The following is a 57671-nucleotide window of genomic DNA, read 5'->3' on the forward strand; positions in this document are numbered from 1 at the left end:
GTCAGCGACAAATAAGACGCAATAAACACTCAACAACTTAACCCTTAAGCTAAGTTCGTTTGCTGTATCGCGTCGGGATGCAGGCTATTCTATACAGTTTCAAAACAATCGCAAGCCCTAATTTAATAAAAAACCACTATTTGTGTATTTTTTATACCAATTTATCAAAAAACTGGATTTTTCACTTACTTTTTAACCATTTTAAGTCAATATTTTATATCTAATAGATAAATTCTAGGATATCCACCTATTCAAAATATTCTGCAGAAGATTGTGCATGCAAAAAAGCTGGAATTAATCCTGTAAGCGCAGCGCGAATATCAGCCCGCTCATTGATTAACTGATGAGAACCTTCCTCCAACATCAGCAAAGTTTGTAATCTGAATTGCTTACGCACAAATTCAATATTGTATTTCCAATCCACAGTTTGATCCTGCGCTCCTTGAGCCAACCAAACAGGAATACGACATTTTGGATAAGCCTCCATTTCTTGCATCCATTTAGACATCGCCAAAATCCAATCCATCCCCATCATTTTAGGTTGTAGTGGATCTTTAAGTCTTACAAAACGAAGAAATTCAGGATTATGGTTATTTCTTTTAAAATGACGTGGCACTTCTCTTTTTATTCTACGAATAATGCCTAAGCCAATTGAATTATGCCACCACGCAGTTTTTGCTGGACGAACCAGAGGCGATAATAGCAATACCCTCCCCACGATTGGATTTTCACGCTTCTGCGCATATTCAAGTAAGTGATGCATCCAAATTGCACCCCCTGTACTTTGCCCTACACCTAACCATGGCTTAGGAAGCTGTTCAGCATTTTTAACGTATTGATAAATTGCATGTAAAACCTGTTGATAATGATCAAAGTTTTTAATGTTGGCTGGAGAACCATCACTTAAACCATGTCCAGGTAAGTCATAAGTAATTACACTAAAGCCTTGTTCTAATATTTCTTTGATAATAGGTTGGTAGATTCCGCTATGTTCCAAATAGCCATGCAAAAGACAGACCGTACCTTTTAGCTTTTCTATTTTCGGTTTAAAAACCTGTACATGTAATTTAAACAAGGGCATTTCCACAACCCCCTGCCATTGCTCACAATCCAACTGATCAAAACCATAAAGCCGTTGGTAGGCTTTTATTTCCTTGTTAGGAACATAGTTACGATTTAAATTTAGTGCTTCTAATAATTTAGGTGTGGTGTCACGACTAGGCACTGGCAAATCCAGTTGCTTTAAAATGGTCGGATTTAAAAAAGGAATATCTGTCATTATGGTACCTCTCTACAGCCACTTGAACCAAACAACATATCTCGAATTGTTGCTAAAGTTTCATAATTTGCTCTACGGCTATGGTTATAATTTTGTTGACTTGGCTGCCATGAAGTCAATGGCGTTGGCATAGGCGACTCAACTGGAATCGTCTCAATACCATTCAATGCAAACAACCTTCGTGTTCTTGGCATATGGTAACGATCTGTAATTAATAATACAGTTGGAGCTCCCCCTTTCTTTTGTAACAACAATGAACTAAAACGTGTATTTTCACAGGTATTCATACTTCTATTTTCTAATAATTTGGCTTCTACACCACGTTCAGATAACCATTTCTGCATATAAGGTGCTTCTACACCACTCAATACAATAGGCAAATGCACTTTCTTTTCTAAAGCCAATGTTGTTTCCAAACGTAATTTTGTATATTGATTGACTATAATATCTTTTTGATTTTTATCTAAAGTTAACCCACCACCAAGCACAACAATTGCATAAGGTTGACTACTTGATTTATTTTTTTGAGTATTTTCACTCTGAACCAAGGACATATCTTCTTGCACCTGAGATACGGCTAACTCACTTGCACTATACAAGTCTGGCTCAGATTCAGTTTCTTTAATTTTGTGTGTTTTAAGAAAAACAATATATTCGTCCATCAATGCTTTATTGTCTTCATTATTTAAATCCAACAATTCTTTGACTGCTTCAGCAGATTGATCAACATTTGGCATTGAACTTGTCTGTTCTGCAAGTAAAGGAATCACAGGTTTTTCTTCTGTGTCTTGTTCATTCTGCTGTTCATTTGCTATTTGCTCTTGTAATGCTTTATAACGCAAGCCGAGCATTGCAATACCATTTGTATTTTTACTGCTAATTTCTTGTTCCATCAGTTTCAGATAAGCCTGTCTTGCAATCCACAAATCTGAACCAGGTTCTAAATTTTCAGATTCAGATAAAGCCGCATTTTGTTGGCTTTTGGCTGCAACTTGATTGACTTCAACAGGTACAAAAGTGTTGAGCAGCTTAACCATCATATTTGAATAAAAAGGCGTGTACCAAAAAACCATTAAACAGCCGAAAAATACAAATAATATTGCAATTATTCGTACTAGTCTGACCATCCAATGCAATTTCACCATATATATACGCTCTTAATGGTTTTGAATTAATCCGAACTCATTAAAAAGTACGGGTTCAGGCTCCAAACGCACACCAAATGTATCAAAAACATCTTTTTGTACAGCATGATATGTTGCTTGCACATCGGTTAAGGTCGCATTTGCATAATTCACTAAGACCAAAGCTTGCTTTTCAAACATCCCTACTTGATCTAAACGTTTACCTTTCCAGCCAGCCTGATCGATAAGCCAACCTGCGGCTATCTTAACCTGATTCCCTGTCTGAGGATAATGTGGAATATTGGGGAATTTTGCAATCAATTGTGAAAATTCTGTTTGATTTATAATTGGATTTTTAAAAAAACTTCCAACATTAGGGTATTGTTTTGGGTCAGGTAACTTACTTTGTCGAATATGGATAACTTGTTTTTGTAGGTTTTCAGCAGTGAGTTCATCCCCCATCGCAGTTTTTAAATCTCCGTAATTTATTTTTAAATCAGGGAATTTAAGTAATTTGAAAATAACATGGGTAATCACGTAACGATTTGGATCATCTTTAAAAATACTATGTCGATACGTAAAATGACAATCTGATGCCAAAATTGATGTGACTTGATTCAATTTACGATCAAACACCTCTACAGATTGAATAAATTCACCGACTTCTACACCATATGCACCAATATTTTGCACAGGAGATGCACCAACCAACCCCGGAATTAAAGCTAAATTTTGCAAACCATATAGTTGCTGCACTGTTGTCCATAATACAAAATCGTGCCAATTTTGCCCCGCGCCAACTTTTAATGTTTGACTATGCTCATCTTCATTTAAAAACTCAATCCCTTGAATATCCATAGCAATAACAAGCGCTTGAATCTGCTCAGGAAGCATCATATTACTTCCGCCTGAAAGCAGCAGAACATTGAGTTCATTAGTTTCAGCAAACAATAAAGCCTCTTGAAGCGCCTGAACAGATTGAACTTTAATAAAGTGTGAAGCAATTGAGTCTAAACTCAACGTATTGAAAGGCTTTAGTTGAACCTGAGATTCAATATTCATAACGAGCATTCATTCCTAAAATATTTCAATTACTTCTGTTTAAACTGTTGCTGAAACACGTTCACCCAACCCGTACTACTTGATTCACATTGATCAAGCACACGTTCAAACCCTTGCCCATCACCATAATAAGGATCAGGTAAGGCTTGTTTTGGGTATTGAGTATCGTGTTCACTCATCAAAGCGATTTTAGCTTTTATACGATGCAACTCATATTCACTGATCGCTTGCTGCATGCGTTGTTGGATATCTTCAAAGTTTTGATGATCCATGGCTAAAATTAAATCAAACTCTAAAAAATCTTGTGTAGTTAATTGACGTGCACGTAAAGCAGACAGATCAAAACCCCGTTTTAACGCATGTTTTTGACTACGCTCATCAGGTGCTTTATTGGGGTGATAATTACTGGTTCCAGCTGAATCAACAAAGATATTGAGTTGTTTTTCATCACAATAATGTCGTAGAACCACCTCAGCAGTTGCTGAACGACAAATATTCCCTAAGCACACACACAAAACTTTGTATGGCATTTTGGATGACATAACAACCTCAATTGATCATTTCTTTTATAAAGGCTTATGTTAAGTTATTTAGCATACGAATCCTATAGAACAGTAAAACAATAGTGTTTTAATTTATGATGATAGATTAAGGATAATACATATGAACCATTTTCAATTTCAAACTGTTGCCAATATCATTTCAGGATTAGGATCAATCCAAGAACTCAGCAACTTTATCAGGCAAAATAATTACAAAAAAGCCTTAATTGTTACCGATGCGGGAATGATTCAACATTCCTTACATTTACCATTATTAGAAATACTCGAGCAAAACCATTTACCGTACGAAATTTATTCCGATGTTCAAGCAGATCCTGCTGAGCATATTGTTTTGACTGCATGTGAATTTGCCAAACAAAAACACGTAGATCTTGTGATTGGTTTTGGTGGAGGCAGCTCTATGGATGTTGCCAAGTTAATTGCTATTTTAGCCAATCCAAATCAAACTCAAAGTATTCAAGAAATCTATGGAATCAATAACGTTAAAGGTCCACGATTACCTTTAATATTGATTCCAACAACAGCGGGTACTGGTTCCGAAGTGACCCCAATTTCGATTGTAACGACTGGCGAAACCACTAAAACAGGTATTGTTTCTCCAATGTTATATGCAGATATTGCAATATTGGATGCTACCTTTACCATGGGCTTACCCGCACATATCACTGCCGCAACCGGTATTGATGCGATGGTGCATGCAATTGAAGCGTATACATCCAAAATTAAGAAAAATTTTTATGCAGATATGCTTGCAAAACAAGCACTAAAACTACTCAATAAAAATCTAAAACTGGTCTTACAAGATGGATCAAACTTAGAAGCTCGTCAAAACATGTTATTGGGTTCAATGTTGGCTGGTCAGGCCTTTGCTAATGCCCCTGTCGGTGCTGTGCACGCTTTAGCCTACCCGCTAGGCGGACATTTTCATCTTTCGCATGGACATACCAACGCTTTGGTTTTGTTGGAAGTATTAAAATTTAATGCCCCTGAAGCCAAGCAGCAATATGCGGAATTAATGCAATGGTTAAATCCTTATAGTCAAGGCAGTGTTGATGGTTTATGTGACTTATTTATTGACCATATGCAAAGCCATCTCGAACAAAGCGGTTTAACACTAAAGTTAAGAGATTTAAATGTTCAAGAACAACAATTAGAAACTCTTGCACAGGATGCGATGCTTCAAAGTCGTTTATTACAAAATAACCCTAGAGAACTCACGCAAACAGATGCACTAAAAATTTATCAAGCGATTTACTAAACCTTTAACGAAGAATACACACAATTGTTGATAATTTAATGCAAATTTTCTCTACATAACAATGTAGTTTTGCTTAAATTATCACTCAATGCAAAATAAATCATTTTCATACTTTTATTCTCAAACTGTGTAAAATTCAGCAATGAATACTTGACTTTTATTCTATTTTTTAACCATTTAATTAATTCAAAAAAGTGTTTAATTTTATAATAATATTTTATATATCATAATTTTATAAAAATTAATTATATTTTTAATGACTTATTGGTAGATTTTTTAATGCCATTTTCATTTAATTTTTAAAACATTTACTCTAGAATCGCTGCCGATCTTGATCGGGAAATTAAGATAACCGACAGTACTGGAAACAATTCTATGAACAAACTTACATTAGCAATCCTCCCTTTCGCATTGATTGGTCTACACACAACCACTCAAGCCGCTACTACTGACGGTAAAACATTTGGGGTTTCTACAGGTTGGCTACATGTTATGCCGCAAAGCAATCCTCAAGGTGTCAATGGTAAAACAGGTAGTTCACCATTTCTTGGCGCTTTGGCAAATTTACAGTCAGCAAACCCAGAAGCAGGTTTTGAAGTACAAAATGCTGACACTGTAGGCTTAATGCTTGATTATTATGTGAATGACAATGTTTCATTAGAATTGACTTTAGGTACACCACCTGAAATGAAACTTGCAGGACAAGGTAATATCACTGTTCATGGTGTAAAAATTATTGATTTAAACAACTTTGATGAAGCTGCAACAACTGATGCCTATACCCCAACGATTTCGGGTCGTTATCATTTTGGTTCAATCAATAACAAGATTCGCCCATATGTAGGCGCGGGTTTAATGTATGCACATTTCTCAAATGTAGAAACTGATCCAGCAATCAATACTGCACTCAAAAACTCAAAACTAGGCCCATTTAACCCATCATTAGGTAAAGTAAAAGTTGATGATGCTTTTGCTCCAGTTGCGATGATTGGGGTTGACTACAACATAACGAAAGACTGGTATGCAACCGCATCGGTTTCTTATGCGCACTTGACAACTTCAGCAGAATTAAAAGTCAATGGTATGACGCCGGCAGGTAAAACCACTTTGATTTCTGGTAAAAGTGATATTGAAATCAAACCAATCGTGACTTATATCGGTATCGGTTACCGTTTCTAATTTAAAGATTAGAACGAGAAGCCCGTTAAACTATTTTGTTTAATGGGCTTTTTTCATATAGCATGGTGAAACTCAGAAGATGTAAACACAAACAATAAATTTTAGAAGTCCGAAAAATGAAACCAGTTGTTAAAGATCGTTCTCAATATCATTTTTTATTGCCCATTCAAACACGCTGGGCAGATAATGATATTTATGGCCATGTCAATAATGTGACTTACTATAGCTACTTTGACACCGCTGCCAATTCACTGTTAATTCAACATGCTGCTTTTGATATTCATCATTCACCGATTATTGGTTTAGTCGTAAGCTCATCCTGCAATTTCTTAGAAGAACTCACTTATCCTGAAATTATTGAAGTGGGTGTCGCTATTTCAAAAATAGGCAATTCGTCTTTGACTTATGATCTCGCCATTTTCAAACAAGGCAAACAGCAGGCTTCTGCACAAGGTCAATTTATTCATGTTTTTGTTGATCGTGAAACGAAAAAAAACACCTCGATTCCCCAAGAAATGCGAGATGCTTTAAAACCATTTTCAGATCAAGATTTCAATTGAATATTGTGTAATTGCCCATCAAAGGCGTCAACCAAACTTTTTACAACAGCTTCTTGATGAAGCATTTCAGCTGCACGTTGGAATGCTTTGGCTTTGCGTTCATTTTGCATCATATAAGGTGTGGTTGATGCGATTTCGCCATACTCCACACTAAATACAGTATTTTCCCACTGTTGCTTCAACGCAGCCCCTAAATCAAACTGCGCTTGTCCTAATAATTTTTCATATTTTTGCGGAATTTGAAAAACGGATTGCGCATTTATAGTGCCTGTCATTAAACCATGTTGAGCAAGCTCTTGAACGGCAGGTGAAAGTTCACTATTTCTAAACCAATATTCCCACTTATCTACCGTCCAATCTCCTTCTAACGTTTGGTTTTTCAAACTTAAAATTTGTTGAGGGCTTTGTTGATCATTTATAGTTAACGATAGATCTACTGGCTTTGCATCTGTTGCATGAATAACATCAACTTCAACAACTGAAGTTTGGTCAATATCTTGATTTACTTGTGTTTGTTGAGATTGATTCGCTTGAACTTGATTGACCTGTTCAGTCGTTTCAGGTGCTAAAAAGAAAACATCTTGCTGTACCGTGGTTGGTGTAACTGAATTCTGAGTAATCGTAGAAATTGAATCTCCACCGAATAAACTTAAACTTGGTTCGTCTATAGCCTGTATAGCTGAATACTCAGTAATTTGTTGATCCGACAATACTTCACTGTGCTCAATAGTCTGAGCAAGCGCTATATTTGTCGCTATGTGTGACTCTGCTGTTGTCTGAATATTTTCAGTTAACTCTACAATTTCATCATCTAAAAAATCATCACTACTCGGCTCATTTTCAACAATATGATGTTCCGATAATTCATCTTCAATATCTTCAAAAGCAGGATCAAAACCTGAATTGATATTTTGTGCTGAGCTAGGCTCTGGAACACTTACAATATTTTGTGTATTTGTAATTTCAGCATCAGCACTAAACTTTTCATTTTCAATAGAATTGGTCTTTACGTCTTGTATAGGCTGAGCTTGAGTCTGAACCTGATTGATCTGATGTCTATTTTCAGCAAGCGAAGCAACTGGCTGCTGTTGCACAATCATTTCATTGTTTTGTATCGGTCTAAATGCCAATAAACGCAACACAGTCATTTCAAAGCCTTGCTCTTGAGTGACTGCTAATTGCAATTCAGCACGACCTTTACATGCAATCTGATAGTACAATTGTAAATCTTGCGCCGAAACCAACTGTGAAAGTTGCATAATTTTTCGATTAATTTCAGCACTATATTTCAAGCTAAGTTCAGGCAAATATTGCAACATTGCCAACTCATGCAGTGTTGAAATAAATTGATCTAAAACCAAAGATACATCCAAAGCTTGCTGTCTAAATTGCAAGAGAAGCTGGCTTACTCGCTCACGCTGATTTTGGTGAATCACTAAAATCAAATCATAGATAATGGTACGGTCAATTAGACCTAACATTTCCTTTACATCTTGGTGATGGATCGCTCCTTGCCCATAAGCAATCGCTTGATCCGTTAAAGACAATGCATCACGCAATGAACCCTGAGCAGATTCAGCAATTTGCCAAATCGCATCTTGCTCAGCATTAATGTGTTCTTTATTTAAAATATGATCTAAATGATGGGTAATTTCATCTACAGCCAAAGGGCGTAATGTAAATTGTAAACAACGTGAAATCACCGTAATCGGTAATTTTTGAGGGTCTGTTGTTGCGAATAAAAATTTGACATGCTCAGGTGGCTCTTCCAATGTTTTCAACAATGCATTGAATGAATGTGTCGACAACATATGCACTTCGTCAATCAGATAGACTTTGAATCGCCCCTGTGTCGGTGCATAAGGAACGTTATCTAAGAGTTCACGTGTATCTTCAACTTTAGTCCGTGATGCCGCATCAATCTCAATTAAATCGATAAAACGGCCTTCATTGACTGCCTTACATGTCGCACAAACTTCACACGGCGTTGAAGTCACGCCTGTTTCACAGTTTAAACATTTTGCCAAAATACGTGCAATGGTGGTTTTACCCACACCACGTGTTCCTGTAAATAGGTAAGCATGATGCAAACGTCCACGGTCTAAAGCACTGGTCAGCGCACGAGAGACGTGATTTTGTCCAACCAATTCATTAAAGTTGCGTGGGCGATATTTACGTGCAAGTACCTGATACATGAAAGCTCCTATTTACAGGTCTTAGGATACTGTTTTTTAAGTGTAGAGTGAATTAAAAATACAAAATCAGTCATCATAAGTTGAAATACGATTCAATAATGACAACGAGTCAGCATATAACTGTTTTACAAGTCAATAATGTAGATCACAGACACTAAAGCTTGATTTCAATAATTCTGTTGAATTCTTTACAACTTATATTTAACATCAAGAAAAACTCTAGAAAAATCAAATGCAGGAAAATAATTATACAAAACATTTTATTGTGTTTTCGATACTTTATTACTTAGGGATAAATTTATCAATTTTCATTATGCCTTTGTATTTTAATGAGAATAATGCAGTTAAAATTTATGGACTGGCTTATGCATGCATGTCTATTGCTGGAATATTTGCAATATTACTCGGAAAGCTTGTCGATAAATTCAATTGGATTACAACCCTCACCTTAACCACGCTCATTTATGCTTTCGCAATGCTCGGACGAATCATTACCCATGAATATCTTGCCGTTTTAATTGCTTTCATTGCTGGACTTGTAGCCTCTACTGGGGTCTTGAGCTTAAAAAACTGGATGGCGTATAGCACTCAAAGTACTTTAACCAATCGCCTTGTGCTCTATCGTAGCTTAATTTTTCATTCAACCAATTTATTTTCAATGGTTTTTGTATTAGCACTCGCCTATATCATAACAGATAAAAGACATTTGTATTGGTCACTTTTGGTTTTATCCGCAGTCATCGTATTTTTCGCATGGTTATTCTTTTTAAAAATTAGAAACCATTATCATATTGATAAACATGATAATAAAAAACTTTCCAAAATTACATTTAATCCAATCATCGTATTATTCTGTTTAAATATGATTTTCTCAGGATGCTATTCGGGTCTTATTAAGCCTTATCTCATCCTACTTTTCATCAAAAAAGGCTTTTCTGATGAATATTCAATTTTCATTAATTTACTGATTGTTTTTTCACAAGTTATTTTCACAACGATAGTGATCAAGAAACTTAACTTTTTCTCAAAATCTCCAATTAAATTACTGATTATTTTAGAAACAAGTTTATTACTGAGTTACTTATTTATATATTTTGAATATTTAGAAATCAGTATTTATGTCTTGTTATTTATCTTCATTTTGCGAACATTTTTGTTATCGACCAGTACCTGCACTGAAGAAATCATTCACATGCAATATATTTCAAAACAACAGTTCGCTGCTGTATTCGGATTGTTACTCACTTTATTTTTGATCGGTGATTCATTTGGTGCATTTATATCCTCCTTGGTTTTTGATCATAATTATTTGAATATATTTTTAATTTCAGCTGTTTTTGTTTTTCTTAATCTGTGTACATACATTTTTCTCAGCTTCGCAATAAAAAAGCACCATCAAATATAATGGTGCTTTTTAAATTAATGAGAATAGCTCATCACTATTCAATCAAAACCAACCTTTACTGCCCTTAATTTCAGCATCTGCACAACGTAATGCTTCCTGAGTCAGTCCCCAAAGGCGGTAATCCCCCGTGATTGAGCCTATTTTAAAATTATGGGTATAAGCAAAGCTTAACTCACGTTGCGGATCACACCATGCACCTGAGCCATTATAACCAATATGACCAAAACCTTTTTTTGCACGTTTACCCATTGTAATGACACGGTGGTACCCTAAACGCCACTTCATTGGAATAGGCATCACACGATCACGCTTAATAGATTGAATCTTACTTAACTCGGCAAATATTTCAGGTTTAATGAATATCTTGCCATCCCAGACTCCTTTATTTGCCATCATGGCATAAATTTTTGCCAAACTATTGGCAGTAAAAACACCATTGGCAGCAGGAATGATCGCTTGTAAACCTTGATCGCTAAAAAAGCTAAAATCACGCATACCTTTCGGTACCATTGCATCTACAAAATCCTGCGGATTCTGACCACTCAATTCAATCAATTTATCTGAAAAAGAAGCAATTGTTTTGTTTTTTACTTTCGCTTTTTCAGTTCGTGATTCATTTTTTTGTATTGGCTCTGCTTTGGTCATTAAACGTGCAACACGATCTAACTCAAACGCAGGAATACCAAAATAGGCCCCATCCAATTCAAGTGGCTCAACGAGATATTTTTGCAATAATGTAGTTAAAGTTTGCTGTGTTGCTTTTTCAAGCACACCACCCACCAACCAACCAAATGTTAAAGCTTGATAAGCAATATCAGATCCGACTGAAAAACGAGGAGTCGCCTGTTCCATGACCGTTAACATATGTTGCCAATCTGCCATTTCAACTGCACGATCAATCACATTACGGATATCATATAAACCACTTTGATGACTTAAAATATGACGCAATGTCATATTTTGCTTACCATTTTGTCCAAATTCAGGCCAAAATTTTGCGACTGGTGTATCGTAATCTAAAAAGCCTTCACTCACCATTATATGCGCTAAAGTAGCAAGAACACCTTTTCCTGTTGAATAACAAACCGATAAAGTTTGTGCATTCCATTGTTCAGTATTCGATTTCTTGCCAGTGTAAATATCAACAACTTTTTTACCTTGAAAATAAACAGCTAAAGCAGCACCACCTTGCTCTGCTCGTCCATCTTGCAAACGACTAAACTGCTCTGCCAAGTCTTGAAAACGCTGATCTACATAACCTTGATAATTCAGTTTATCTGCAAAAAAGACACCTTTTAAACCGCTCATTTTCCTATTCCTATTTTATCTTTATATCGCGCTTTTTATTGTATAAAAAAGCCTAAATCATCTCGATTTAGGCGATCTATTCTATTTGACTTTAAAGTGTTTTGACCACACCTGCAACATGCGGCTTATGTGATTTTTGATTTCTGATCAGGAAATCAGTCGCTTTAGTCTCTTCTGCTGTCAAAAACTCAACAGTCGAAGGTAGAAATATAGGTAACTTAAAAGCAACATCAGCTTCATATGCATCAGGTAAATTCAAGCTTGCTAAAGCACGCGCTTTACTCCACATTCCATGTGCAATCGCTTGTTTAAAACCAAACGCTTTTGCAGTCACGGCATGAATATGAATCAAATTAAAATCGCCTGAAACTTTTGCGTAACGACGACCTGTATTTTCGGAAATATTCCACACATCCTTGACTGAAAAATGAGGTTCTTTGGTATCTTTTGATTTTTCTGAAGACGAATTTGTTGTTTTTTGGCGAGCCAAATAGGTCGTAATACCTTCAACAACAATACTATTCCCCACTTTAACAGTCGTAATAAAATCAAACTGTAGACCTTTATCATGTGGCTTTAATTCACCAAATTTACATGACAACGTCAGTTGTTCATTTACACCGACTTTACGTGTTTGTTTAACAACATTACGAATATGCACCAAGCCTAAAAGTGCAAATGGGAAAGCTTCTGTCGTCATCATGCTCATTTGCAGACTTTGAGACAGTACTGTTAGATAAATTGCTGGAATATAACCATTATTTTTAAAACCACAAACTTCGTTATAGGCTTTTAAATGATTAGAATCAACTTTAAAAGAATCCACCACATATTCAACTTGCGGTAGAACCTTTTCACCTTTCGGCTTTTTGAAAATAAGACCTTGAATAACTTTACTATAAGCTAAATAAGGTTTTGGAAGTTGACTAAAATGGCGAGTATTCATACTAAACCTTTAAATATTTATCGTTATTAAAAAGTAGCTGCTCAATAAAGAAAACATCAGGAAGTCCCCACAGTTAGAATCATCTAAATATAAAAACTTCCTGCCTTTACCCTGCTTAAAACGTTCGTAAAAAACTCAAGCAGAGGTACTTTTCGTTTTACTTATGCGCCCAACAAACTTTGGCCACAAACCCGTACAACATTACCATTTAAACCTGTCGAAGCTGTAGATGCAAATAAAGCAATTGTTTCAGCGACATCTACAGGTAAACCGCCTTGACTCATAGAGTTCATACGGCGACCTGCTTCACGAATAGCAAATGGAATTGCTGCAGTCATTTGAGTTTCAATAAAGCCAGGTGCAACAGCATTAATCGTAATACCATCTTTTAAAACTGGTGCAGTAAATTTCACTAAACCAATCACACCCGCTTTAGACACTGCATAATTGGTTTGACCTAAATTACCTGCAATACCTGAAATTGAAGATACGCAAACAATACGGCCATTCGCATTTAAACCATTATTAGACAATAAATAATCGTTAATACGTTCAGCTGCAGACAAGTTAATGTTGATCACAAGATCCCACATTTCAGGCTTCATATTTGCCAAAGTCTTATCACGAGTAATACCAGCGTTATGTACGATGATATCTAAACCACCTTGAGCCGCTGCAGCAGCTTTGATTTTTTCACCTGCATCTGCAGCGGTAATATCAATCGCTAATGTAGAACCACCGATTTCAGATGCAACACGGTCAAGATCTGCTTGTTGTGGTGGAACGTCTAAACAAATAACATGCGCCCCATCACGTGCCAAAACATGTGCAATCGCCTCACCAATACCACGACTCGCACCCGTTACCAGTGCAGTCTTACCTGCAAGTGGTTTTGCCCAGTCTACATCGACAACAGCAGCTTTTGAAACACGAATTACTTGGCCTGATACATAAGCAGAACGTGGAGACAATGCAAAACGTAAAGAAGATTCCAAGTTTTGTGCTGCATCTGCATCGACAAGAATCAAATCAGCTGCAATCCCTTTCTTAAATTCTTTGCCTACAGATTTAACAAAACCTTCCAAACCACGTTGTGCAATGGCTTGTTTGATTGTTGGCGCTGTTTCAGGTGTTAAACCTACAACAATCACACGACCTGATGTTGCAATTTGACGAGCAATTGGACTAAAAAATTTGTGCAATTCATTCAGTTGTTCTGAACTTTCAATACCAGAAGCATCAAAAACAACCGCTTTAAACTTAGATTCTTTATCACCTTCATTGAAAGCGCTAACATTTAAACCTGACTTTGCTGCAATTTGTTGAAGTTGAGCATTATTTCCAGCATAAGTATTGGCATGAATATTACTTAGAATCTGAGCAATTTCACCTGAAAATTGACTATTTGGTGCAGCACCCAATAGAACTGCACCCTTTACAACAGGTGTAGCCGATTCAAAACGATCTAATTCAATTGGAGATGGTAAACCTAAATTTTTAATTACAAATTTACCAATTGGAGATTTTGCAAAAGTTTGGTATTGATCAGACATGATTATTATCTCTTAACACAATTAGTTTTATATGGATCTTAAGTGGTCTATTAACACTAAAACAATCCCAAATATATAAGCTTTGTTCAAATTTAACCCACAACAAGCTATTTATATCATGCCAACAGACCCATAATATCAGTGACCCATAAGTTTCGGATAAATCATACTTGAGTTACATGCATGATGTCTTGACCTGAAACAATCCTCAAATGTCATTATAGTCAATTCAGCACATTATTGATTATGTTAATGTAAGCACTAAGAAGATTATCCACGTGCTTGGAAAAGCCTTATGAGCAAAACAACTCAAGAAAATCCAACAGTAGAGAATTCTACAAAAGAAACTGTGTCAAATACATCAAAAACTCGTACCCGCTCGAGTAACGCAAATAGCACTGTTTCAAATGCAACAAATAGCACAAAAAAGCCAAGTACTCCTACGGCTTCTACTACTCGTAGAAAAAGTGCTCCGACAAAAAAAGCTGAAATACCTTCAACGTCGAAAACACAAACTTCTGGTCAACAGGGCAAAAATATGAGTCAAAATACTGTTCGTCGCGTCGCAATTATCGGTGGTAACCGTATTCCTTTTGCACGTTCAAATGGTCCTTACTTTAAAGCATCTAACAGCGATATGTTAACTGCTGCGTTAAATGGTCTAGTAGAACGTTATAACCTTCAAGGTCAACGCTTAGGTGAAGTTGTTGCTGGTGCTGTACTTAAACACAGCCGTGATTTTAACATGACGCGTGAATGTGTACTCGATACTCAACTTTCACCTGAAACACCAGCTTATGATATTCAACAAGCATGTGCGACTGGCTTACAAGCAGCTTTCCTTGTTGCAAATAAAATTGCATTGGGTCAAATTGAAGTGGGTATTGCAGGTGGTGTAGATACAACTTCAGATGCGCCTATCGCATTAGGTGATGGTATCCGTAAAGCATTACTTGAGTTGAATATTGCTAAAACAGGTAAAGACCGATTAAAAGCATTATCAAAAATCAATGTAAAAGATTTGATGGATGCACCTAAAAATGGTGAACCTCGTACTGGTTTATCAATGGGTGATCACCAAGCCATTACTGCTTTAGAATGGGGTATTGCGCGTGAAGCTCAAGATGAGCTTGCTGCATCTTCACACCAAAAAATGGCAAAAGCGTATGAAGAAGGTTTCTTTGATGACCTTATGACGCCTTTCCTAGGTTTAACGAAAGACAATAACCTTCGTCCAGACTCTTCTGTAGAAAAACTTGCAAAACTTAAACCAGTATTTGGCAAAGGTGAAACTGCAACAATGACTGCAGGTAACTCTACGCCTTTAACGGATGGTGCATCTGTTACTCTTCTTGCTTCTGAAGAATGGGCTAAAGCAAATGGTCATGAAGTTTTAGCTTATTTATCATTTAGCGAAACTGCTGCTGTTGATTTCATTGGTAAAGATGGTCCTAAAGAAGGCTTATTGATGGCTCCTGCTTATGCAGTTCCACGTATGCTTGAGCGTGCTGGTCTTAAACTTCAAGATTTTGATTTCTATGAAATCCATGAAGCATTTGCATCACAAGTTCTTTCTACACTTAAAGCATGGGAAGATCCTAAGTTCTGTAAAGAGCGTTTAGGCTTGGATGCACCATTAGGTTCAATTGATCGTTCTAAATTAAACGTTAAAGGGTCTTCTTTAGCTGCGGGTCACCCATTCGCTGCAACTGGTGGCCGTATTCTTGCAACTGCTGCAAAACTTCTGAATGAAAAAGGTTCAGGTCGTGCATTGATCTCAATCTGTGCAGCGGGTGGACAAGGTGTGGTTGCAATTGTAGAGAAATAAAACGCCCTACTTTCCAGCCAATAAAAACCCTTAAAGTAATTTAAGGGTTTTTTTATTTTGTAGATTCAAAATTCATCATTTTTTATCAGAACTAAAAATTAACAATACTTCTCAAAATATAACTCGATGTTTCTAATAAAAAATATTTGGTAGGTGTTTAGTAGGTATTCAAAAAACCACCTAAAGACAATACTCAATCTCAAGGTGTTCATCACCTGTTGGAATGATGAAATAACAAATATGGTAGAAGGAATCGCACCATGGCTTTTAAAAATATTGCTGATCAAACAAACGGTTTTTACATCCCTTGCGTATCACTTTTTGGACCTGGTTGTGCCAAAGAAGTGGGTATTAAAGCTCAAAACTTAGGTGCTAAAAAAGCACTTATCGTAACTGATGCTGGTTTATTTAAATTTGGTGTCGCTGACATTATTGTCGGATATTTAAAAGAAGCTGGCGTAGACAGCCATGTATTTGCAGGTGCTGAACCAAATCCAACCGATATAAACGTACACAATGGTGTTAAAGAGTACAATGACAATGGTTGTGATTTCATTGTTTCTCTAGGTGGCGGTTCATCGCATGACTGTGCTAAAGGTATTGGTCTAGTAACTGCGGGTGGTGGTCACATTCGTGATTATGAAGGGATCGATCAAAGTAAAGTACCGATGACACCTTTAGTTGCGATCAATACCACTGCGGGTACTGCTTCTGAGATGACTCGCTTCTGTATCATTACCAATACAGATACGCATGTAAAAATGGCAATTGTCGATTGGCGTTGTACACCTCTCGTTGCAATTGATGACCCTAAACTCATGATTGCTAAACCTGCTGCACTGACTGCTGCAACTGGTATGGATGCTTTAACACATGCTGTTGAAGCGTATGTGTCAACTGCTGCCAATCCAATTACAGATGCTTGTGCTGAAAAAGCAATTAGCATGATCAGTGAATGGTTAAGCCCTGCTGTTGCAAATGGTGAAAATATTGAAGCACGTGATGCAATGGCTTATGCACAATATTTGGCAGGTATGGCGTTTAACAATGCTTCATTAGGCTACGTACATGCAATGGCGCATCAGCTTGGTGGTTTCTATAACCTTCCGCACGGCGTTTGTAATGCAATTTTATTACCACATGTGTGTGAATTTAACCTGATCGCATGCCCAGATCGTTATGCAAAAATTGCACAATTGATGGGTGTAAATACTGAAGGCTTAACTATTACAGAAGCGGCTTATTCTGCTATTGCAGCAATCCGTGAATTATCTGCTTCGATTGGTATTCCTTCAGGACTTGCTGTACTGGGCGTTAAAGCTGAAGATCATGCAGTGATGACTTCAAATGCACAAAAAGATGCGTGTATGCTCACCAATCCACGTAAAGCAACAGACGCTCAAGTAATCGGTATTTTTGAAGCAGCGATGTAAATTCACTACTTCTTTAACTTTTGCTACTTTTAGGAATATGACTTCGGTGATATTCCTTTTTTTTATGTCCATCCTATAAAAACAATTTCACCGCTTCTCATCACCCACCAGCATTAAATTATCTTTAAAGACTGTGTTTATTCACCCTAGAGCAATATATTTCTACACACCAGACCAGTAATATCACTTTCAGGCTTAAACACATTTAATCTATATAAGCCATGTGATCCAAAATAAAGCCGTTCGATTCGGTCTACTGACAATGAGAATATAAAGATGAAAAAAACAATTTTAATCACTGGTGCAAATGCAGGAATTGGATTGACCACTGCTGAAGAATTTGTAAAAGAGGGTCACCATGTCATCTTAGCATGTCGCAATTTGGAAAAAGCTGAACAGGCTAAACAACATTTACAAAGCATTGGCACGGGTCAAGTTGATTTAGTACAACTCGATTTGAACAGCCTAGAAAAAGTCAGTCTTGCTGCAGATGAAGTTTTATCAAAATACTCACATATTGATGTATTGGTCAATAATGCAGGGCTGATTTCTCAGAACTTAGATATCACTGAAGATGGTTTCGAAAAACATTTTGGTGTCAATTTTTTAGGTCATTTTTTATGGACGCTCAAACTACTCCCTATTGTTAAAAAATCAGTTCAAGGCAGAATCATTCACCTGTCTTCAATTGGACATTGGGGTGGAAGCATTCAGCCTGAAAAATTCCTTGCAAAAAACAATAAGCATTACATTATGTTTCCAAGTTACGGTAGCAGTAAACTTCAGAATTTATTGTTTAGCAACCTTTTGGCGACACAACTTGAAGGCAGCAATGTCACCAGTAATGCGCTACATCCCGGTGCAGTAGATTCTGAGTTATATCGTCAATTACCGAAATTTCAATATGCCTTTGTTAGCTTGGTGCTCATTCCACCGTCAAAACCTGCAAACCTGATAAAGCGTATGGCTTTGGATGAGGATTGGGCGACTAAAAATGGTGAATATGCCAGTGTGCAAACCCCTGCTTGGGCTTCTAAAAAATCCAAAGACTTAAAACTCGCGCAATATCTTTATGATTTATCCTATGATTTAGTGAAAACTTATTTGTAATGTGTTATTTAATTTTTATATATTTTATACAAACATATAGGAATAAGAAATGATAACGCAGTCAAATGAATATAAGCCTGATGTACTAGGAACAGGATATGAGCAACTCACGCTCAATTTCCCAGATGATTATGATGGCAAAGTAGTTGCAACCTTAGTACGTAAAAAAGCCACCCAAACAACCCATAAAGCCGTTTTATATATACACGGCTTTATTGATTATTTTTTCCAAAAAGAAATGGCTGAACAATTTAACCAACACGGTTATGATTTTTATGCTCTTGATTTAAGAAAATATGGGCGTTCTCATCGACCACATCAAAAATATTACGATGTGCTCAATTTAAATGAATATGATGCTGAAATCACAGAAGCATTAAAGATCATTGGGCAGGAAGGTCATACGAATGTAGTTTTAGCAGGACATTCAACAGGCGGTTTAACCTCAACCTTATATGCTGCGCATCATCCAAACCATCCATTGATTAAAGCGCTTTGGTGTAATAGTCCATTTTATGACTTTAATATGCCAGCTTGGAAGAAAAAACTCGCCTTACCTAAATTAAGCGCTTTGGCTAAACATTTCCCAAAACTACAATTTCCGAGCGAACTGAATAAATGGTACGTGACCAGTTTGCATAAAGATCTAAAAGGTGAATGGGACTTTGATTTAGAATGGAAAAAGAAAACATATCCGAAAGTTTATTTAAGTTTTATTCGTAGCATTTATCAAGCACAAAAAGAAATTCATACAGGTGTGCAAGTCACTGTTCCCACACTGATTATGCACTCACATAAAACCACATATCCAAAGAAATTTAATCAAGATGCACAAAGCAGTGATGTCATTTTAGAAGTCAAAGATATGATCAAATACGGCAATAAAATACAAGGCGATGTGACGATAATACCCATTCAGAATGGACTACATGATTTAGTCTTATCAGCACCATCCGTACGTGCAGAGGTTTATCAAAAGCTATTCACATGGCTCGAACAGAAAAATATTTAAACACCGTCAAACTGATTTGAAATTGCGCATCATTGCTCATCTTTATATTTCATGAGCATTTGATGTGCTGGATGTCCCATCGGTGTCAACTCAATTAAACGCTCTACAGCATCAATCGCTTCTGGAAAATGAGCTAGATGTTTGAGTAAAGCATCTGTCTCATTGGCTTTAAAAATAGCCTCACTCAAACGTGACTCCAAACAGTCTCGCCATGCACATAAAAATGGGCTTTCAGTTTTTGCAAGGAAAACACCTTTACATAATTTCAAAGCAGATTCGGTATAACCTGAATCCAAAGCATTTTCAGCTTGTAAAAAATCAGCCTCTACATGCGCCAATAAACGATATGGACGAGAACCGAGCATTCCTCCTAAAATGTCTCTTAACTGCGACATTTCAGCCTTTAAAGTACCCACACTCACTTTACGCTCACCGTAAAGCGCTTGATGTAAATTTTCCAAATTCATCCCTTGAGGGCACAATGCAAGAATGGTCAAAATTTCAATTTGTCGTGGTGTTAATACCACAATCTTGCCATTAAACAATACCTGAGGCACTGCAAAAGCACGAATGAATAAGTGTTGCTGTTGGAACTCTAACAATGCAGACTGAATGATAGAAGCACAACGTTCAGCAGCCAAAAGTCCTAAACTATTATGGTGGTTCCATGTGGTTGAAAGATCAATAACGCCAAGGACTTGCTTGGAATAAGGATCGATAATCGGTGCTGCATAACACACCCAATCATGGATTGAAGACATATAATGTTCATTGGAAAATACACAACTGGATTGTTGCGTTTTAAGCGACAAGGCCAAAGCATTGGTGCCTACCAATTCTTCACGCCATTGCCCGCCTTCAACAAAATGTACCCGTTCAGCAGCATTGCGCATTTGCCCACTCGCTGCAGACCAAATAATGGTGCTACCTACATCCCCCACAGCTGCAACCATAGCGGATTGTTCTGCAATATGTTTTAACTCATCACTACAATGATCTAAAGCGATTTCCAACGCATTTTTTCTAGCTTGTTTTTGATTGGTTTGCTTTTGAATGAGCAATGGTGCTGCATCACGATCTTTCGGAATAGATGCTGAATTTGACCGTTGCCAAGAACTGGCAATACTTTGTCCAAGTTGATCTGCATGTTTTAAGGACAAACTACTACTTTGGCGTAATTGCTCAATCAGGTTCCGTTTCTGCGCTAACTCTTGTTGACTCAACATATGCGACATTCCTATGCAATTTGTCTAAAACTTCCTCTTATCCCTATCATTATTTTTTTGGGCCGTTCAATAGTTACACTATCACACTGAATAGATTGGTCGTCAACCAACCTCATACCAAAGCGCTATAACCGCAATAAAAATTAACAAAATCACTTAATTATTACGATAAAAGAAACACTTCCAAATATTAGATCATAGTACAAATAATGAGAGTTTATCTTCCAACCTTTCTCCTACCTTCGACTGAATAAGCTCAAATCATCATGTAAACAATGACTGTGTCATACATGCATCTTCACATACTGATCATGTTAAGGATCAAGTTAAAATAAAGGAATATTCTCATGCGTTATGTAGACCCAAATCAACCAGGTTCAAAAGTTCAATTCAAAGCACAATACGAAAACTTTATTGATGGAAAATGGGTAGCTCCTGTAAAAGGCGAATATTTTGATAATGTCTCTCCTGTCGATGGCAAAGTATTTACCAAAGTGCCACGTTCATCTGCAGAAGATATTGAGCTGGCTTTAGATGCTGCACACAAAGCCAAAGCAGCTTGGGGTAAAACCTCACCAACAGCTCGTTCAAATTTGCTGCTTAAAATTGCAGATCGTTTAGAGGAAAATTTAGAACTGCTTGCAGTTGCTGAAACTTGGGAAAATGGCAAACCGATTCGTGAGACTTTGGCCGCTGATATTCCATTGTGTATCGACCATTTCCGCTATTTCGCAGGTTGCTTACGTGCCCAAGAAGGTGGAATTTCTGAGATTGATGAAGATACGATTGCTTACCATTTCCACGAACCGCTTGGTGTAGTTGGCCAAATTATCCCATGGAACTTCCCTATTCTCATGGCAGCTTGGAAACTTGCACCTGCATTGGCAGCAGGAAACTGTATTGTTCTAAAACCTGCTGAACAAACACCTTCAAGTATCTTGGTTTTAGTTGAACTTATCCAAGACCTACTTCCAGCAGGCGTACTGAATATTGTTAATGGTTATGGTGTTGAAGTTGGTCGTCCTTTAGCAACCAACCCACGTATCGCTAAAATTGCATTTACTGGCTCAACTCAAGTGGGTCAGCTCATCATGCAATATGCAACTGAAAATATCATTCCTGTAACACTTGAACTGGGTGGTAAATCTCCAAATATCTTCTTTGAAGATGTTTTGGATAAAGAGGATGACTACCTCGATAAAGCACTTGAAGGTTTTGCAATGTTTGCACTAAACCAAGGTGAAGTATGTACCTGTCCATCTCGTGCATTGGTTCAAGAAAGTATTGCAGACAAATTCCTAGAAATGGCGGTTGAACGTGTAAAACGTATCAAAACAGGTCATCCATTAGACACCGACACCATGATTGGCGCTCAAGCTTCACAAGAGCAACAAGATAAGATTTTGGGTTGTATCGCGACAGGTCGTGCTGAAGGCGCTCAGATCTTAACAGGTGGTGGTGACCGTCAAGAAGTTGGACAAGGGTTCTACATCGAACCTACCATTTTCAAAGGCAACAACAGCATGAAGATTTTCCAAGAAGAAATCTTCGGACCTGTACTTTCAGTTGCAACATTTAAAGACTATGACGATGCGATTAAAATTGCCAACGACACTATGTATGGTTTAGGTGCAGGTGTATGGTCACGTTCAGCGCATACGTCATATCGTGCAGGTCGTGCGATTGAAGCAGGCCGTGTATGGACAAACTGCTACCATATTTACCCTGCACACGCTGCATTTGGTGGTTATAAGAAATCAGGTATTGGGCGTGAAAACCATAAAATGATGCTTGATCATTATCAACAAACTAAAAACTTACTGGTGAGTTATTCAACTAAGGCCATGGGTTTCTTCTAAGTTGTAACTGTTTCTTAATCTAAAAGCGAACTTCGGTTCGCTTTTTTTATTTAGGCTGAATCCATGAATATTACGATAGGCTTGTTGCATAAGCAGCGTTGTGAGAATCGTTCATTACTGAGAGAATAATAACAATAAAAATCAATATAAAAATATTTGCCAAATCCACAGGTAAAATGGTTTATCTTGTCTCTAATTGAGCGAGATATAAGACAAGACTAAAACACAGAGCCTGAACATGTTGCAAATTATCAATATTCTCTTTCCAGCTATTGCACTAATCGGCTTAGGTTTTTACTTATTTCAATCTCGTACATTAGAAGCAAACTTTTGGAATGGTGCAGAAAAGCTCAACTATTATGTGCTATTTCCATCATTACTGTTCAGTTCGTTGGCAACAGCCGACATGCATATTGCGCACATCGATACGATTTTGATGGTTATTTTTCTAGTGATGGCTTTGGTGATATGCAGTGTGTATTGCTTTGCTCAAATTAAAAAAACCGCTATTTCTCAGATTGGTGTTTATGTTCAAAGCTTAATTCGTTTTAACACCTATATTGGACTTTCTATTGCAACGACAATGAATAACCCAGAAATCAAAAGCATTTTGGTGAATATTCTGGCGATCACTATTCCATTTGTGAACGTTGTTTCAATCCTTTCTCTTACCCCAAAACATCAATTAAATATTAAACACATTTTAATTTCTTTAATTAAAAACCCATTAATCAGCTCTTGCCTAGTGGGTATTTTATTTAATGTTTTCAATATTCCACTTTGGCAAGGTTTGAGCAACTTATTGTCTGCGTTTTCAAATAGTAGCCTAATGCTTGGTTTACTCTGTGTAGGTACCGCCATTCAGTTCAATACAATTAAAACTTATTTTAAAACGTCTTTAATCATTAGTTTATTGCGAATAGTGGTTATTCCTTGTGTCGCCTTTATCTGCCTACAATGGTTTGAATTAGATTATTCCGCAGTGGTTGCGATAATGATTTTCTTTTCAATTCCCACAGCATCTTCGGCCTATATTCTAACCAAACTATTGAATGGTGATTATCAACTCATGGCTGCTGTCATCAGTTTGCAAACACTATTGTCAGTATTTAGCTTGGCATTGATGCTGACTTTGGTACAAATTTACTATACTTGATCAAAATGCCTCTAAACCTAAATTCATTTTCTTATTAATTTAACGTCAGTTCGGGATAAACTCTGATGTAAGTTATTGAAAAGATAGATTAGTCATAGCGGAGTCTTACCGTTTAAAGTCAGATGTAAGGATTAACCTTCGGTTAGACCTACTTTTCTTTCGGGATGAGTGGCACTGCCACGCAAGGGCAAAACCTGAGCTGTGATTAAAGCAGCGCAAGAGTCGCCAACTCGACAGATACCATCATGTATCTAATATCTTGCAAAAACAGTATATTGCAGATCTTGCGGAATATATTCCTCATGCCTCAAACAATGCGACTGACGTTTCCGTGTATCATATAGTTGGAAGTAAATCTTATTCCGAGCTCAGGTTAATTTATTCTATTTTAACGATTTTTAAGAAACTGATGATGGAATTTGATGAATGCTTTTAAACATTGACCGATGATTTAGCAATCATTTCACCATCATTTTTCTATTGATTTCACTTTCATGATTTATTCAGGGTTTTCATCTTTTGAAAGTTGCATTTCTAGAAAATGTAAATGATCGATTCCCCAAAAGATTTCATCATCCACAAACCAAGTTGGCGCACCAAACACACCTCGTTCAACTGCTTCCTCAGTCACTTGTTTCAGTTGTGCTTTCACTTGCTCATCTGCCAACCAAGCTTGGACTTGAGTAATCTCCAAACCCAGCCCTTGAACAACATTTGCCAATTCATTGATATCATTTAGATTACGTGGATTGCCAAACATGGCATCAAATAAACTATGAAGGATTTTTTGGAAATTTTCAGGCTGATAAATTTGTACAGCAGTAATAATCCGCATTAAATTCAAAGTATTGATTGGAAAGTACGGATTCATTTGAACAGGAATATTCCATAACTTTGACCAACGCCCCAAATCAATCATCGAATAACGTGCTTTGGCAGGCACAGCCATTGGACTATTGTTACCAGTTGCTTTAAAAATACCCCCAAGCAACATGGGCTTCCAGACTATTTCGGCTTGATATTGTTGAGCAATCTGCTGTATACGCTGAACCCCAACATAGCTGTATGGACTACCTAAATCAAAATAAAATTCGATTTGCTTCATATACTATTCTTCCTTAACTTTGATATGAATATAATTGAATACAGAATAATCATTAAACTTACTTATATATAGTAACTTACCATTTTTCAATCCATGGGCGTAAATCTAATTCATGTGTCCATGCATCTCGTGGCTGTTGTGAAAGATGCCAGTAATTTTCAGCAATATGTTCAGGGTTCAAAATGCCATCCTGCTCTTTCTTCGCATAGATTTCAGGAAATGAAGTTTTAATAAAATCAGTATCGATTGCACCGTCCACCACGACATGTGCAACATGAATATTCTGCGGTCCAAGCTCACGTGCCATACTCTGCGCTAAAGCACGTAACGCATGCTTTGCACCTGCAAAGGCCGAAAAATAAGCTGCACCACGCATACCCGCCGTTGCTCCAGTAAAAATGATCGTCCCATGTTGGCGTGTCACCATACGCTTTGCAACTTCTCGCCCAACGAGGAATGCGGAGAAACATGCCATTTCCCAAATTTTAAAATATTTTCGAGCGGTTTCTTCTAAAATACTACAAGGGACATTTGCACCAATATTGAAAACCAAAACATCAATTTCACCAATATTGGACTCAATTTCTTCAACCAGTTGCATCACTTGTTCTTCTTTACGAGCATCTGAAGCAAAACCATATGCAACACCGCCTGCCAGTTCGATTTCCTCAATTAAAGGTTGTAATTTTTCTGCATTACGGCGTGTCATGCAGGTGATATAACCGCCTTGAGCGAATCTTTTGGCAATTGCACCGCCTGTCGCATCTCCTGCGCCAATGACCAATGCGACTTTTGCTTTTTGTTGTTCAAATCCATTCATAAGCTTTCTCGACAGCGGACTTTTATATGATTATAAAATAACGATCGTTATCATAACGATTACTATGTTATAATTTTTAAAGATCGTCAAGATCATTTTTTGATGAAGCATTCCATTAAACATGTTGGGAATAGTCCGTTATGCGTTATAAATCAGGCTATAAAGAACAAAAACGCCAAGAGCTGTTAGACATTAGCGGACAATTGGCAAAGAAAAATGGTTTCAATGCCACAGGTGTGGATGGATTTATGAAAGCGGCAGGTGTCACCAGTGGTGCTTTTTATTCACATTTTTCGTCAAAAAATGATTTATTCAAAGCCTTGATTGAAAATGAACTACAACACAGTATTCAAATGTGGCAAGACAACCCTCATGACGAACCTTCACAATGGATTGATTTTGAATTGAATCGCTATTTGGCCTTATCGCATGTTGAACAACCAGACCGAGGTTGTGCATTACCATCACTTGCCTCGGAAATTGCACGGTCAGATGATGAGATTAAACAGGCTTACCAAAACGAACTAATTCGGGGTCAAAAAATCTTTTTAAAATATTTAGACAGTGAAGAAACAGCATGGGCTGTTATGTGTCAATTGGTGGGTACAATCTTAATGGCACGAAGTGTCACAGACACCGATCTAAAGAGAACTCTTTTAGAATCGTCTAAAAAATCGATTAAAGCATTGATCGCATATTCAGCCACTGAATAAAGCAATTGTATTTTAAATAGATTGGGTTTATTGATATTTCGTCTTGATCAATCAAGTTAAAATATCAATAACCCAAATCTGCTTTAGATTCATTTACAAGTTATAGCTTAAATGCAAGCTTATAACGCCCCATTACCTAGAACTAACCCTTCACGACGTGGATCTACCCCACCCGCATATTTTTTCTGATTATTCAAAGCAACTTGCATAATGGTTGAAACACCACTCGATTGTGCTGCCTGATTAACCACATGATTTTTAGCTTGTAATCCCGCCACCAGTTCACTCAAATTCAACGTGGTATTGGAACCATCCACATTGGTAATCAAACTATTTGTCGCGCCAAAGTTTACCAGTGATGTCGCTTGCTGAGCATCTAAATTCCAATCCAATATACCCACCAATGTTTTAACAACAAACTGGATAATCGTTCCGCCACCTGGTGAACCTGTTGCGACATAGAAATCTCCCGGCTGGGTTCCTTTAAATACAATCGTTGGAGCCATTGTACTTCTTGGTCGTTTATTGGCTTCTACTCGATTGGCAACCAAAGCACCTGTTGCATCAATCGGATTGGCTGAAAAATCAGTCAGTTGATTGGTCAATAAGAAACCATCCACCATGTGGAAAGAACCCATACTCGCTTCAACGGTTGAAGTAACAGATGCAACATTTCCATAGGCATCCACAATAGTAAATTGGGTTGTACCGTGCTCAAGTGTTTTATCGACCCCAACCGCACTACTAAAATCGCCAGCCGTTGCAACACCCATAGATTGATCTGGGTTAATTAATGCAGCTCTTTGTTTTAAATAATTTTTATCTAACAGACTTGGAATCCCTTTTGCAGGCAATGCTACAAAATCTGTATCAGCAACATATTTATCCCGATCTGCATAAGCTAATCGCTCTGCTTCTGAGACTAAATGCACGCCCATTACATGAGGAATTCCACCTTCATTGCTAATTTGTGAAGGTGGATATTGTGCTAAATCAAAATTTTCTAAAATACCCAACGTTTGCAATACAGCAATACCGCCAGAAGAAGGTGGTGGCATGGTACACACATAATAAGCACTGCGGTAAACCGAACAGATTGCTTCACGTTTTATAGGCTTATAATTTTTTAAATCATCCAAAGTCATCAAGCTTGGCGTGATTGGGGTTCGAGCACTGTCATCACCTACCGTTTGCCCTGCTTTTTGAATAATGTTTTGAGCAATCTGCCCTTGATAAAGCGCTTGAGCACCTTGGTCTGCAACCTTCTTCAAGGTTTCAGCATAAGCCACATTTTTTAATGTTTCCCCTACGTTATAAGCCGTTCCATCTGCTTTAAAATAGGTTTGAACTGCATTTTTATCTAATGCTAAATTCGCTTTATTTGCCGCAATTGCATTTGCTAAACGTCCTGGGACTTTAAAACCATTTGCAGCTAAATTGATTGCATTATCAAAAAGTTTATTCCAAGCCAATTTACCATGTTCAGTATGCGCCATATCCAACATTTTCATTGTTCCTGGTACGCCAATTGAACGCCCACTCCGACGCGCACTAGGAACTAGTGCCAAAGAATTTGCATTACTCTGATCTTGTCTAAGCAAATAATAATTTGTCGCAGCAGCGGGCGCAGTTTCACGACCATCATATGCCGTTACTTTCTTATTTTTTGCATCGTAATACATAAGAAATGCACTACCTGCGATCGTACTTGACTGTGGCTCAACCAATCCTAAAACAGCTTGAACAGCTATTGCCGCATCAATCGCGGAACCTCCAGCACGCAAAATATCACAACCTGCTTTGGTCGCAAGTGGTGTATTTGCCACAACCATGTACTTGTCTGAATATTTGACTTTTAATCCAGTTCGATAACCAGATGCAGGCTCTGGAAAGGCTGGATCTCCTACTTGATCTGAACCAACAACCACATTTGAACCATCATTTGCTGTTGCTAAACAACTATATGGGTTTGTATCTTTGATAAGATCACTTCGAACATGATCTGAATCATCGTCATCATTACAACCGTATAAACTTAAAATAATAGAGAAACAGCACACCGTTAACACACGTTTTTTTAACATTAGGTAGAACTCCATTCTTGATTTATTATCTACTCACCTATAATAAATTCAAATTATATTATTGAATTGCATAATAAAATTAATTATTTAAATTTAATAATTGATAAGTAGTTTTTATATAGTAGGTTTTCTTACAAATGAACTCCAATAAATTGTGGAAATATCAATTTATTTTTAATAATGTTATCTTGATATAAATACTATTGCTTGCACACCATTCAGACTGAGCTATGAATTCAAACTTCCCTAAAACTATTTATGCAATCCAACATCTTGCTTTTGAAGATCTTGGCTCACTTGAAGATTTATTTTATCAACTTGGCTTTCGGGTACGTTATTTCGAAGCAGGTATAGATGATTTAAAACAAGCGTTTGAGTATGAAGGTTTGACCATTATTTTAGGTGGTCCGATTGGTGTTTATGAAACGGATGACTATCCTTTTTTAATTGATGAAATTCGCTATTTAAAACAACGCTTAGAAAAAAACTTACCGACGATTGGCATTTGCCTTGGCGCGCAATTGATTGCACATGCTTTAGGTGCCAAAGTCTATGCAGGGCATGTAAAAGAAATTGGTTGGAGTGGTTTAGATATTCGTTATGTGAATAACAATATTTTAGCACCTTTAGCAGATACAGCCGTTTTACATTGGCATGGTGATACTTTTGATCTTCCTGAAAATGCAACTTTATTGGCAAGCTCAAAAATTTACTCTAACCAAGCCTTTCAAGTAGGGCAAAATATTCTGGCTTTACAATTTCATGTCGAAGTTGCAGAAGACAGTTTAGAAAAATGGTTAATTGGGCATACTTGTGAATTGCGTAAAGCCAATATCAGTATCTCTCATTTGCGTGAAGACAATAATAAATATGCTGAGGGTTTGACAGACAAGGCAGAGATTATTTTTAAAGAATACCTAAAGAATATTGGTTTAGTTTAACTTCTAATCTTCTGATTTTCTTATTCAATTTCAACAATAAAGCATCTAAATAGGTGCTTTATTGTTTGTGACTTTTATTTTGGTACAAATACATTAGTTTGAGAATAAACCACCTATAAAATATATATAATTAACATGAATAATCTCAAGAAAACTTTATTAATTAATATTTAAAAACAATAACATAAAATATATTTAGTATTAAAAATAATCAAATTAACACTTGCAGCTCATCTTAAATCATATAGACTTTAGTTTAATAAGAACCACAAACTTGCTATATGCTCATAAGGATTGCAGCATGTTAATGACTTTATTGATCGTAATTGTTTTGGTATTTTTTGTGATATGTGCATGGAGTGCATTCGAAATTTATCTTGAGAAACGAAAAAATCACAGCACTGTTTACAAACAAATTTCTCAAACTACAGATGAGAATCAATAATTTAATTAAAATTCAATCACAATGCTTAAAAAATATGCATATCAATGATCTTGCTTTCAAAGTGCTTGTAATTCAATTCTAATTTCGCTAGTATTCTTTCTCGAAAATACTTGAAACACCAGTATTTATAGGGCCTGTAGCTCAGTTGGTTAGAGCAGCGGACTCATAATCCGTTGGTCCCCAGTTCAAGTCTGGGTGGGCCCACCAAATTTAAAAACCCTCTAAGCCATGAGTCTAGAGGGTTTTTTCTTTATAAATTAGAAAATATTTATAATCTGCCAGTATAGCGATCAAATTTAAAACCTTATAAAACCTGTTGACCCATTTGTTCAAAATGATTGAAATTGACTTATTTCAATTTCACGCTGAATTAATGTATTCTAGAATTAACCAAAAAATATCAATTCCTCTAAAATCTCAGAAGCAGAAACAAATAACTTCTGTAAATGAATGATTATAATGAATGACATATACAGCTTAGGGCAGAAAGTGACTAATCAATCATGAGTCAAATACTCTTTATTTTGGGTTTCATCATGCTGCCTGCCGCTCCACTCTTTAGTCATTTATACTTTTATAAAAAACTCCAAAATTCAGAAAATGCCAAACTTATATATTATCTCAGTTTAATTCCTAGCATCATTGTTTTATGCGGCGCTGGGTATTTTTCACCCTCGCAAACACTGACCAAATCTGTAAAATGTGGTGTTGTTCAACAATACAAAACTTATAAAAGCAGAAAACAATCTACATTTGAACGCATTGCAATTGTGATGGATCAATCAGGATATATACGTTATTTTAATTTTGATCAATCCTTGGAGCGTGTACAACCCAATCAGCATATTTGTTTTGAACTCTATGATCGCTTTAAAAATAAAGGTTTAAGTGAATCACGTATTTTAAATATAAAAAAAGCACCCTGACGGGTGCAAAAGGTGAATGAAAGAAACAGACTCAACTACAATCCAATCTGTTTATAAAGTTTCCTGCATTTTGGCAATTTCTTGCTGTTTTAATAAATTACGTTGAATTTTGCCGCTTGAAGTTTTGGGTAAGCTTTCCACAAATTCAATTTCTTTAGGATAAGCATGTTTCGATAATCGAGAACGTACATAAGCCTGAAGTTTGTCACTTAACTGTTCAGATGCGATATGTTGTGGCTTCAGCACCACAAAGGCTTTCACAATTTCAGTACGCTCAGGATCAGGTTTACCGATCACCGCCGATTCTAAAACTTCAGTACATTCAAGTAAGGTACTTTCAACATCAAAAGGGCCAACGCGATAACCCGATGTGGTAATAACATCATCTGCGCGACCAATGAAATCCACGCCGCCCAAATTGTTCAATCGCACTGTATCTCCAGTTAAATAGTAGTTTCCTACAAATGACTTTCGATTGTTCCCACCATAGCCTTTAAACCATGTTAAAGGTGATTGTGAAAAATCGATGGCGAGTGTACCAATTTCACCACGCTCAACTTCTTGATTTTGATTATTTAACACAGCAAAACGATGCCCGGGATTGGCAAAACCAGCTGAACCAATTTTAATTGGGTGTTCTAAAGCATGATGATTACCAATCACCATACCCAGTTCAGTTTGCCCATATTGGTCATAAATATTGACATTCAAATCATGTTTAAACCAATGAATCACTTCAGGTGTTAATGGCTCTCCTGCACTACTCACAGCTCTTAAATGGCTTTTGATAGATGCATCAAACTTTTCTTTAAAGCCAAAGAACATACGAAATGCGGTTGGTGAACCCGTTAAATTATTCACCTTATATTTTTGGATGATCTGCAAAGCATGATCTACACTGAATGGACGTTCATCCATAATGATGCTATGCCCTAAGCCTAAAGGCCCAGTGATCCCGTAATATAAGCCATATGCCCAACCTGGATCTGCGAGATTCCAAAATGAATCTTCTTCACGCAAATCGACCGCATGACGCATATATTCTTTAAAAGCCAAAATGGCTTTTAGCGGTACAGGAACAGACTTTGCTAAGCCTGTCGTTCCAGAAGTAAACATCATTAAAAAGTCATCTTCAAAAGTCAGCATGACAGGTTGCGATTCTGCCGATTGCTTTTCAACTTCTTGCCAAAAATTTGCATCTGACTGTGCCGTTGTATCTACAGAATAGACCGTTAAAATATGTGGAATATCAATATTATTGAGTTTTATGCGTTGTTCTTCATTGGTTACGATCAATTGTGTCTTTGCCGTTTCAACACGATGTTCAATCGCTTTTGACTCAAAAGCTGTAAATAAGGGCTGGTAAATTGCACCGATACGCCATGTGGCTAAAATAGTAATGAGTAACTCAGGCGTTCGGGGCAATAGTCCTGCAACACAATCTCCTGTTTTTAAACCAATCGATTGAAAATAATTGGCTAATTTTGCTGATGCCTCAGCCAATTGTTCAAATGTCCATTGAGAAGACTCTCCATTTTTGCCTTCCCAAATTAATGCAATTTTATTTGAACCGATAAAACGTTCACAACATTCTACATAGGCGTTCACCGATTGCGGATTGCCTTGCAATTGTTGCTCAATTAACTTTTCATAATCAAAATCTTGATAGGCTTGTAGCAGTGTTTTCATGGCAATATCCTTGCATTTATTTTACAAATCATCTTGATTTGCGATTACATATTTCGCTTTTTGGCTTTTATTGAAAATGCTGATTCATTCAGCTTGTGTTGCATGAACTATAGATAACCATGTTTAGATTTTGCGCACAATTTCCAAAGACCTCAATTGTGTTGCGGTTTTTGAACACTCATGATGGGGTGTAAAAAAAGATCAGCCTGAGCTGATCTTTAGATTTTGATGCCTATATTTATGTCATGAAAATCTATCAGCTATGAATCACAGCTCTTGCAATCACTAAGCGCTGAATATCAGAAGCACCCTCATAAATCTGGCTGACGCGTACATCTCGATAAATACGTTCTACTGGAAAATCAGAAACATAACCATATCCACCATGAATTTGGATGGCATCTGAACATACTTTCTCTGCGATTTCCGAAGCAAAAAGTTTGGCCATTGAAGCTTCTTTGAGGCACGGTAAATTTGCATCTTTTAAACTTGCAGCATGGTAAATCAACTGTCGTGCCGCTTCGATCTGCGTTGCCATATCTGCCAAACGAAAGGCAACGGCCTGATGTTGTACCAATTCGACACCAAATGATTTACGTTGATTGGCATATTCAACCGCTGCATCTAAAGCTGCACGTGCCATACCAACACACTGCGAAGCAATACCGATACGTCCCGACTCAAGATTAGACAAGGCAATTTTGTAACCTTCACCTTCTTTACCGAGTAAATTTTCAGCTGGAATTCGACAATTTTCAAAGATAATCGTTGCTGTATCTGAACAATGTTGTCCCATCTTTTCTTCTACACGAGAAACAACATAACCCGCTGTATTCGTGGGTACAATAAAACACGAAATCCCTTTTTTACCTGCGGTTTTGTCTGTAATTGCAAAAACAATCGCAAGTTGAGCATGTTGCCCTGTGGTAATGAATTGCTTTGTACCATTAATGATCCATGAATCACCATCACGTTCTGCTTTACATAACAATGCACCTGCATCTGAACCGGCTTGTGGTTCAGTTAAGCAAAAACATCCTAGCCATTCACCTGTAGCAAGTTTGCTTAAATAATCTTGTTTATGCTGTTCTGTGCCATATTTTTGAATAATGCCGCAGGGTAATGAGTTCTGTACACTGACAATGGTTGAGATTGCGCCATCACCCGCTGCAATTTCCTCAATTGCAGCAACCAGTGAAATATAATCTAAACCCGCACCGCCCCATTGCTCATCAACGGTCATCCCTAAAGCACCCAACTCACCTAATTCTTTCAATTCTTGCGCAGGAAATCTTGAAGTTTTATCCCGCTCTGCTGCGGTGGGTTTTAATTTTTGCTGCGAATAATTTCGCATCATTTCTTGAACCATTTTTTGCTGTTCATTTAGAATCATTTGAGTGTCCTTCTCAAGCCATTAACATGCTGTAATATTTTCAAATAAGTGTCTAATCAAATTTTGGCAAAGCCTAGACAGCAATATTTGTAGATATTGCTAAAAAATAAAAAAATCTGATTAAATATCGACTATCTACTGATTCTCCCTACTTATTCTTAACAAAATATGAGCTAGATTTATCAAGAATCAAGGGAAAATGATCAATAGGAATTATTTAGCTTGCATACGAATCGCACCATCTAAACGGATGGTTTCGCCATTTAAATAACTGTTTTCACAAATATGTCCTACCAAATGAGCAAATTCTTCTGGTTTTGCTAAACGTGGTGGAAATGGCACCATTGCACCTAAAGCATCCTGTACTTTTTCTGGTAGACTTTTTAACATTGGCGTTTCCATGATCCCTGGTGCAATCGTTATCACCCGTATTGCATGTTGAGCCAATTCACGTGCCAAAGGTAAAGTCATCGCAACCACAGCACCTTTTGATGCTGCATAAGCTGCTTGTCCAATTTGACCATCAAAAGCCGCAACTGAAGCCGTATTCACGATAACGCCGCGATCCTCTTCACCTGCTTTTAATTCATAACGAGAAATCACATCTGCTGCATAACGCAACATATTAAATGTACCTGACACATTGATATCTAATACTTTTTTAAATGCATCCAGTGCATGGATCCCATTTTTACCCAAGACTTTTGCAGATGGCCCAATGCCTGCGCAGTTGATTAAACCATTTAATTGACCATATTCTTGTTCTACATTTTTAAAAAACTGCTCTACTGCAACCTCATCTGTTACATCTAATGCGACAAATTTAGATTTTTCACCTAAACGCTGCTGCATTTCTTCACCGAGTGCTTGATTCATATCAACCATGATCACATTTGCACCTTTTCCAACCAAATGTGTCGCAGTGGCAGCGCCAAGACCCGATGCACCACCTGTTACCACAAAAACTTTTCCTTCAATTTTCATTGTGTATCCCTATTCATTGTTTGAGTCACTATCGCTATGATTAAATAAAATTTATATAGACTTAAGATGCAGATTAAACCGAGTCATGCTTGAGTACAATTTCCAAAAGTTGCATCCTTTATGATGGATTTGGACAATTTTAAATTGCTTTGCCCAAAGCATTTCACAACATAATGGAATAGGATGTGAATAATCAACGATTCAGTGAGAATAAAGGTACCATTTCAATTGCACTGGTACATGAAGCTTTATCCAATGTAAAAGAAAAAGGCTTTGATCTTTATCAAATACTTTCCAAAGCCGAAATTCCACTTGAATTATTTTACTCATCGAAAGCACGAATTTCGGTTTCAGCTTACGCAAAATTGTGGACTGAAATCGCCAATCAAATGAATGATGAATTCTTTGGCATCGACTCACATCCAATGCGCCGTGGTAGCTATAAATTACTCTCGAAAATGGTGATGCATGCAGATACCTTGCACAATGCAGTTGAGCAAATCTTGCAATATTTAAATTTTATTTTAGATGATTTCCAAAGCAAACTTATTATCGATGAAAACTATGCATACATTGTCATTACAGATAAATTACAACCAAAGAGAATGTTTTGCTATGCAACCTATTTCATGCTGATTCATAGTCTTATGTGTTGGTTAGCAGATCAGCGTATTTTAATTAATAGTATCCAATTGAAATGCGCACAACCTATTGATGACCTAGATTATCGCGTACGTTTTTGCGAAAATATTCGTTATCAAACCGATCATCATTATCTCCAATTTGATGCAAATTATTTGAATATTGCGATAAAGCGTGACAAAAAATCTTGGTATACATTTATTCAAAATACACCAGAAAATTTATTAATCCGCTTTAAAAATCCTCATGCATTAAGCTCGATGATTCGCAAACAACTATTGTCTCTCGCTCCTACTGATTGGTATGAACTCAATGGATTGGCTCAGCAACTCAATATTTCAGAAGCGACGATTCAACGGCGCTTAAAAAGTGAAGGAATCAGTTACCAACAACTTAAGAATGATATTCGTCGCGATTTAGCGATTGAATTGCTGTGTAAAACAACACATAGCTTACAAGAGATTAGTGAACAATTAAATTTTCAAGAACCTAGTGCATTTCATCGAGCATTTAAAAAATGGACAGGTGTAAGTCCTGGGGCTTATCGTGAACTCAAAGTTATTTAAACGATCCAGTCATTTTCTTCGTTTTAATTAGCACACTGTTTTTATGTCAGTTTTATAAAAATTCATTTTTTATATCTTATCGATGATTACAGCCGATCTTAAAATGGTTGATTTTTATTCAAAATAGATGTAATTTTCACACAATTCAGAGCACCCTTTTGCTCATTTTGCTGTAACTCCTCCCCTTTAATCAGCCTTTAGGTCAATACTATGCTTAAGATGATTGATGTACTAGATCAAAACCTAGTTCAAAACTTTATCAACTCCCTTTCAACCCAAACAGAACACCTCGATGAACTCATCGAAGGGATCTTAAATACATCTAATCACGATTTTGACAATGTGATGAATCAATTTTTCACCACCAATAATGCGCAAGATATTGCTCAAGCACTTGATATCAATCAAGATCATTTACAAGCAATCCAAACAGGTTTTGCTATGCAGCAAGAATACATTGCTGATACTGCCAAAATCGTAGCACTTTGCCTTGCACTTGAAACCAACGCTTTAAAGCAAGTAGATATTGCAGATAGTTTAGAAGGCTATCCAGTTTAATTTAGCTTGCTTTATACCCTTATGTTTTACAAAAGAGCCTTGTGAATTCAACATTCACAAGGCTTTTTTTAATATGATCATGCTCAGAAGTTTAAATTAAGTTACATCCAACAACCTAAAGTCACACGGTCATTTCCACCATAATCTTTGACTGTTCTTACTTCTTTAAAACCAGCACCTTTAAAGATATTACGTACCGCTTCACCTTGATCATAGCCATGTTCAAGTACAATCCAACCCTGTGCAGCCAACCATTTTTTACCCTGCTGAATAATATGTTCAATATCTGCCAAACCTTGTTTGTCTGCAACCAAAGCTCTTTCAGGCTCAGAAGCTAAATTCAACATATGCTGATCTTTTGCATCAATATAAGGTGGGTTCGATACAATCACATCAAAATACTGACGATTCAATGCATCAAACCAACTACCCAAAAAGAATTTAACCTGAGTTAAATCATGCTTTTCTGCATTATGTAAAGCAACTTCTAAAGTCGGTTCATAAATATCTGTTGCAATCACAGACCAGTTCGGACGCTCACTCGCCAATGATAATGCGATGGCACCCGTACCAGTACCTAAGTCCACAACACGTGTATCCTCAGGTAAATCAAGGCGTAAAACTGTTTCAACAAGTACTTCTGTATCTGGGCGAGGCACTAAAGTATCTGTAGTCACAGTCAGATCTAATGTCCAAAAGGGTTGAGAGCCAGTGACATAAGCCAAAGGTTCCCCTGCTGCGATACGTGCCAAACCATTCACATATTCTTGCTCTTGCTCTGCTGTCAGTTCTTGTGCAGATTTGAGTGATAAATCAAAAGCATCAATTTTTAAAATATGCTCAAGTAACCAAGCATTTTCTTGACGCTCATAACTCTCAACTTCTCCACGTAAGGCCAAAGCCTGTGCAATATTCATTAACCACCATTTTGCTGTGCAAGTAATGCAAGCTGATCCGCTTGATATTCACGATGTAAACTATCTAACAACTCAGTTAAATCACCTTCCATCACAGCATCCAACTTATACAAAGTGAGGTTAATACGGTGATCTGTCATACGACCTTGTGGATAGTTATAAGTGCGGATACGCTCCGAACGGTCACCCGAACCCACCAAATCACGGCGCATTTCAGAGGTTGCAGCATCTGCGGCAGCACGTTTTGCATTTTCCAAACGAGAAGCCAATAAAGCCAGTGCCTTCGCTTTATTTTTATGTTGAGAACGTTCATCCTGACATTCAACCACAGTTCCAGTTGGAATATGGGTAATACGTACAGCAGAATCTGTTTTGTTAATATGCTGACCACCTGCACCCGATGCACGATAAGTATCAATACGTAAATCTGCTGGGTTAATCTCTACTGTGGTATCAACATCTACTTCAGGCAGAATAGCCACTGTACATGCCGAGGTATGAACACGACCTTGTGACTCTGTTGCAGGAACACGTTGTACACGATGTGCGCCACTTTCAAACTTTAAGCGGCCATAGACCCCTTCACCACTCACAAGGCAAATGATCTCCTTATAGCCACCATGTTCGCCTTCATTTTCAGACAAAACTTCAATACGCCAGCCTTGAGACTCCGCATATTTGCTATACATACGGTATAAATCACCTGAGAAAATGGCAGCCTCATCCCCACCTGTTCCTGCACGAACTTCCAAATACGCCGAATTGGCATCATTCGGATCTTTAGGAATCATGAGAATATTCAACTCAGCTTCGAGTCGTTCAATTAAATCTTTATTTTCTTTAATCTCTTCGACTGCCATTTCCTTAAAATCAGGATCTGACAACATCGCTTCGGCAGTTTCAATATCATCTTCAGCTTGTTTATACTTTTTCCAAACATCCGTAATTTCAGTTAAATCATTATGTTCACGTGACAAATTACGAAAACGCTTATTGTCTGAAATCACTTCGACATCTGCCAATAATGCTTCTAACTCTTCATGTCGATCACAAAGTTGATCTAATCGTAAACGTAACGATTCTTTCATTTTAAATACATTCTCAATCTAAGCCTTAGCGATAGCTATCTATATACACCCGATATAAACACTGATCTGCCAAGAAAATTCTATAATTGCGCATAGTTTACCGATTCTGCCCTTTAAATACAGCAACTATTACAACAAGGCACTGCATTTAACGGCGTCAAGCCATTTTTAAATTGGAAATGAAGAATACTTTCTCCATGATTGATTCTTTTTAGTGAAAATCTGCACGTTTAAGCGTCAATTTTAATAGAAAACCTACATTCAGATACTAAACACTATCAATTTATGAATACATCTCCATTTTTCAAAAAAATAATTTTGTTACATTTGCCTCCATCGAATAGAGACAGAGCTGTCCAAATACAGGACATGGAGAAACATATGAAATTAAATACGATCTTAATGACGACTGCATTGACAGTTTCATCTATGTTTACAATGAGTGCCCACGCAGACAACTCAACTCGAATCGCAGCAACTTCAGCTTTAGGGAGTGTTGTTGGTACTGCTGTAGGTAAACAAATGGGTGGTAACACAGGTGCAATGATTGGTTCAGCTATTGGTGGTGCGGGTGGCGCTGCTGTTTCAACCAATAAACATGACCGTACTGCTGCTGCAATCGGTGGTGGTTTAGGTGGCGTCGGTGGTTATAGCGTTGGTAAAAGCATGGGTGGAACAACTGGTGGATATATTGGTGCTGCTGCGGGTGCTGCAGGTGGTTCAGTTTTAGGTAAAAAAGTGTCTGAAGACCGTCATGCAGATCAACGTAAGTACAATAAAAAGTACTACAAAAAACACCGTCGTCATAACCACTAAACTATGTAATATGCAAGTTATGAAATATACAAAAGCACCTTCGGGTGCTTTTTGTTTATATGATTAAAAAATCTTTAAAATAAACATGCATGTCTTGTTCTGATTGAATCAGCTTTAGTTTTTTGATCTGCGCAGTTCCAGCCATCAAGTAAGATTTAGCTTTCTTTCATTGTTTTAAAACCACTTTGAAACAACGAGTTTATAAAATTCGATTTGAAGCCCTTAAATATGAAAATACACTTGTTAATACAAAAGTAATTTTGTATCACCACCATCTGCAAACACTTGATTAAAAGCATCTACAATTTTTTTATTTTTATCAGGATTATTAGGTAAAACAAACCAATAGGGATTTTCTCTGACGACGACAAAAAGTTTTAAATTTTTTTCTTCTGCCACTTTTTTGATATTATTAAATAATGCATTTTCAACTTCATAATCTAGTTCAATTGTAATATCAAATTGTTCGTCGATACTTAATTTTTCAAAATCTTCTTCAGTGTATTTATCACCATATTCCTTCAAAACTTGCTGTACATCTTGCTCTATTTTTTTCTCTAGTGCTGTCGTATCTATTTGGGCATCTTTTAAAATTTCAGAATCTGAAATTCCATTGTCATAAAACTCTTTTATCTCTACATATTGCATATAAGAATGGTGTTCATTTAACCAATCACGAAAATTTGTAAACTCTTGACTATTTTAGGGAATCTCTTGTTTTTTTAACTCAGGAAGCGCTTCCTGAAGTAGGTAATAAATATCATCTGAATTGCCCATTTTTGCTACCTTTGCTGTTATAGAAGTGTTTGATGAAATTTCTGAAAAATGAAAAATGGTCTCACATTTGGTAACGATGAAACTGACGAATATAATAAAAATAGTAAATACGTATTCCATTTTAAAATTCACTCATTAACTTAAAAATAGATCGAAAACTGCCTTATCCATCGTCTAGATAAATTCAGTTAAGCGCTTATTGATTATTTATCAACTTTGATAATCTCACTGACCAAATGCCATTTAATTTTTTTAGCTTCTTTCAAAACGGCATTTTCATAAAACTCTAAAAAACGAGGTGCAATATCACCTTTAAGTAATACAACCTGTTGGCGAAGATCATAAACATAATTTTGTTGGTAATCATCACGATCATCATAACCAGCGTGCTTAGGCTCCCCCTTAGAATTCAGTTGATCTTCATAACGATAAATACCATCAATTTCACACGGTCGCCCAGACTCTAAATAAATATTCTTTTTACGTGGTTTTCTTTCTTCATAGTGTCCACAATCAGGAAAAATATCTGGCGCATCGAAACGTCGAATCCAAGCTCTCGTTTGTACTCTGTTTAGAATTTCATAATCTTCATTGTCAACTAAAGCAATACATAAGCTATTTCCATTTCTTATTGGGCGTAATGCTTTATTTAAATTAAAATAGCTATCTAAAATAGGGAGATGACTAGGTAGTAATTGCGGATAATCTTCAAGTTGAAATAAGAAGCCATTTTCTTGCTGTTCGGGCTTTAAATGAAAATGTTCACAATATTTTGGAAAAGCCTTCACCTCACAAATCCGTTGCACCAAGGTCTTATTGAGATAGGTCAGCCAATCTATACTTTTAATACCATCTTGAATTTTACTACACTCAGATATATCTGCACCTTGGTAAATTCCTAAAAATCTTTTTGCTTGTTCAAATACCTCTTTTTGTACACCTCTTGGATCATATGGGATTGTATTTTGAAAGCCAGCAACAGCATGATATACCTCTAATTTATCAATACACATTTGAATCAAAGACATTAAAATTTGTTTTTGTTCGACATCAAAAATTAATTGATTAGGTACGCGAAAAGTTAATGTTGAACCATAAAGTAAACGTCCCTCCCAACCTCGATTCGTAAAAGCATAAATCATATATTCAGGTGCTTCACCACGCTCACCCGACTCGCAATACCATTCAATTTGATCATATTCTTGAGTTTTCATTGCAAAAAACTCTTCAAGCGTTGGCATTTTTTTTGAGTTGATACTCGGTCTACGGTATTGCTCCTTCTCATTGGTAAATACACATCGAGTAAAATGCCTGCCAAACAATTCGTTATATGCCTTAATACATTCATATAAAGCTTGACGCTTTTCAGGCGTATGTCCTGCAAAATACAAAAAGTGCGCTTGAAACTCTGCTCCCATAATAAAGAGGTTTGCTTTACCTTTTCTTTCTTCACTCCATTGAAACTTATTTAAATAAGGTTTCATATCTTGTTCTGATTGAATCATGCTTCATCTTCCTTGATGCGCACAATCTCACTAACCAAATGCCATTTAATTTTTTTAGCTTCTTTCAAGACTGCATTTTCATAAAAATCTAAAAAACGTGGAGCAATATCACCTTTAAGTAATACGACTTGCTGGCGGTAATCATCTAAATTATTGGGTTTATAATCATTACGATCCTTATAGCCAACATATTCAGGTTGTCCATCTAAACCGACTTGCTCGTCATAACGATACACTCCATCAATTTCACAAGGTCGCCCAGAGTCAAGATAAATGTTCTTTTTGCGTGGTTTACGGTCTTCATAATGCCCACAATCTGGAAAAATATCTGGCGCATCCAAACGACGTATCCACTTACGACTGGCATCTACATCCAATACTTTATAGTTATTACCTACATCTTGGCTAATATTCCAATAAGCACCATTACGTAAAGGACGCAGTGCTCTATTTAAATTATAAAAGCTTGCTAAAACGGGCAGATTGCTAGGTAGCAGTTGTGGAAAGTCTTCCAGTTGGAATAAAAACCCATTTTCTAGTTGCTGTGGTTTTAAATCAAAAAATTCACAATATTTAGCAAAAGTTTTAACTTCACAAATCCGTTGTACCAAGGTATTACTCAAATAAGTCAACCAATCAATACTTTTAATTCCATCCTGAATGAGATTTCTCTCCCTACTACCAGCTCCTTGATAAATTCCCCAAAATTGCTCACCTTGAACTAATGCATAATCACCAACCCCCATAGGTCGATAAGGTAAGATGCTTTGGAAACCTGCTACTGCATGATAAACATCTAATTTTTCAATAAACAACTGAATTAACTGCATTAAAATCGCTTTAGTTTTAGTATCAAAAATCAGATTGTTAGGTACACAAAATCTAATTTCAGAACAATACAATATGCGTCCTTCCCATCCTCGATTCGTCATAGCAGAAATCATATATTCAGGTGCTTCTTTCCTATCACCAGAAGCGCAGTACCATTCAATTTGATCATCGGGATGGGACTTTTGGGTAATCACTTGTCGTATAGAAGGCATTTTAGGGTCATCTAAGTCAGCATAATGGCCTTCACCATGATCATCATAATAACCACCCCAAGTTAAATACTTTCCAAAGTGTTGATTATAGGCTTCAATACATTCCACTAAAGCTTGTCGTTTTTCGAGGGTATGCCCTGCAAAATACAAAAAATGTGCTTGAAACTCTGCGCCCGTAATAAATAAATCAGGTTGATCTTGACGATGCTCAACCCACTGAAAGTCTTTTAAATAAGGTTCTAAATCTTGTTCTGATTGAATAATCATGAATGACTTCCTAGTTCTATGAATGTGCCAAAGTAGCAAAACCTGTAATCAATATCCCACTACCAGCAGCTTCTGTAACTCCAATTGCTCCTGCGCTCGTAACTGCTCCACCCGCTGCTCCTGCTAAAATCACCGTGCCACAAATAAAAGCACCTCCAATCCCAACACTAGCAGCAATTGGAATCATCAAACTTTGATACTCTTGTAAAGATACATATTTTCGATAAAACTGTACTTGTGGAGATGGTGGTGCAAGCAATTTTCCTAGTCCTCCCAGCATACTGGGGATACCTTTTTTAGCCGTTAAGCCTGTATTGGCAGGACGAAATGTGGCATTTTTATAAGGCGTTGGATTCTTGATGGGTGGATAGACTGGAATTTTTATTCCTCCACTTGGTGGTTTCCGAGTAGTACAACTACAATCTTTATCAGATACCTCTCTTACTTTTTGGGGAGCTATAATTTCATATGCTTCGAATTGCCCTTTGCCCCATTTATCCTTCCCAAATTTGATCTCAACCAAGTATTCTATGTTTTCCTTTCTCGGTTCAAATCTATCCCAATCAATTGTTCCAAACATCCGCATTTCAATAATTTCAGCAGCTTTGATGGTTAAAATCGTAATATCAGGGATACGAAATGCACCTTTACACATTTCTTCGATTTGCTTTTGTGCAGCACCCAATGGAAATTCTGAAGGACGGTGCATTCGTTCAGGCTTATTACTCATAAGAGGTTTTGGTACCTTACCTGTCATGTCATAACCGACTTCAGCTAAGTACGCCCATACCCCAAAATTTAAATCCGCTTCTTCACGAATGGCTTTGGTGACAGTCTGCTGAAATAGACGTTGCCCAATATTCCCGATTTTAGGAGCTTTACTGGCTGCACAAATATGCGCACATAAATAGCTTTTGTTGGTTCCAGTTTCTAATTTGATCTCTGTACCTTTGGTCATGGTTTTTGTTTCTGAGGGTTTTGTCTTATTGGGTCTGTTAGAGCCTGAACCCACTGTATTACGACCTGCCATTCTTCTTTTCCTAATTTATAAGTCAGTTATATGGTATTGGTCGAATTCAGATTCCTCTTCATCATCAATTATTTGCATGTTTACAGGTAGTTGTTCATGTGTCCAAAGATGTTCAGTTTGACCTTGCTCATTGGTATAACCTTCAATCACCGAACCATCTCCAGCGGATAATCGATACTTTTGATTGGCTATAGGATGATGATCATCACCCAACAACGTATAAAACTCATGATATTTTTGTGCTGTTGCAGTGAGTTGTTCTGGAATTGTGGTTTCACTGCTACCATCTGACCATCCCATCAAGTTTTAACTTGAAATCACTTGATGACCGCAACTGAGTAAACAACCATGATAAGCAATCTGACTCCCGTGATCGAGATGCCCTGCCCAACCTTACACAATTCTTTGTGGGCCATGACAACACATCACCCTCATTCCCACACTTGCAACAGGCCGTCCCATAATAATTGTTCTGACATTACCTTCAACAACCACACCACCACCTGTGGTTCGATCACCCATACAAATATAATATTTCATCATTATGCTACCTTATTGTTTAGTTATTTTAATTTAAAAATAAGGCATGACTTTAGTTAACAATCTCAACGATGTCTACTTAAACGCCATGATAGATTCAACTCAACACTTAGATTTTTCACGTTTTTCTGTTCAAACATTCAGTTGATTAATAATAAAATTTAAACAAATTCACAAACAATAATACAGACAAATTTTCTTGATATTTGTTTTAAAGTTTAAACATTTCTAATACATTTCAAAAATTTGGTTTATCAAAAACCCAATCATGTAGAAATTAAAGAGAGAAAAATACAATCCAGACACTAAACGATAAATCTAATTACCTTGCTATCCATAATTATTGCAACATATTTCTATATTCTAAACTCAAGTTCAATAAAACGAAGAAGCTTCGACAAGGAGTTTGATATGAAATTACAAGCAATGCTTGGTGCAACTGTGATTGCAGCCACAATGATGACGACAGCCCATGCTGATAATTCAAGTCGTGTCGCTTTAACCTCTGCCCTTGGTGGTGTTGTCGGTGCAGCGATTGGGCAACAAATGGGTGGATCAACGGGTGCAATGATCGGTTCAGCAATTGGTGGTGGCGCAGGAGCTGGAGCTGCAACCAATAAAAGAGACCGTAATGGTGCCATTATTGGTGGTGCGCTTGGTGGCGCTGGTGGTTATACCGTAGGTAAAAATGTAACGGGTACATCTACAGGTGGTTATGTAGGTGCAGGTCTTGGTGCTGCGGGTGGCGCAGCGCTAGGTAAAAAAGTCAGCGCCGACAACCGATACGATGATCGCTATGACGACAGATATGATAACCGTTATGACCGTCGCTACGATGATCGTTACGACCGTCGTTATGATAGTAAAGGCTATCGTAATAGTAGCTACCGTTATAATGATCGTAATTATCGCCATGACAATGGCAACCATTATGGTTGGTACAAAAATAAAAAGCGTTAATTCTGTCTATATTTAAGAAAGCTAAACACTAAAAAAGCACCTACTGGTGCTTTTTTACATGATAAATACACTAATAATTACAATATATCGAAATTAATCGATATACATCACACCCTTTATATCGTATTATATCGATATAAAATACATTCAGGTTTAGAGTCCGACTATGCCCGCTTTAACAGATACTCAATTAAAAGATACGAAATTTTCAATTCTTGAACTTGCTCCAATTCGTGAAGATCAAAATGTCGAATTCTCATTAAAGCATGCTTTAGCATTGGCTCAACATGCTGAAAAGCTGGGTTATGAACGTTTATGGCTTGCAGAACATCATAATATGGATGGTATCGCAAGTTCAGCGACTGCTGTTTTACTCGGTTATATACTGGCAAATACCCAAAAAATTCGTTTAGGTTCAGGTGGAATCATGTTACCTAACCATGCTCCACTGGTTGTTGCAGAGCAGTTTGGAACACTGGCAACACTTTATCCAAACCGTATCGAACTCGGTTTAGGTCGTGCGCCTGGGACAGATCCAACCACCATGCGAGCATTACGACGCGGTCGTCAAGAAACTGAAGATCAATTTCCTCAAGATGTTTTGGAAATACTCAGTTATTTTGCCGATGCTCAACCTCAGCAAAGCATCAAAGCAACACCTGGTCAGGGTACACACGTTCCAGTTTGGTTATTAGGTTCAAGTCTTTTCAGCGCACAACTTGCTGCACGTCTAGGTCTTCCCTATTCATTTGCTTCTCATTTTGCACCACGTATGTTAGGGCAAGCCATTCAATTGTATCGGGACAATTTCCAACCTTCAGAATATTTAGACAAACCCTATGTTTCGATGGGTGTTCCAACTGTAGTCGCTTCAACAGATGCAGAAGCTGAATATTTAGCAACCAGTGTTTATCAACGAATTTTGGCTTTATTAACAGGTCAAAGTTTAAAACTTAAAGCACCAATCGAAAGCATGGAAGGTCGCTGGTCAGTTTCTGAGAAAATGGCTGTTCAAAACTTTCTTGCAATGGCACAAATTGGTTCACCTGAAACAGTGAAAAAAGGCTTGGAAAATCTGTTAGAGAAATATCAAGTCGATGAGTTTATTTTCACTTGTGATATTTACGATACAGATAAGCGTCTTGAAAACTTTAGTTTATTGATGGATTTAAAAAAATAATTTAAAAATTACCTTTCCTCTTTACCAAAATGAAATGCTAAGTTTCATTTTGGTTTTTTTAACTTGTATTTGAACAAATTTATATAATATTGATTTTAAATAATTTTATTAAAATAGAAAAAATAATGTCTATTTATTTTCACAGTTTACAATTCAGCAATCATGAAATGCTTTGCCATTTATTCTGATGTAGGCATAATAGCCAGATAAAAACCAGTAAAATCAATAAGGAAGAACAATGAATCAATATATCAACAAACCGACGCCGGCTTTCATTGCGGTAAGTTGGGTCGCATTATTGGCAGGTGTAACAGCTTACTGTATAGGTTTGTTCAACGCACAATTGGCATTAAATGAAAAAGGTTATTATTTAATCCTGATCTTATATGGGTTATTTTCAGCTGTTTCCTTACAAAAAATTGTTCGTGATAAACTGGAAGGCCAGCAAGTTACTGCGATTTATTATGGGCTATGTTGGGCCTCTGTAATCATCTGCGTCGTATTATTGGCTTTAGGTTTATGGAATGCCAACATGGCACTCAGTGAAAAAGGCTTTTATATCATGGCTTTCTTGCTCAGTTTATTTGGTGCTGTCGCTGTCCAAAAGAATATTCGAGATTTAGAGTATTTAAAAAATCATCATAACCAAAACCATTTGGAAATGAATCAAAGACTAAATCAACTAGACATGCAAGAAGCTGAAGTAAATGATGATCAGTTTTAAATTTGTTTAGTGAGTCATCAATCAACGAGAAGCAAAAGACTTGTAACAAGCAACAGGTCTTTTGTGAATTAAAATTTATAAATAATTCCTCTAAATCTATAGTTTTATTTGATTTTATATTTATGGCACGCATAACATCACGATAGCAATATATAGTTAAACAAGACTTTATAATTTAAAAACCATATAGTTTAGTTGTATAGATAGGCTGTTATTTTTCTCATTAAACAAATTTTGTAATGAGCTCTTATTGATTGACATCAAGTCTTCAAACCATCAACGTGCAACAACGAAATGACTGATCAGATTTCAAAAAAATCTTTACCAATAATTCCAAGTTCGCTATATGAATAACTATCAGAGTGATAGCTTTGAAATAAAACAAAAAGGATATTGATATGCACAGCAAGAAAAAAAGCCAAAGGGATGGTTTTTTTCAAAATACAGCAGCGTTTTTTAAAAATTATACAGGGGCGCTTATTTCTGCGAATGAAATTAAACAGTCAAATTTTACAGGTTTAAATGTTGCTATTATTGGTGCAAACCAATCAACTGTGAGCTATTTAGACTTAATCACACAACATGCGGCATCAGTAAAAGTCTTTCAAATTAAACCTATTTTTGTTCTACCTCAAACTGAAAAAGGGATTCATCGATTAATTTCTCATCCGCTCATTATCAAAAATCGTCGTTTGTTTAATAATCGCGTAAAATCTTTGTTAGCTATTCGGTACTTAGATTCTCAAGTGCAAGATCAATGGCTAAAACGCCAACTGATGCCAAACTCTGCAGATGAACATAAAGTTTTTCTCAAGTCAGATACCTATTACTCCGCATTGCAACGTCATAACTGCAATTTAGTGACTTGGCCAATTGTTAAAATTAGCAAGCATACGCTACAAACTATGGAAGGAATAGAACACCCTGCCGATGTGATTATCACCACTTATTGAATTTGATCTGGTTAATATCCATGCCGAGAAAGGTTTAAGGCCTTTCTCGAACCATCTTAAAAATCAAATTTAAACTCAAAATACGTTCATTTCAAAAACATGTTGTTGTATTTGGTTTTACTTCAGACATTCATGTCTTTTTCATATTATTTATAGTCAAAATATCACGAACGCTTTCAGCTTTAAATCCATTTTGTATATTTTCTAACAGATCATAAGTACAAATCATGCTCGTCTAAATCTGCCGTCATTTGACAGTTTTCAATCTTTAAAGTTTCAACAATAATTCCCTCAAATCCGCGATTACTCTAGGCAAAACAACCTACACAAGATCACAAGCTAGCATTCATTGTTAAGTTTGATGTTAGCCCCTTCAATCCTGTTAATAAAAATAACAAGGCAGATAAAACAAAATGCAGACAAATTATACAAAATGAGTTGAGAAATAATTAAGCCAGTTTTAAAAATCAGCCCAAAAAGGCTTTTAGACACATTTTGTAATAATTTATATTTCAAAAAATAATGTCTGATCAGTCATTATTTTTAAATATAAAAAACATAAAAAAAGCCAATATTGATATTGGCCTCTTCGAAAAATATTTTGGATGAAATTATAGCGCAATAATTTCAAAATCGTGGGTAATTTCCACACCACCATCAGAGAGCATTTTACTTGCTGAACAGTACTTTTCAGCAGACAGCTCAACGGCCTTAGCGACTTGTTTTTCCTTAACTTCTCGACCTGTGACCACAAAATGTAAATGTATTTTTGTGAAAACTGCAGGAATTGTATCTGCTCTTTCTGCTTTAAGTTGACATACCACATCGGTCACATCTTGGCGAGATTTCTTCAAAATCGTCACAATATCAAATGAAGCACAACCACCAAGTCCCATTAGTATCAACTCCATAGGACGTGGACCACGGTTTTCACCGCCATATTCAGCTGAGCCATCCATTACGACTTGGTGACCACTTTCTGATTTTGCTTCAAAAGCAACATTCTCTAACCAATGAACGCTAGTTTGCATTGCAACTACCTAAAAAAAGCTATAAATTTACAGGGTACCTGTACACTAGCATAAAATGAGTTGATAAGGAATTTCATCTCTACTGCTTCTACGTGACGAGTTCAATTTAGATCAACAGATCTAGTTATTATCCAATTCGGAATTTTTAAGCATGCCTTCTAATTTTGCACAACTTAGTACAGATGCTTTGTCTCCTGGTCAATTACCTGAGTCAGTCAAAGCTTTACTCAAAAGAGCTCACATCAATCGTTTTCCAAAACGATCTACAATTATCGATGCAGGTTCTGAGTCAAAATCTCTGTATTTAATTTTAAAAGGTTCAGTTTCAATTATTTTACGTGAAGATGATGAGCGTGAAATTGTTGTTGCATATTTGAACCCTGGGGATTTTTTTGGGGAAATGGGCTTATTTGAGCAAAATCCACAACGTACTGCGGAAGTTAGAACCCGTGACGTATGTGAAATTGCTGAAATCTCATATGACAATTTCCACGAAATTAGCAAACAATATCCTGACTTAAGCTATGCTGTATTTGCACAGCTTGTTCGCCGTTTAAAAAATACAACGCGCAAAGTCACAGATTTAGCGTTCATTGACGTATCTGGCCGTATTGCTCGTTGTTTGATTGACCTTTCTTCACAGCCTGAAGCAATGATTTTGCCAAATGGTCGTCAAATCCGTATTACTCGCCAAGAAATTGGACGTATTGTCGGTTGCTCTCGTGAAATGGTAGGCCGTGTTCTTAAAACACTTGAAGAGCAAGGCATGATTGAAACAGATGGTAAAGCAATCCTTATTTTTGATGTATCTTTGGAAGAATCATCTTTTTCTGAAGATGATGTTGATGATGACGAATAAAATATTTAAACCAGTTTAAGAACTAAATACTTTATTTAATGTCTATTAATTTAGAACGAAAGTATTCTTCTCTTAGCGCTAAGATCATATTAAAAGCAAACCTCCGAGTTTGCTTTTTTTACTTTTCATTGCTCAGTTTAACTTTTGCTATAGCTAAATTATTAACAAATTTATCACATATAGATAATAATCCTCCTTTTTTAAAATCACTGATAGCCTCCTATTTAAGCTATGATAAATCTGCATGTATGACCCAACATTATTTTTATTATTCTAAGGATGTGCAATGAAATCGAATCGTTTAGGGCAATCTGATCTTATTGTTCCAGAAATTTGTCTAGGTACAATGACGTTTGGTGAACAGAATGATCAAAATCAAGCTTTTGAACAATTGGCTTATGCACTTGATCATGACCTTCACTTCTGGGATACCGCAGAAATGTATCCCGTTCCACCCAAACCAGAAACACAAGGTTCAACAGAAACCATAATCGGCAATTGGATTGCTCAAAATGGACAACGAGACAAACTGATTTTAGCAACAAAAATTGCAGGGCCACAGCAAGGTGGTCGTCATATTCGAGATGGTCATACCAAGTTTATCCAGTCTGAAATAGAATCAGCGCTAGATTCTTCTCTAAAGCGCTTACAGACGGATTATGTTGATCTGTACCAATTGCACTGGCCACAGCGTTCTACCAACTTCTTTGGCTCATTAGGCTATACCAATCAACACGCAGCACTTACACAAGATGTTACCCCACTTGAAGAAACCCTCACTGCACTTTCTAATGAAGTTAAAAAGGGACGTATCCGCCATATTGGACTATCCAATGAAACCCCTTGGGGAACCATGAAATTTCTACATTTAGCGGAACAGCTCGGTTTAGAGAAAGTTGTCAGCGTGCAAAATCCTTACAGTTTACTCAATCGTACTTATGAGGTTGGTATGGCTGAAATTGCACAATATGAACATGTAGGCTTACTGGCGTATTCGCCTCTTGCATTTGGCTTTTTAACTGGAAAATACCGTCATGGCGCACGTCCTGCTGATGGACGAATTACATTATTTTCACGTTTTAGTCGTTATAGCAATCCACAAAGTGAATGGGCGACTGAACAATATGCCTTACTCGCAGAAAAACATGGATTAAGCTTAACTCAATTGGCTTTGGCTTTTATTAAACAACAATTTTTTGTAGACAGTACAATTATTGGCGCAACCACCATGGATCAGTTAAAAGAAAATATCGATGCATTTCAAATTGATTTGACTGAGGAGATTTTGACTGAAATTAACGCAATTCATCAACAACAACCAAATCCAGCCCCTTAATGCAAATCAACAATTCAGCTGAGTATTTTATTCTTTATAGGCAATGACTTGATAAAAAAAGGATGCTTACGCATCCTTTTTTTCTTAGCACTAAACAGACAACTTGTCTATTATTTCCCACCGCGCGCATTATAAACCGCCATTGCAGCAGGCAAATTCTTTTTCATTGCATTGATACGTGCTGCATCAGATGGATGAGTTGACAATATTGCAGAACCTTGTGCTCCACCTTGTTTTGCCATTTTCTCCCACAATGTAATTGATGCCTGAGGGTTATATCCAGCTCGTGCCATCATCATCAACCCACCTTGGTCAGCACGACTTTCTAAGCTACGTGAGTATGGCAACCCGACACCGACTTGACTGCCCAAATCAATCGCAGCATTGCCCAATTCACCAATCTGGCTACCAGCATACGATTTACCAATACCTACAGCTAAGTTTGTTAAAGCTTGCGCACCTAGTTTTTGCTTAGAATGTTCTTCTAAAGCATGTGTCATTTCATGTCCCATAACAGCGGCAACTTCTGCCTCTGATAAGTTCAATTTATTTACAATGCCTGTATAAAATACAACTTTACCACCTGGTGCAACATATGCATTGATCGTGTCAGATTTTAAAACTGCCAATTGCCAATCGAACTTTTGCCCTGTTTGGTTCATTTGATCTGCATACGGTTTTAATTTAACAAATGCAGAATAAATCTTTTTATACGTTGCTGATGAGGTATCTAACGTATTTTTACTACGCGCTTCTTGCACAGTTTTATTAAAACCTTGAGCAGCACTCATATTCAAAGTAGCTGAATCAGCACCTGCCATATCGGCAACAGTTGTACAACCAGAAATTGCTAAAGCACTTGTAGCGCACAAACTGAGCAATAATTTTTTCTTCATTATAATTTTCTCCGCATAAAGAAGTTGAATTCCACAATGATGCGATTATATTCAATAACTTGGGGGCAATAAAATAAAATAAGTTACAGATTGATAGGATTTATGTAATTGTTCTGTTATAAAAACTGCACAATTAGCCAATATACTAAGCAAATTACATTTAAGACCAAATATATTTGGCTTAATGGTTTTATTTTTTCATTCAATTCGACATTTTTTCGTTTTGCAAAAAGAATTGCATTTTGCAGCAAAATAATCGGGACTAAAATACACGCAATAATCACACTCAAACCTAATAACGCACTATTAATTAATGCTTGGTCTGTTGTTTGCGCTTGAATAATCATCAGTGCGATTGTTGGCGCACCTCCCATGGCAAAAATAAGTGAATAAAAGATTGTATTTGAAATATTTTTTTGCATCCCACAAACCCATTTCCATTTTAGTGCTACATTCTAGCAAGCTTGTAATTCATGCATAGTAGATTCAATTTCGACTTTAGTCGTTATTTAAAAGTAAATATTTTTATCCATCTTAAGATATAAACGCTTAAATCTCCTTTTTTGAGAGCCTACATCAAGGATAAATAAAAAGATAGCCTATCAAAAGCTTAAACAAAACCGCCAAGATATTACCTGATCATATTCAAAAAGCATGATTATAGTATGATAATTCGAGTGATTTACTCCAAAATAAAAATAGATTTGTCTTTTCAATATTCAAGACAAGATCCCCGTTATAATCTGAGTTAAGAATAATATCCTATATTATAGCCAATACTTATTGATAAAATGATTATCACCATATGATTTTATGGTTGTATAAAGAATAAATTCAGAAAATTTATTCTCATACAATTTATTTTAATACAAGAAAGCCCCGTAAATACGAGGCTTTCTTGATGATTCTCATCTAGCGATTAAGCATCAAATGGGTGACGTAATACAATTGTTTCATCACGATCTGGGCCAGTTGAAATAATGTCAATTGGACATTCAATCAATTGCTCAAGACGTTTCACATAATTAATTGCATTTTGTGGCAATTGATCAAGTGATTTCGCACCAAAAGTAGATTCCGACCAACCTGGCATAGTTTCATAAATTGGCTTCAACGTTTCAAATGCAAGTGCATCAGTAGAACCTGTGCAACCTGAATCAGCAGCTTCATAACCCACACAGATTTTCACTTCTTCCAAACCATCCAAGACGTCAAGTTTAGTTAAACAAATACCTGAAAGTGAGTTTACATCTACAGAACGGCGTAGAATTTCTGCATCAAACCAACCACAACGACGTTGACGGCCAGTAGAAGCACCAAACTCAGAACCTACAGTTCCAAGGTGTTTACCAATCGCATCACCCACATCATTCGCAGCATCGTAAACCAACTCAGTTGGGAACGGACCTGCACCTACACGTGTGGTATAAGCTTTGGTAATACCTAAAACATAGTCAAGGTGCAATGGGCCTAAACCTGAGCCAGAGCTTACACCACCGGCAGTTGTATTAGATGATGTCACATACGGATAAGTACCATGGTCAACATCTAGAAGCGAGCCTTGAGCACCTTCAAACATGATGTTTTCACCGTTTTTACGGTAGTTATGAAGCTCAGCAATCACATCAATCACCAATGGAGCAACAACTTCACGCCATTGATCACACAAGGCCAATACATCTTCAACTTTAACGGGTTCAACACCGAAGAATTGAGTCAATTGGAAGTTATGGTATTCAAGCAACTCTTCAAGTTGTGCTTTAAGATGATCACCACCACGAACTAAATCCGCAACACGAATCGCGCGACGTGCAACTTTATCTTCATAAGCAGGACCGATACCACGACCAGTCGTACCAATTTTGGCATTACCACGTTTAATTTCACGTGCTTGATCTAATGCGATATGGTGAGGAAGAATCAATGGACAGTTTGGAGAAATACGTAAACGCTCACGAACTGGCACACCTTCTTTCTCAAGAATGTCCATCTCTTTAATCAAAGCTTCAGGTGAAAGTACAACACCATTACCGATTAAGCACAGTACGTTTTCACGTAAAATACCTGATGGAATGAGGTGAAGAACTGTTTTCTTACCACCAACAACGAGCGTATGACCCGCGTTATGTCCACCTTGATAACGAACAACCGCAGCCGCTTGATCTGTGAGCAGGTCAACGATTTTACCTTTACCTTCGTCGCCCCATTGGGTACCGAGTACCACAACATTTTTGCCCATAATAGCCTCATTACATCATGCTGTTAAAATTGAAAACCACACATCAGTGTTCTAAAGATTTACACTCATGCCTAGCGATTAAATTTTTTCGACTTTCCACTCATCTGCAACAAGTACCATTTGGTGTGTTGCGTTTGGAACAGAGCTTAAATCATCATTACCCAACAACTGTATTACACTTAAACCTTGGCTACGAGCTGTTGCAATCGCTGCCAATAAAGCTTTGTCAGTACCCTTTGGTGCTACGACTTTTTCAATCTGTTTAAACTGACCTGCACTGAGTGCATAAAGATCACAACTAAAACCTGTTGCAGGACGTGCACGACCAAAATGTTCACCAATACCATCGTATCGACCACCTAAAGCAAGTGGTGCAGCACGGTTTGGTGCATACACAGCATAAGTTAAACCTGTGTGGTAATGGTATGAACGCAGTTCCACAACATCGATACCGATGCGTAGTTTAGGCCAACGTGCTTGGATCTCGAGTTGAGTTGTCGTTAAAACATTAAACGCTTGTTTAAATGCTTCATCAGCTAAAATATTGACACTTAAATTGGCCTGTAATGCAGCCAAATCACTTGCATAACGACCTAAAGCATAAAAGTCTGAGCCGAATTTCAATTCTTTTGTAAATTCTGCAAGTTCAGGTAATGCTTTGCGTTGATACAAATCAGAAAGTTGGCTCTCTGTATCTTTGCTTAAACCTGCTTGCTTGACTAAACTTCTAAATAAACCGACATGCCCTAAGTCTAAATGAGCACTTTCCACCAACCCTGCTGTTTCAAGCAAACCCAGCATCACGTCAATCATTTCAACGTCTGCATCAATGCTGTCTGAACCAAAAAGTTCTGCACCTAACTGTAAAGGTGCACGTGTGGTATTAAAACCTTGAGGTTTGGTATGAAGGACAGTTCCTGCATAACAGTAACGCGCCACACCTTGTACTGGATGTACATGGGCATCGATACGTGCCACTTGCGGTGTCATATCGGCACGCACACCAAGCAAACGACCTGAAAGTTGGTCGATGACTTTGAAAGTGGCTAAGTCTAAATCTTGATTCGATTCGGAAAGAGAAGAAAGAGATTCGATGTATTCGATAAATGGCGTGTACACCAACTGATAACCTCGAGATGCGAGGAAATCTAAAGCTTCACGGCGCAATTGTTCAATAATTTGCGCTTGCTCTGGTAACACATCAGCTACACCATCAGGTAATAACCATGTCTCTGAAATGGGCATGTTGTAAACCTAAATCCTGTCTGCGCGGCACAAATCCGCATAAAAAAATCGGGAGCACACCCGATTTCTCTTAGTTTACCACGTTCATTTGCGCTATGCATTAATAAAATAACTTTTGCATAACGAATAATGTGATGCTTTAAACACATTTTAATCAAATCCCCAACTTCTTTTCAAAACCAAGATAAAACTGCATGTTCACATATAGTACTTACCACACTAAAGTTATTTTATTACAAAGACTTATACCAATATTTTGGTTGATATTTTCATCTATAAATTTATAATTTTAACGTTGAAAATACATACAAATTTTGAAAAAACACAACAACACTTTGGGGAAATTTATGGAAATGCACAGCAATGTTTATTACAAACATGCAGATTCAAAAGTTATGGCTGACTTGGATCGTTTATTTAAAGAGCATCAAGGCGATAAAGATAAGTTCATTGCAGCTGCAACAATACTAAATCCTGAGCATGGTCAAGAACTTGCATCAGACCTTTTAGATAGTGTGGATAATATCGAATTCGATCTTGGTCCTGAAACCATTCAGTCTGTCGAAGGTTATTCTATTGCTCATTTTGTTCACGGTTCATCTGGCGATGAGTTTATTGAGGCTATTTTACTGTTCTTAAAAGCTTTAGTTGCAGATATTGATACTCGAGCATGGGGTTGCGGTGATGATGACCCATGGGAGTTTTGGCTCAAATTTGAAGGTGATGAACTGGTCCGTGAAGATGATGAGCCGTTTAATGATCCTGAAGAAGATGAAGAAATCAAAGCCTCGATTTATACATGGTGGCACGATGGCCTACCTGAAAGTATCAAAGAAGGTTTTCTAAACGAAGAATAAGTACAAAAAAAGCAAAAGTACACAATCTCATACTTGTGTACTTTTTATGAATCACACACCTAAATTCAACTTAGATCACAATATCTATTGGCTATTTACAGCCTTTCTTGAACAATTCAATAAAATTAAACATGTGCTGTAATAGATTTTGAAAGATATAGACCAATATTCATATTCTATTGCAACAGGCGCATGAGATACTTCTAGAATTGAAACAAGCTATGTCTTTAAACGATTTATAAGAATAGATCTTTAGCTTACTAAAGATTAAAAAACAAATTTATTTAGCTACTTACAAAAATCATTTGCTCGACAAGTTCTGTTGTAACAAACGAATAAGTTCAGCATTTTGTAATTCAACTTGAGCCATACGAGCTGTGGTTTTATCAATCACCTCTTGCTGAACATGCATTTTCTTTGCCAAATCTTGCATAATTTGCAAAGTCTGTTTGAGATGCTGTTCTTGTGCATTGATGTGTTGTTCTT

At 36.9% G+C, this 57671-nt stretch carries 52 protein-coding genes and 1 tRNA gene (1 of these 53 running past the window's edge); 24 read left to right on the forward strand and 29 right to left on the reverse strand.

Annotation, left to right across the window (positions count from 1 at the left end):
- Positions 1–247: 247 nt before the first annotated feature.
- Genes D7V20_RS09785 through D7V20_RS09800 form a run of 4 tightly spaced genes read right to left on the reverse strand, consistent with a single transcriptional unit; the run spans position 248 to position 4007 of the window.
- Entirely contained in the window at positions 248–1279 is a 1032-nt protein-coding gene (locus D7V20_RS09785; protein ID WP_120384107.1) for an alpha/beta hydrolase, read from the reverse strand.
- Positions 1279–2424: a YdcF family protein gene (locus D7V20_RS09790; protein WP_120384108.1), complete on the reverse strand. Its 1146-nt coding sequence runs from the start codon at positions 2422–2424 to the stop codon at positions 1279–1281. The genes D7V20_RS09785 and D7V20_RS09790 overlap by 1 nt, the downstream gene beginning before the upstream one ends.
- A 12-nt stretch (positions 2425–2436) precedes the next feature.
- On the reverse strand, positions 2437–3465 hold the full coding sequence (gene murB, locus D7V20_RS09795; protein WP_120384109.1) for a UDP-N-acetylmuramate dehydrogenase: 1029 nt from the start codon (positions 3463–3465) through the stop codon (positions 2437–2439).
- Between the two features lie 29 nt (positions 3466–3494).
- Positions 3495–4007, reverse strand: a complete 513-nt coding sequence (locus tag D7V20_RS09800) for a low molecular weight protein-tyrosine-phosphatase (protein WP_120384110.1) — start codon at positions 4005–4007, stop codon at positions 3495–3497.
- A 121-nt stretch (positions 4008–4128) separates the two neighbouring features.
- Between D7V20_RS09800 and D7V20_RS09805 the strand changes: the two genes are divergently transcribed.
- The 3 genes from D7V20_RS09805 (at position 4129) to D7V20_RS09815 (ending at position 7025) form a co-directional block, all read left to right on the forward strand.
- Positions 4129–5286 carry an iron-containing alcohol dehydrogenase gene (locus D7V20_RS09805; protein ID WP_120384111.1) on the forward strand — a complete coding sequence of 386 codons (1158 nt, stop codon included), beginning with the start codon at positions 4129–4131 and terminating at the stop codon, positions 5284–5286.
- A 375-nt stretch (positions 5287–5661) separates the two neighbouring features.
- Positions 5662–6465, forward strand: a complete 804-nt coding sequence (locus tag D7V20_RS09810) for an OmpW/AlkL family protein (protein WP_120384112.1) — start codon at positions 5662–5664, stop codon at positions 6463–6465.
- 116 nt (positions 6466–6581) lie between these two features.
- Positions 6582–7025: an acyl-CoA thioesterase gene (locus D7V20_RS09815; protein ID WP_120384113.1), complete on the forward strand. Its 444-nt coding sequence runs from the start codon at positions 6582–6584 to the stop codon at positions 7023–7025.
- Here D7V20_RS09815 and dnaX read toward each other — a convergent pair.
- On the reverse strand, positions 7010–9220 hold the full coding sequence (gene dnaX / locus D7V20_RS09820) for a DNA polymerase III subunit gamma/tau (RefSeq protein ID WP_120384114.1): 2211 nt from the start codon (positions 9218–9220) through the stop codon (positions 7010–7012). The genes D7V20_RS09815 and dnaX overlap by 16 nt on opposite strands.
- Positions 9221–9452: 232 nt before the next feature.
- On the opposite strand from dnaX, the gene D7V20_RS09825 reads away from it, so the two are divergent.
- A complete protein-coding gene (locus D7V20_RS09825) occupies positions 9453–10625 on the forward strand; it encodes an MFS transporter (protein WP_328588408.1) in 1173 nt (390 codons plus the stop codon).
- Positions 10626–10667: 42 nt separating this feature from the next.
- Here D7V20_RS09825 and D7V20_RS09830 read toward each other — a convergent pair whose 3' ends face one another.
- The 3 genes from D7V20_RS09830 to D7V20_RS09840 all read right to left on the reverse strand — a co-directional run bounded on the left by D7V20_RS09830 (position 10668) and on the right by D7V20_RS09840 (position 14432).
- Positions 10668–11933, reverse strand: a complete 1266-nt coding sequence (locus D7V20_RS09830; protein ID WP_120384116.1) for a serine hydrolase domain-containing protein — start codon at positions 11931–11933, stop codon at positions 10668–10670.
- 91 nt (positions 11934–12024) lie between these two features.
- On the reverse strand, positions 12025–12879 hold the full coding sequence (locus D7V20_RS09835; protein ID WP_120384117.1) for a MaoC family dehydratase: 855 nt from the start codon (positions 12877–12879) through the stop codon (positions 12025–12027).
- A 161-nt stretch (positions 12880–13040) separates the two neighbouring features.
- Positions 13041–14432: a 3-oxoacyl-ACP reductase gene (locus D7V20_RS09840; protein ID WP_120384118.1), complete on the reverse strand. Its 1392-nt coding sequence runs from the start codon at positions 14430–14432 to the stop codon at positions 13041–13043.
- 295 nt (positions 14433–14727) lie between these two features.
- Here D7V20_RS09840 and D7V20_RS09845 point away from each other — a divergent pair, with 295 nt between their 5' ends.
- The 4 genes from D7V20_RS09845 to D7V20_RS09860 all read left to right on the forward strand — a co-directional run bounded on the left by D7V20_RS09845 (position 14728) and on the right by D7V20_RS09860 (position 19815).
- The gene (locus tag D7V20_RS09845; RefSeq protein WP_120384119.1) at positions 14728–16260 is read left to right on the forward strand and encodes an acetyl-CoA C-acetyltransferase; all 1533 of its coding nucleotides are present in this window, start codon (positions 14728–14730) and stop codon (positions 16258–16260) included.
- A gap of 260 nt (positions 16261–16520) precedes the next feature.
- Complete coding sequence (mdh, locus tag D7V20_RS09850) at positions 16521–17693, forward strand: iron-dependent methanol dehydrogenase (RefSeq protein ID WP_120384120.1); 1173 nt, start codon at positions 16521–16523, stop codon at positions 17691–17693.
- A 276-nt stretch (positions 17694–17969) separates the two neighbouring features.
- Positions 17970–18803, forward strand: coding sequence for an SDR family NAD(P)-dependent oxidoreductase (locus tag D7V20_RS09855; protein WP_120384121.1), 834 nt, complete (start codon positions 17970–17972; stop codon positions 18801–18803).
- Positions 18804–18852: 49 nt separating this feature from the next.
- Positions 18853–19815, forward strand: coding sequence for an alpha/beta hydrolase (locus tag D7V20_RS09860; protein ID WP_120384122.1), 963 nt, complete (start codon positions 18853–18855; stop codon positions 19813–19815).
- A gap of 29 nt (positions 19816–19844) precedes the next feature.
- Here D7V20_RS09860 and D7V20_RS09865 read toward each other — a convergent pair whose 3' ends face one another.
- Positions 19845–21041 carry a sigma-54-dependent transcriptional regulator family protein gene (locus D7V20_RS09865; protein WP_120384123.1) on the reverse strand — a complete coding sequence of 399 codons (1197 nt, stop codon included), beginning with the start codon at positions 21039–21041 and terminating at the stop codon, positions 19845–19847.
- A gap of 347 nt (positions 21042–21388) precedes the next feature.
- Here D7V20_RS09865 and exaC point away from each other — a divergent pair, with 347 nt between their 5' ends.
- Positions 21389–22900, forward strand: a complete 1512-nt coding sequence (gene exaC, locus D7V20_RS09870; protein WP_120384124.1) for an acetaldehyde dehydrogenase ExaC — start codon at positions 21389–21391, stop codon at positions 22898–22900.
- Positions 22901–23138: 238 nt separating this feature from the next.
- Entirely contained in the window at positions 23139–24056 is a 918-nt protein-coding gene (locus tag D7V20_RS09875) for an AEC family transporter (RefSeq protein WP_120384125.1), read from the forward strand.
- Between the two features lie 499 nt (positions 24057–24555).
- Here the strand turns inward: D7V20_RS09875 and D7V20_RS09880 are convergent, their stop codons facing one another.
- Together D7V20_RS09880 and D7V20_RS09885 are read right to left on the reverse strand one after the other, a co-directional pair.
- Complete coding sequence (locus D7V20_RS09880; protein ID WP_120384126.1) at positions 24556–25161, reverse strand: 2-hydroxychromene-2-carboxylate isomerase; 606 nt, start codon at positions 25159–25161, stop codon at positions 24556–24558.
- 76 nt (positions 25162–25237) lie between these two features.
- Positions 25238–25981: an SDR family oxidoreductase gene (locus D7V20_RS09885; protein ID WP_120384127.1), complete on the reverse strand. Its 744-nt coding sequence runs from the start codon at positions 25979–25981 to the stop codon at positions 25238–25240.
- Positions 25982–26121: 140 nt separating this feature from the next.
- On the opposite strand from D7V20_RS09885, the gene D7V20_RS09890 reads away from it, so the two are divergent.
- Complete coding sequence (locus D7V20_RS09890; protein WP_120384128.1) at positions 26122–26694, forward strand: TetR/AcrR family transcriptional regulator; 573 nt, start codon at positions 26122–26124, stop codon at positions 26692–26694.
- A 119-nt stretch (positions 26695–26813) separates the two neighbouring features.
- On the opposite strand, the gene D7V20_RS09895 is transcribed toward D7V20_RS09890, so the two are convergent.
- Positions 26814–28778, reverse strand: coding sequence for a gamma-glutamyltransferase family protein (locus tag D7V20_RS09895; protein ID WP_120384129.1), 1965 nt, complete (start codon positions 28776–28778; stop codon positions 26814–26816).
- Between the two features lie 230 nt (positions 28779–29008).
- On the opposite strand from D7V20_RS09895, the gene D7V20_RS09900 reads away from it, so the two are divergent.
- The 3 genes from D7V20_RS09900 to D7V20_RS09910 all read left to right on the forward strand — a co-directional run bounded on the left by D7V20_RS09900 (position 29009) and on the right by D7V20_RS09910 (position 31090).
- Positions 29009–29719: a glutamine amidotransferase gene (locus tag D7V20_RS09900; protein WP_120384130.1), complete on the forward strand. Its 711-nt coding sequence runs from the start codon at positions 29009–29011 to the stop codon at positions 29717–29719.
- Between the two features lie 575 nt (positions 29720–30294).
- Positions 30295–30371: transfer RNA gene (locus D7V20_RS09905), tRNA-Ile, on the forward strand.
- Between the two features lie 296 nt (positions 30372–30667).
- Positions 30668–31090: a hypothetical protein gene (locus tag D7V20_RS09910; RefSeq protein ID WP_120384131.1), complete on the forward strand. Its 423-nt coding sequence runs from the start codon at positions 30668–30670 to the stop codon at positions 31088–31090.
- A gap of 51 nt (positions 31091–31141) precedes the next feature.
- Here D7V20_RS09910 and D7V20_RS09915 read toward each other — a convergent pair whose 3' ends face one another.
- From D7V20_RS09915 to D7V20_RS09925, 3 genes are all read right to left on the reverse strand, one after another.
- Entirely contained in the window at positions 31142–32779 is a 1638-nt protein-coding gene (locus D7V20_RS09915; protein ID WP_120384132.1) for an AMP-binding protein, read from the reverse strand.
- A gap of 256 nt (positions 32780–33035) precedes the next feature.
- Positions 33036–34172 carry an acyl-CoA dehydrogenase family protein gene (locus tag D7V20_RS09920; RefSeq protein ID WP_120384133.1) on the reverse strand — a complete coding sequence of 379 codons (1137 nt, stop codon included), beginning with the start codon at positions 34170–34172 and terminating at the stop codon, positions 33036–33038.
- Positions 34173–34385: 213 nt separating this feature from the next.
- On the reverse strand, positions 34386–35156 hold the full coding sequence (locus D7V20_RS09925) for a 3-hydroxyacyl-CoA dehydrogenase (protein WP_120384134.1): 771 nt from the start codon (positions 35154–35156) through the stop codon (positions 34386–34388).
- 185 nt (positions 35157–35341) lie between these two features.
- Between D7V20_RS09925 and D7V20_RS09930 the strand changes: the two genes are divergently transcribed.
- Positions 35342–36364 (forward strand): helix-turn-helix domain-containing protein, encoded by a 1023-nt coding sequence (locus D7V20_RS09930; RefSeq protein ID WP_120384135.1) that lies wholly within the window; start codon positions 35342–35344, stop codon positions 36362–36364.
- Positions 36365–36574: 210 nt separating this feature from the next.
- The gene (locus D7V20_RS09935) at positions 36575–36922 is read left to right on the forward strand and encodes a hypothetical protein (RefSeq protein ID WP_120384136.1); all 348 of its coding nucleotides are present in this window, start codon (positions 36575–36577) and stop codon (positions 36920–36922) included.
- Between the two features lie 101 nt (positions 36923–37023).
- Here the strand turns inward: D7V20_RS09935 and prmC are convergent, their stop codons facing one another.
- On the reverse strand, positions 37024–37839 hold the full coding sequence (gene prmC / locus D7V20_RS09940; RefSeq protein WP_120384137.1) for a peptide chain release factor N(5)-glutamine methyltransferase: 816 nt from the start codon (positions 37837–37839) through the stop codon (positions 37024–37026).
- Positions 37839–38927 carry a peptide chain release factor 1 gene (gene prfA, locus D7V20_RS09945; RefSeq protein ID WP_120384138.1) on the reverse strand — a complete coding sequence of 363 codons (1089 nt, stop codon included), beginning with the start codon at positions 38925–38927 and terminating at the stop codon, positions 37839–37841. Before prfA ends, prmC begins: the two co-directional genes overlap by 1 nt.
- A gap of 381 nt (positions 38928–39308) precedes the next feature.
- Here prfA and D7V20_RS09950 point away from each other — a divergent pair, with 381 nt between their 5' ends.
- Positions 39309–39743 carry a glycine zipper domain-containing protein gene (locus tag D7V20_RS09950; RefSeq protein WP_120384139.1) on the forward strand — a complete coding sequence of 145 codons (435 nt, stop codon included), beginning with the start codon at positions 39309–39311 and terminating at the stop codon, positions 39741–39743.
- 243 nt (positions 39744–39986) lie between these two features.
- On the opposite strand, the gene D7V20_RS09955 is transcribed toward D7V20_RS09950, so the two are convergent.
- From D7V20_RS09955 to D7V20_RS20110, 6 genes are all read right to left on the reverse strand, one after another.
- Positions 39987–40391: a hypothetical protein gene (locus D7V20_RS09955; protein WP_120384140.1), complete on the reverse strand. Its 405-nt coding sequence runs from the start codon at positions 40389–40391 to the stop codon at positions 39987–39989.
- A 332-nt stretch (positions 40392–40723) separates the two neighbouring features.
- Positions 40724–42025: a type VI immunity family protein gene (locus D7V20_RS09965; RefSeq protein WP_120384142.1), complete on the reverse strand. Its 1302-nt coding sequence runs from the start codon at positions 42023–42025 to the stop codon at positions 40724–40726.
- Entirely contained in the window at positions 42022–43332 is a 1311-nt protein-coding gene (locus D7V20_RS09970) for a type VI immunity family protein (RefSeq protein WP_120384162.1), read from the reverse strand. Before D7V20_RS09970 ends, D7V20_RS09965 begins: the two co-directional genes overlap by 4 nt.
- Positions 43333–43351: 19 nt before the next feature.
- Positions 43352–44365, reverse strand: coding sequence for a nuclease (locus tag D7V20_RS09975; RefSeq protein ID WP_120384143.1), 1014 nt, complete (start codon positions 44363–44365; stop codon positions 43352–43354).
- Positions 44366–44380: 15 nt separating this feature from the next.
- Positions 44381–44665, reverse strand: coding sequence for a hypothetical protein (locus D7V20_RS20105; RefSeq protein WP_235831622.1), 285 nt, complete (start codon positions 44663–44665; stop codon positions 44381–44383).
- A 93-nt stretch (positions 44666–44758) separates the two neighbouring features.
- A complete protein-coding gene (locus D7V20_RS20110) occupies positions 44759–44908 on the reverse strand; it encodes a PAAR domain-containing protein (protein ID WP_235831623.1) in 150 nt (49 codons plus the stop codon).
- A 408-nt stretch (positions 44909–45316) separates the two neighbouring features.
- Here D7V20_RS20110 and D7V20_RS09985 point away from each other — a divergent pair, with 408 nt between their 5' ends.
- The 4 genes from D7V20_RS09985 (at position 45317) to D7V20_RS10000 (ending at position 48722) form a co-directional block, all read left to right on the forward strand.
- On the forward strand, positions 45317–45865 hold the full coding sequence (locus D7V20_RS09985) for a hypothetical protein (RefSeq protein WP_120384144.1): 549 nt from the start codon (positions 45317–45319) through the stop codon (positions 45863–45865).
- 166 nt (positions 45866–46031) lie between these two features.
- Complete coding sequence (locus tag D7V20_RS09990) at positions 46032–47045, forward strand: LLM class flavin-dependent oxidoreductase (RefSeq protein ID WP_120384145.1); 1014 nt, start codon at positions 46032–46034, stop codon at positions 47043–47045.
- 238 nt (positions 47046–47283) lie between these two features.
- Complete coding sequence (yiaA, locus tag D7V20_RS09995; RefSeq protein ID WP_120384146.1) at positions 47284–47769, forward strand: inner membrane protein YiaA; 486 nt, start codon at positions 47284–47286, stop codon at positions 47767–47769.
- Between the two features lie 398 nt (positions 47770–48167).
- Positions 48168–48722, forward strand: coding sequence for an NAD(P)/FAD-dependent oxidoreductase (locus tag D7V20_RS10000; RefSeq protein ID WP_120384147.1), 555 nt, complete (start codon positions 48168–48170; stop codon positions 48720–48722).
- Positions 48723–49333: 611 nt separating this feature from the next.
- Here the strand turns inward: D7V20_RS10000 and D7V20_RS10005 are convergent.
- Positions 49334–49753, reverse strand: a complete 420-nt coding sequence (locus D7V20_RS10005) for an OsmC family protein (RefSeq protein ID WP_120384148.1) — start codon at positions 49751–49753, stop codon at positions 49334–49336.
- A gap of 151 nt (positions 49754–49904) precedes the next feature.
- Here D7V20_RS10005 and crp point away from each other — a divergent pair, with 151 nt between their 5' ends.
- Together crp and D7V20_RS10015 are read left to right on the forward strand one after the other, a co-directional pair.
- A complete protein-coding gene (gene crp, locus D7V20_RS10010) occupies positions 49905–50612 on the forward strand; it encodes a cAMP-activated global transcriptional regulator CRP (protein WP_120384149.1) in 708 nt (235 codons plus the stop codon).
- A gap of 286 nt (positions 50613–50898) precedes the next feature.
- The gene (locus D7V20_RS10015; protein ID WP_120384150.1) at positions 50899–51948 is read left to right on the forward strand and encodes an NADP(H)-dependent aldo-keto reductase; all 1050 of its coding nucleotides are present in this window, start codon (positions 50899–50901) and stop codon (positions 51946–51948) included.
- Between the two features lie 110 nt (positions 51949–52058).
- Here D7V20_RS10015 and D7V20_RS10020 read toward each other — a convergent pair whose 3' ends face one another.
- The 4 genes from D7V20_RS10020 to D7V20_RS10035 all read right to left on the reverse strand — a co-directional run bounded on the left by D7V20_RS10020 (position 52059) and on the right by D7V20_RS10035 (position 56328).
- Positions 52059–52844, reverse strand: coding sequence for a M48 family metallopeptidase (locus D7V20_RS10020; RefSeq protein ID WP_120384151.1), 786 nt, complete (start codon positions 52842–52844; stop codon positions 52059–52061).
- A 116-nt stretch (positions 52845–52960) separates the two neighbouring features.
- Positions 52961–53266 carry a hypothetical protein gene (locus tag D7V20_RS10025; protein WP_120384152.1) on the reverse strand — a complete coding sequence of 102 codons (306 nt, stop codon included), beginning with the start codon at positions 53264–53266 and terminating at the stop codon, positions 52961–52963.
- 497 nt (positions 53267–53763) lie between these two features.
- Positions 53764–55083, reverse strand: a complete 1320-nt coding sequence (locus D7V20_RS10030) for an adenylosuccinate synthase (protein WP_120384153.1) — start codon at positions 55081–55083, stop codon at positions 53764–53766.
- A 78-nt stretch (positions 55084–55161) separates the two neighbouring features.
- Complete coding sequence (locus tag D7V20_RS10035) at positions 55162–56328, reverse strand: ATP phosphoribosyltransferase regulatory subunit (RefSeq protein ID WP_120384154.1); 1167 nt, start codon at positions 56326–56328, stop codon at positions 55162–55164.
- 347 nt (positions 56329–56675) lie between these two features.
- On the opposite strand from D7V20_RS10035, the gene D7V20_RS10040 reads away from it, so the two are divergent.
- Positions 56676–57185, forward strand: coding sequence for a hypothetical protein (locus tag D7V20_RS10040; protein WP_120384155.1), 510 nt, complete (start codon positions 56676–56678; stop codon positions 57183–57185).
- 301 nt (positions 57186–57486) lie between these two features.
- On the opposite strand, the gene D7V20_RS10045 is transcribed toward D7V20_RS10040, so the two are convergent.
- Positions 57487–57671, reverse strand: the 3' portion of a protein-coding gene (locus tag D7V20_RS10045; RefSeq protein ID WP_120384156.1) for a hypothetical protein. Its footprint extends 115 nt past the window's final position; the window shows 185 of its 300 coding nt (coding positions 116–300); the start codon falls outside the window, past its right edge; the stop codon is at positions 57487–57489.

The organism is Acinetobacter rongchengensis (assembly GCF_003611475.1).
GTDB classification, from domain to species: domain Bacteria; phylum Pseudomonadota; class Gammaproteobacteria; order Pseudomonadales; family Moraxellaceae; genus Acinetobacter; species Acinetobacter rongchengensis.

What these genes read in the sequence shown, in the direction of transcription:
- D7V20_RS09785 (WP_120384107.1), bottom strand. Translation starts at nt 1,279, where the DNA reads ATGACAGATATTCCTTTTTTAAATCCGACCATTTTAAAGCAACTGGAT.
- D7V20_RS09790 (WP_120384108.1), bottom strand. Translation starts at nt 2,424, where the DNA reads ATGGTGAAATTGCATTGGATGGTCAGACTAGTACGAATAATTGCAATA.
- murB (WP_120384109.1), bottom strand. Translation starts at nt 3,465, where the DNA reads ATGAATATTGAATCTCAGGTTCAACTAAAGCCTTTCAATACGTTGAGT.
- D7V20_RS09800 (WP_120384110.1), bottom strand. Translation starts at nt 4,007, where the DNA reads ATGTCATCCAAAATGCCATACAAAGTTTTGTGTGTGTGCTTAGGGAAT.
- D7V20_RS09805 (WP_120384111.1), top strand. Translation starts at nt 4,129, where the DNA reads ATGAACCATTTTCAATTTCAAACTGTTGCCAATATCATTTCAGGATTA.
- D7V20_RS09810 (WP_120384112.1), top strand. Translation starts at nt 5,662, where the DNA reads ATGAACAAACTTACATTAGCAATCCTCCCTTTCGCATTGATTGGTCTA.
- D7V20_RS09815 (WP_120384113.1), top strand. Translation starts at nt 6,582, where the DNA reads ATGAAACCAGTTGTTAAAGATCGTTCTCAATATCATTTTTTATTGCCC.
- dnaX (WP_120384114.1), bottom strand. Translation starts at nt 9,220, where the DNA reads ATGTATCAGGTACTTGCACGTAAATATCGCCCACGCAACTTTAATGAA.
- D7V20_RS09825 (WP_328588408.1), top strand. Translation starts at nt 9,453, where the DNA reads ATGCAGGAAAATAATTATACAAAACATTTTATTGTGTTTTCGATACTT.
- D7V20_RS09830 (WP_120384116.1), bottom strand. Translation starts at nt 11,933, where the DNA reads ATGAGCGGTTTAAAAGGTGTCTTTTTTGCAGATAAACTGAATTATCAA.
- D7V20_RS09835 (WP_120384117.1), bottom strand. Translation starts at nt 12,879, where the DNA reads ATGAATACTCGCCATTTTAGTCAACTTCCAAAACCTTATTTAGCTTAT.
- D7V20_RS09840 (WP_120384118.1), bottom strand. Translation starts at nt 14,432, where the DNA reads ATGTCTGATCAATACCAAACTTTTGCAAAATCTCCAATTGGTAAATTT.
- D7V20_RS09845 (WP_120384119.1), top strand. Translation starts at nt 14,728, where the DNA reads ATGAGCAAAACAACTCAAGAAAATCCAACAGTAGAGAATTCTACAAAA.
- mdh (WP_120384120.1), top strand. Translation starts at nt 16,521, where the DNA reads ATGGCTTTTAAAAATATTGCTGATCAAACAAACGGTTTTTACATCCCT.
- D7V20_RS09855 (WP_120384121.1), top strand. Translation starts at nt 17,970, where the DNA reads ATGAAAAAAACAATTTTAATCACTGGTGCAAATGCAGGAATTGGATTG.
- D7V20_RS09860 (WP_120384122.1), top strand. Translation starts at nt 18,853, where the DNA reads ATGATAACGCAGTCAAATGAATATAAGCCTGATGTACTAGGAACAGGA.
- D7V20_RS09865 (WP_120384123.1), bottom strand. Translation starts at nt 21,041, where the DNA reads ATGTTGAGTCAACAAGAGTTAGCGCAGAAACGGAACCTGATTGAGCAA.
- exaC (WP_120384124.1), top strand. Translation starts at nt 21,389, where the DNA reads ATGCGTTATGTAGACCCAAATCAACCAGGTTCAAAAGTTCAATTCAAA.
- D7V20_RS09875 (WP_120384125.1), top strand. Translation starts at nt 23,139, where the DNA reads ATGTTGCAAATTATCAATATTCTCTTTCCAGCTATTGCACTAATCGGC.
- D7V20_RS09880 (WP_120384126.1), bottom strand. Translation starts at nt 25,161, where the DNA reads ATGAAGCAAATCGAATTTTATTTTGATTTAGGTAGTCCATACAGCTAT.
- D7V20_RS09885 (WP_120384127.1), bottom strand. Translation starts at nt 25,981, where the DNA reads ATGAATGGATTTGAACAACAAAAAGCAAAAGTCGCATTGGTCATTGGC.
- D7V20_RS09890 (WP_120384128.1), top strand. Translation starts at nt 26,122, where the DNA reads ATGCGTTATAAATCAGGCTATAAAGAACAAAAACGCCAAGAGCTGTTA.
- D7V20_RS09895 (WP_120384129.1), bottom strand. Translation starts at nt 28,778, where the DNA reads ATGTTAAAAAAACGTGTGTTAACGGTGTGCTGTTTCTCTATTATTTTA.
- D7V20_RS09900 (WP_120384130.1), top strand. Translation starts at nt 29,009, where the DNA reads ATGAATTCAAACTTCCCTAAAACTATTTATGCAATCCAACATCTTGCT.
- D7V20_RS09910 (WP_120384131.1), top strand. Translation starts at nt 30,668, where the DNA reads ATGAGTCAAATACTCTTTATTTTGGGTTTCATCATGCTGCCTGCCGCT.
- D7V20_RS09915 (WP_120384132.1), bottom strand. Translation starts at nt 32,779, where the DNA reads ATGAAAACACTGCTACAAGCCTATCAAGATTTTGATTATGAAAAGTTA.
- D7V20_RS09920 (WP_120384133.1), bottom strand. Translation starts at nt 34,172, where the DNA reads ATGATTCTAAATGAACAGCAAAAAATGGTTCAAGAAATGATGCGAAAT.
- D7V20_RS09925 (WP_120384134.1), bottom strand. Translation starts at nt 35,156, where the DNA reads ATGAAAATTGAAGGAAAAGTTTTTGTGGTAACAGGTGGTGCATCGGGT.
- D7V20_RS09935 (WP_120384136.1), top strand. Translation starts at nt 36,575, where the DNA reads ATGCTTAAGATGATTGATGTACTAGATCAAAACCTAGTTCAAAACTTT.
- prmC (WP_120384137.1), bottom strand. Translation starts at nt 37,839, where the DNA reads ATGAATATTGCACAGGCTTTGGCCTTACGTGGAGAAGTTGAGAGTTAT.
- prfA (WP_120384138.1), bottom strand. Translation starts at nt 38,927, where the DNA reads ATGAAAGAATCGTTACGTTTACGATTAGATCAACTTTGTGATCGACAT.
- D7V20_RS09950 (WP_120384139.1), top strand. Translation starts at nt 39,309, where the DNA reads ATGAAATTAAATACGATCTTAATGACGACTGCATTGACAGTTTCATCT.
- D7V20_RS09955 (WP_120384140.1), bottom strand. Translation starts at nt 40,391, where the DNA reads ATGCAATATGTAGAGATAAAAGAGTTTTATGACAATGGAATTTCAGAT.
- D7V20_RS09965 (WP_120384142.1), bottom strand. Translation starts at nt 42,025, where the DNA reads ATGATTCAATCAGAACAAGATATGAAACCTTATTTAAATAAGTTTCAA.
- D7V20_RS09975 (WP_120384143.1), bottom strand. Translation starts at nt 44,365, where the DNA reads ATGGCAGGTCGTAATACAGTGGGTTCAGGCTCTAACAGACCCAATAAG.
- D7V20_RS20105 (WP_235831622.1), bottom strand. Translation starts at nt 44,665, where the DNA reads ATGGGATGGTCAGATGGTAGCAGTGAAACCACAATTCCAGAACAACTC.
- D7V20_RS20110 (WP_235831623.1), bottom strand. Translation starts at nt 44,908, where the DNA reads ATGATGAAATATTATATTTGTATGGGTGATCGAACCACAGGTGGTGGT.
- D7V20_RS09985 (WP_120384144.1), top strand. Translation starts at nt 45,317, where the DNA reads ATGAAATTACAAGCAATGCTTGGTGCAACTGTGATTGCAGCCACAATG.
- D7V20_RS09990 (WP_120384145.1), top strand. Translation starts at nt 46,032, where the DNA reads ATGCCCGCTTTAACAGATACTCAATTAAAAGATACGAAATTTTCAATT.
- yiaA (WP_120384146.1), top strand. Translation starts at nt 47,284, where the DNA reads ATGAATCAATATATCAACAAACCGACGCCGGCTTTCATTGCGGTAAGT.
- D7V20_RS10000 (WP_120384147.1), top strand. Translation starts at nt 48,168, where the DNA reads ATGCACAGCAAGAAAAAAAGCCAAAGGGATGGTTTTTTTCAAAATACA.
- D7V20_RS10005 (WP_120384148.1), bottom strand. Translation starts at nt 49,753, where the DNA reads ATGCAAACTAGCGTTCATTGGTTAGAGAATGTTGCTTTTGAAGCAAAA.
- crp (WP_120384149.1), top strand. Translation starts at nt 49,905, where the DNA reads ATGCCTTCTAATTTTGCACAACTTAGTACAGATGCTTTGTCTCCTGGT.
- D7V20_RS10015 (WP_120384150.1), top strand. Translation starts at nt 50,899, where the DNA reads ATGAAATCGAATCGTTTAGGGCAATCTGATCTTATTGTTCCAGAAATT.
- D7V20_RS10020 (WP_120384151.1), bottom strand. Translation starts at nt 52,844, where the DNA reads ATGAAGAAAAAATTATTGCTCAGTTTGTGCGCTACAAGTGCTTTAGCA.
- D7V20_RS10025 (WP_120384152.1), bottom strand. Translation starts at nt 53,266, where the DNA reads ATGCAAAAAAATATTTCAAATACAATCTTTTATTCACTTATTTTTGCC.
- D7V20_RS10030 (WP_120384153.1), bottom strand. Translation starts at nt 55,083, where the DNA reads ATGGGCAAAAATGTTGTGGTACTCGGTACCCAATGGGGCGACGAAGGT.
- D7V20_RS10035 (WP_120384154.1), bottom strand. Translation starts at nt 56,328, where the DNA reads ATGCCCATTTCAGAGACATGGTTATTACCTGATGGTGTAGCTGATGTG.
- D7V20_RS10040 (WP_120384155.1), top strand. Translation starts at nt 56,676, where the DNA reads ATGGAAATGCACAGCAATGTTTATTACAAACATGCAGATTCAAAAGTT.